At 63.7% G+C, this 57,671-nt stretch carries 47 protein-coding genes and 4 tRNA genes (2 of these 51 cut by a window edge); 21 read left to right on the top strand and 30 right to left on the bottom strand.

The features are described from left to right. The 4 genes from U0004_RS11175 to U0004_RS11160 all read left to right on the top strand — a co-directional run. Positions 1-6,765: the 3' portion of a hypothetical protein gene (locus U0004_RS11175; protein ID WP_167468646.1), read on the top strand. The gene continues 300 nt to the left of window position 1, outside the view; 6,765 of the gene's 7,065 nt are visible here — the last part of the coding sequence; its start codon lies off the left edge, out of view; it ends in the stop codon at positions 6,763-6,765. 110 nt (positions 6,766-6,875) lie between these two features. Continuing rightward, positions 6,876-8,168 carry a TolC family protein gene (locus tag U0004_RS11170; protein WP_081345904.1) on the top strand — a complete coding sequence of 431 codons (1,293 nt, stop codon included), beginning with the start codon at positions 6,876-6,878 and terminating at the stop codon, positions 8,166-8,168. A 28-nt stretch (positions 8,169-8,196) separates the two neighbouring features. Beyond that, a complete protein-coding gene (locus U0004_RS11165) occupies positions 8,197-10,341 on the top strand; it encodes an ATP-binding cassette domain-containing protein (RefSeq protein WP_217495276.1) in 2,145 nt (714 codons plus the stop codon). After that, on the top strand, positions 10,338-11,507 hold the full coding sequence (locus U0004_RS11160) for an HlyD family type I secretion periplasmic adaptor subunit (protein WP_070260260.1): 1,170 nt from the start codon (positions 10,338-10,340) through the stop codon (positions 11,505-11,507). Before U0004_RS11165 ends, U0004_RS11160 begins: the two co-directional genes overlap by 4 nt. A gap of 24 nt (positions 11,508-11,531) precedes the next feature. Here U0004_RS11160 and udk read toward each other — a convergent pair whose 3' ends face one another. Next, positions 11,532-12,176 (bottom strand): uridine kinase, encoded by a 645-nt coding sequence (udk, locus tag U0004_RS11155; protein ID WP_070260278.1) that lies wholly within the window; start codon positions 12,174-12,176, stop codon positions 11,532-11,534. Positions 12,177-12,235: 59 nt separating this feature from the next. After that, a complete protein-coding gene (locus tag U0004_RS11150; protein ID WP_070260263.1) occupies positions 12,236-12,739 on the bottom strand; it encodes a DUF2199 domain-containing protein in 504 nt (167 codons plus the stop codon). A gap of 192 nt (positions 12,740-12,931) precedes the next feature. Here U0004_RS11150 and U0004_RS11145 point away from each other — a divergent pair, with 192 nt between their 5' ends. Together U0004_RS11145 and U0004_RS11140 are read left to right on the top strand one after the other, a co-directional pair. Further along, positions 12,932-13,381 carry a DUF4240 domain-containing protein gene (locus U0004_RS11145; protein WP_070260265.1) on the top strand — a complete coding sequence of 150 codons (450 nt, stop codon included), beginning with the start codon at positions 12,932-12,934 and terminating at the stop codon, positions 13,379-13,381. A gap of 7 nt (positions 13,382-13,388) precedes the next feature. Continuing rightward, positions 13,389-13,757 carry a tetratricopeptide repeat protein gene (locus U0004_RS11140; RefSeq protein ID WP_070260267.1) on the top strand — a complete coding sequence of 123 codons (369 nt, stop codon included), beginning with the start codon at positions 13,389-13,391 and terminating at the stop codon, positions 13,755-13,757. A 16-nt stretch (positions 13,758-13,773) separates the two neighbouring features. Here U0004_RS11140 and U0004_RS11135 read toward each other — a convergent pair whose 3' ends face one another. The 4 genes from U0004_RS11135 to rnr form a co-directional block, all read right to left on the bottom strand. Then, complete coding sequence (locus U0004_RS11135; RefSeq protein WP_070260269.1) at positions 13,774-14,472, bottom strand: YceH family protein; 699 nt, start codon at positions 14,470-14,472, stop codon at positions 13,774-13,776. Between the two features lie 10 nt (positions 14,473-14,482). Beyond that, a complete protein-coding gene (gene cysE / locus U0004_RS11130) occupies positions 14,483-15,232 on the bottom strand; it encodes a serine O-acetyltransferase (protein ID WP_034784004.1) in 750 nt (249 codons plus the stop codon). A gap of 192 nt (positions 15,233-15,424) precedes the next feature. Then, entirely contained in the window at positions 15,425-16,168 is a 744-nt protein-coding gene (rlmB, locus tag U0004_RS11125) for a 23S rRNA (guanosine(2251)-2'-O)-methyltransferase RlmB (RefSeq protein ID WP_034784003.1), read from the bottom strand. Positions 16,169-16,183: 15 nt separating this feature from the next. Further along, entirely contained in the window at positions 16,184-18,733 is a 2,550-nt protein-coding gene (gene rnr / locus U0004_RS11120) for a ribonuclease R (protein ID WP_034784001.1), read from the bottom strand. A gap of 387 nt (positions 18,734-19,120) precedes the next feature. On the opposite strand from rnr, the gene U0004_RS11115 reads away from it, so the two are divergent. Continuing rightward, positions 19,121-19,205, top strand: a tRNA-Leu gene (locus U0004_RS11115). A gap of 233 nt (positions 19,206-19,438) precedes the next feature. Further along, on the top strand, positions 19,439-21,622 hold the full coding sequence (locus U0004_RS11110) for a heparinase II/III domain-containing protein (protein ID WP_081345905.1): 2,184 nt from the start codon (positions 19,439-19,441) through the stop codon (positions 21,620-21,622). Here the strand turns inward: U0004_RS11110 and U0004_RS11105 are convergent. After that, on the bottom strand, positions 21,606-21,845 hold the full coding sequence (locus U0004_RS11105) for a hypothetical protein (RefSeq protein WP_139144292.1): 240 nt from the start codon (positions 21,843-21,845) through the stop codon (positions 21,606-21,608). The genes U0004_RS11110 and U0004_RS11105 overlap by 17 nt on opposite strands. Between U0004_RS11105 and U0004_RS11100 the strand changes: the two genes are divergently transcribed. From U0004_RS11100 to U0004_RS11090, 3 genes are all read left to right on the top strand, one after another. Then, positions 21,816-21,900, top strand: a tRNA-Leu gene (locus U0004_RS11100). The genes U0004_RS11105 and U0004_RS11100 overlap by 30 nt on opposite strands. A gap of 68 nt (positions 21,901-21,968) precedes the next feature. Then, a tRNA-Leu gene (locus U0004_RS11095) sits at positions 21,969-22,053 on the top strand. A 68-nt stretch (positions 22,054-22,121) separates the two neighbouring features. Then, positions 22,122-22,206 (top strand) — tRNA-Leu (locus U0004_RS11090). Between the two features lie 85 nt (positions 22,207-22,291). On the opposite strand, the gene U0004_RS11085 is transcribed toward U0004_RS11090, so the two are convergent. Next, positions 22,292-23,143, bottom strand: coding sequence for an SDR family oxidoreductase (locus tag U0004_RS11085; protein WP_070254132.1), 852 nt, complete (start codon positions 23,141-23,143; stop codon positions 22,292-22,294). Between the two features lie 116 nt (positions 23,144-23,259). Here U0004_RS11085 and U0004_RS11080 point away from each other — a divergent pair, with 116 nt between their 5' ends. The 4 genes from U0004_RS11080 to phaP all read left to right on the top strand — a co-directional run bounded on the left by U0004_RS11080 (position 23,260) and on the right by phaP (position 26,993). Next, complete coding sequence (locus U0004_RS11080) at positions 23,260-23,688, top strand: winged helix-turn-helix transcriptional regulator (RefSeq protein WP_034778174.1); 429 nt, start codon at positions 23,260-23,262, stop codon at positions 23,686-23,688. 91 nt (positions 23,689-23,779) lie between these two features. After that, positions 23,780-26,032, top strand: a complete 2,253-nt coding sequence (locus U0004_RS11075) for an ATP-binding protein (protein WP_034778171.1) — start codon at positions 23,780-23,782, stop codon at positions 26,030-26,032. 17 nt (positions 26,033-26,049) lie between these two features. Next, positions 26,050-26,274 carry a hypothetical protein gene (locus U0004_RS11070; RefSeq protein WP_070254133.1) on the top strand — a complete coding sequence of 75 codons (225 nt, stop codon included), beginning with the start codon at positions 26,050-26,052 and terminating at the stop codon, positions 26,272-26,274. A gap of 107 nt (positions 26,275-26,381) precedes the next feature. Then, positions 26,382-26,993, top strand: coding sequence for a TIGR01841 family phasin (gene phaP, locus U0004_RS11065; protein WP_034778166.1), 612 nt, complete (start codon positions 26,382-26,384; stop codon positions 26,991-26,993). A 122-nt stretch (positions 26,994-27,115) separates the two neighbouring features. Here phaP and U0004_RS11060 read toward each other — a convergent pair whose 3' ends face one another. Next, entirely contained in the window at positions 27,116-27,742 is a 627-nt protein-coding gene (locus U0004_RS11060; RefSeq protein WP_070254134.1) for a helix-turn-helix transcriptional regulator, read from the bottom strand. A gap of 8 nt (positions 27,743-27,750) precedes the next feature. Then, on the bottom strand, positions 27,751-28,968 hold the full coding sequence (locus tag U0004_RS11055; RefSeq protein WP_034778162.1) for an MFS transporter: 1,218 nt from the start codon (positions 28,966-28,968) through the stop codon (positions 27,751-27,753). Positions 28,969-29,128: 160 nt separating this feature from the next. Here U0004_RS11055 and U0004_RS11050 point away from each other — a divergent pair, with 160 nt between their 5' ends. The 3 genes from U0004_RS11050 (at position 29,129) to U0004_RS11040 (ending at position 33,854) form a co-directional block, all read left to right on the top strand. Beyond that, positions 29,129-29,833, top strand: a complete 705-nt coding sequence (locus U0004_RS11050; RefSeq protein WP_070254135.1) for an SMI1/KNR4 family protein — start codon at positions 29,129-29,131, stop codon at positions 29,831-29,833. A 95-nt stretch (positions 29,834-29,928) separates the two neighbouring features. Then, on the top strand, positions 29,929-31,581 hold the full coding sequence (locus U0004_RS11045) for a VRR-NUC domain-containing protein (RefSeq protein ID WP_070254136.1): 1,653 nt from the start codon (positions 29,929-29,931) through the stop codon (positions 31,579-31,581). Next, positions 31,578-33,854 (top strand): ATP-dependent DNA helicase, encoded by a 2,277-nt coding sequence (locus tag U0004_RS11040; RefSeq protein WP_115057451.1) that lies wholly within the window; start codon positions 31,578-31,580, stop codon positions 33,852-33,854. Before U0004_RS11045 ends, U0004_RS11040 begins: the two co-directional genes overlap by 4 nt. Positions 33,855-33,859: 5 nt before the next feature. On the opposite strand, the gene U0004_RS11035 is transcribed toward U0004_RS11040, so the two are convergent. The 16 genes from U0004_RS11035 to pstS all read right to left on the bottom strand — a co-directional run bounded on the left by U0004_RS11035 (position 33,860) and on the right by pstS (position 49,364). Further along, complete coding sequence (locus tag U0004_RS11035) at positions 33,860-34,288, bottom strand: XRE family transcriptional regulator (RefSeq protein WP_070254138.1); 429 nt, start codon at positions 34,286-34,288, stop codon at positions 33,860-33,862. A gap of 21 nt (positions 34,289-34,309) precedes the next feature. Next, positions 34,310-34,711 carry a type II toxin-antitoxin system RelE/ParE family toxin gene (locus U0004_RS11030; protein WP_070254139.1) on the bottom strand — a complete coding sequence of 134 codons (402 nt, stop codon included), beginning with the start codon at positions 34,709-34,711 and terminating at the stop codon, positions 34,310-34,312. A 57-nt stretch (positions 34,712-34,768) separates the two neighbouring features. Then, on the bottom strand, positions 34,769-35,497 hold the full coding sequence (locus U0004_RS11025) for a LytR/AlgR family response regulator transcription factor (RefSeq protein WP_070254140.1): 729 nt from the start codon (positions 35,495-35,497) through the stop codon (positions 34,769-34,771). Between the two features lie 11 nt (positions 35,498-35,508). Continuing rightward, positions 35,509-36,585: a sensor histidine kinase gene (locus U0004_RS11020; RefSeq protein WP_034778149.1), complete on the bottom strand. Its 1,077-nt coding sequence runs from the start codon at positions 36,583-36,585 to the stop codon at positions 35,509-35,511. Positions 36,586-36,591: 6 nt separating this feature from the next. Next, the gene (locus U0004_RS11015) at positions 36,592-37,395 is read right to left on the bottom strand and encodes a LiaI-LiaF-like domain-containing protein (protein ID WP_034778147.1); all 804 of its coding nucleotides are present in this window, start codon (positions 37,393-37,395) and stop codon (positions 36,592-36,594) included. Continuing rightward, the gene (locus tag U0004_RS11010) at positions 37,385-37,768 is read right to left on the bottom strand and encodes a LiaF transmembrane domain-containing protein (protein ID WP_070254145.1); all 384 of its coding nucleotides are present in this window, start codon (positions 37,766-37,768) and stop codon (positions 37,385-37,387) included. Before U0004_RS11010 ends, U0004_RS11015 begins: the two co-directional genes overlap by 11 nt. 384 nt (positions 37,769-38,152) lie before the next feature. Further along, entirely contained in the window at positions 38,153-39,067 is a 915-nt protein-coding gene (locus U0004_RS11005; RefSeq protein ID WP_070254146.1) for an NAD-dependent epimerase/dehydratase family protein, read from the bottom strand. A gap of 219 nt (positions 39,068-39,286) precedes the next feature. Continuing rightward, a complete protein-coding gene (locus U0004_RS11000) occupies positions 39,287-41,233 on the bottom strand; it encodes a UvrD-helicase domain-containing protein (RefSeq protein WP_070254141.1) in 1,947 nt (648 codons plus the stop codon). A gap of 33 nt (positions 41,234-41,266) precedes the next feature. Next, on the bottom strand, positions 41,267-42,463 hold the full coding sequence (gene senA, locus U0004_RS10995) for a selenoneine synthase SenA (protein ID WP_231958585.1): 1,197 nt from the start codon (positions 42,461-42,463) through the stop codon (positions 41,267-41,269). A 76-nt stretch (positions 42,464-42,539) separates the two neighbouring features. Continuing rightward, positions 42,540-43,856 carry a phosphate regulon sensor histidine kinase PhoR gene (gene phoR, locus U0004_RS10990; protein WP_034778134.1) on the bottom strand — a complete coding sequence of 439 codons (1,317 nt, stop codon included), beginning with the start codon at positions 43,854-43,856 and terminating at the stop codon, positions 42,540-42,542. An 11-nt stretch (positions 43,857-43,867) separates the two neighbouring features. Beyond that, positions 43,868-44,557 carry a response regulator gene (locus U0004_RS10985; RefSeq protein WP_034755074.1) on the bottom strand — a complete coding sequence of 230 codons (690 nt, stop codon included), beginning with the start codon at positions 44,555-44,557 and terminating at the stop codon, positions 43,868-43,870. A 5-nt stretch (positions 44,558-44,562) separates the two neighbouring features. Next, positions 44,563-45,273, bottom strand: coding sequence for a phosphate signaling complex protein PhoU (phoU, locus tag U0004_RS10980; protein WP_070254142.1), 711 nt, complete (start codon positions 45,271-45,273; stop codon positions 44,563-44,565). A gap of 47 nt (positions 45,274-45,320) precedes the next feature. Next, the gene (gene pstB / locus U0004_RS10975; RefSeq protein WP_010396817.1) at positions 45,321-46,103 is read right to left on the bottom strand and encodes a phosphate ABC transporter ATP-binding protein PstB; all 783 of its coding nucleotides are present in this window, start codon (positions 46,101-46,103) and stop codon (positions 45,321-45,323) included. A 38-nt stretch (positions 46,104-46,141) separates the two neighbouring features. Further along, positions 46,142-47,038, bottom strand: coding sequence for a phosphate ABC transporter permease PstA (gene pstA / locus U0004_RS10970; protein WP_034778127.1), 897 nt, complete (start codon positions 47,036-47,038; stop codon positions 46,142-46,144). Further along, positions 47,035-48,006 carry a phosphate ABC transporter permease subunit PstC gene (gene pstC / locus U0004_RS10965; protein ID WP_225240714.1) on the bottom strand — a complete coding sequence of 324 codons (972 nt, stop codon included), beginning with the start codon at positions 48,004-48,006 and terminating at the stop codon, positions 47,035-47,037. Before pstC ends, pstA begins: the two co-directional genes overlap by 4 nt. A gap of 308 nt (positions 48,007-48,314) precedes the next feature. Beyond that, the gene (gene pstS / locus U0004_RS10960; RefSeq protein WP_034778123.1) at positions 48,315-49,364 is read right to left on the bottom strand and encodes a phosphate ABC transporter substrate-binding protein PstS; all 1,050 of its coding nucleotides are present in this window, start codon (positions 49,362-49,364) and stop codon (positions 48,315-48,317) included. A gap of 271 nt (positions 49,365-49,635) precedes the next feature. Here pstS and ppk1 point away from each other — a divergent pair, with 271 nt between their 5' ends. From ppk1 to U0004_RS10945, 3 genes are all read left to right on the top strand, one after another. Next, positions 49,636-51,729, top strand: coding sequence for a polyphosphate kinase 1 (ppk1, locus tag U0004_RS10955; RefSeq protein ID WP_034778120.1), 2,094 nt, complete (start codon positions 49,636-49,638; stop codon positions 51,727-51,729). 26 nt (positions 51,730-51,755) lie between these two features. Further along, the gene (gene sixA / locus U0004_RS10950; RefSeq protein WP_070254143.1) at positions 51,756-52,214 is read left to right on the top strand and encodes a phosphohistidine phosphatase SixA; all 459 of its coding nucleotides are present in this window, start codon (positions 51,756-51,758) and stop codon (positions 52,212-52,214) included. Positions 52,215-52,386: 172 nt separating this feature from the next. Beyond that, positions 52,387-52,512 carry a hypothetical protein gene (locus U0004_RS10945; RefSeq protein WP_254926692.1) on the top strand — a complete coding sequence of 42 codons (126 nt, stop codon included), beginning with the start codon at positions 52,387-52,389 and terminating at the stop codon, positions 52,510-52,512. Between the two features lie 83 nt (positions 52,513-52,595). Here the strand turns inward: U0004_RS10945 and U0004_RS10940 are convergent, their stop codons facing one another. The 4 genes from U0004_RS10940 to U0004_RS10925 form a co-directional block, all read right to left on the bottom strand. Then, on the bottom strand, positions 52,596-53,711 hold the full coding sequence (locus U0004_RS10940; protein WP_070254144.1) for a polyamine ABC transporter substrate-binding protein: 1,116 nt from the start codon (positions 53,709-53,711) through the stop codon (positions 52,596-52,598). A gap of 315 nt (positions 53,712-54,026) precedes the next feature. After that, positions 54,027-56,633, bottom strand: a complete 2,607-nt coding sequence (gene clpB, locus U0004_RS10935) for an ATP-dependent chaperone ClpB (RefSeq protein ID WP_070254148.1) — start codon at positions 56,631-56,633, stop codon at positions 54,027-54,029. A gap of 121 nt (positions 56,634-56,754) precedes the next feature. Continuing rightward, positions 56,755-57,228: a molybdopterin synthase catalytic subunit MoaE gene (gene moaE / locus U0004_RS10930; RefSeq protein ID WP_034778112.1), complete on the bottom strand. Its 474-nt coding sequence runs from the start codon at positions 57,226-57,228 to the stop codon at positions 56,755-56,757. Then, positions 57,225-57,671: the 3' portion of a DUF349 domain-containing protein gene (locus U0004_RS10925; RefSeq protein ID WP_070254159.1), read on the bottom strand. 2,133 nt of this gene lie beyond the right edge of the window; 447 of the gene's 2,580 nt are visible here — the last part of the coding sequence; its start codon lies off the right edge, out of view; its stop codon occupies positions 57,225-57,227. Before U0004_RS10925 ends, moaE begins: the two co-directional genes overlap by 4 nt.

The raw sequence follows: 57,671 nt of genomic DNA, 5'->3' as shown, positions 1-57,671 counted from the left end.
AACGGCAGCGCCGATCTCGGCACGCCGCAAAGCGACAACAATGGCGGCGCGGCAGGCGCGGGTGCTGGCGCCGCCGGGATCCCCAGCGGCAGTGTCGTGGATGTCGCCGGGGCATCGGCTGGCGCGGGCGCGGGTGCCGGCGCGGCAGGCGGATTGGGCGGACTTGGCGTGCTGGGCGCGCTCGGCGGCCTTGGCCTGGTTGCCGCCGCGGCAGGCGGTGGCGGCGGAGGCGGCGCCGCAGCTGGCGGCTCCGGTACGGGTGGCACGGGGACAGGAGGTACCGGCACTGGCGGTACGGGTACGGGCGGTACGGGCACCGGTGGCACGGGCACGGGTGGCACGGGAACTGGCGGCACGGGCGGCACCGGAGGAACGGGCGGCTCGACCGGCGGCCAGGGCGGCACGGGAAATCAATCCACCACCACCGTCGTGACCGACGCGGCCGTGCTGGCCGCCGCCGCCGCGGCGGCTGCCGCCAGCAACGCCCTGGCCGATGACGCCAGCGCCGCCGCGGCAGCAGCCACGGCAGCAGCTTCGCTGGCAGCGGCGAATGCCGCCATCCTGGCCGATCAACTGGCGGCACAGGCTGCCGCCGCAGCGGCAGCAGCCTTGCTCGCTGCCAATACCGCCACCAGCGACGATACGCTGGCAGCCAGCACGGCAGCCGTCGTCCCCGGCGCGCAAGCGGCCGCTACCGCCGCCACGAATGACGACAGCGCGGCAGCCACCGCTGCCGCTGCCGCTGCCACCTCCCAGGCCGCCGCCACGTCGGCGCAAAATGCTGATGCGGCTGCCGCCACGGCCGCCGCCAACGCCGCCGCCGCACACGCCGCGGCCGATGCGGCGCAAACCCAGGCGGACCAGACCAACGCCCCGGCATTGCAAGCCATCGCCGATGCGGCCGACGTGGTCGCCGCCGCAGCCAACACCCAGGCAGCGCTGACCGACGCGGCAGCGCTTGGCGTCATCTCCGCCAATGATGCCGCCGCTGCCGCCGCCGCCACGGCGCTTGCCAATGCCACGGACGCCGCCGCGCTGGACCTGGCGGCCACCGCCGCCGCCAATGCCGCCGTCGCCGCAGGCATCCAGGCCAGCCTGACGGATGCCGCCGCCCTTGCATTGATCTCCGATGCGGATGCCGCCACCGCCGCCGCTGCCGCCACCGCAGCCGCCGCCACCGATGCCGCCGCCCTGGCTGCCGCCTCGAACGCAGCCGCCGCCGCGGCAGCGAATGCGGCGGCAGCTGCCAATGCCAGCGATGCCGCGGCACTCGGTATCGCTGCCACCGCCGCCGCGAATGCGGCCACCGCGGCCAGTACGCAAGCGGGCCTGACCGATGCCGTCGCCTTGAGCATGGCAGCGGACGCCGCCGCCGGCGTTGCCGCCCAGGACGCTGCCATCGCCAACGCCACCGACGCCGTCGCCCTGCAGGCTGCCGCCAATGCCGCCGCCACGAACGCCGCCAATGCACAGACGCAAGCGAACATGACGGACGCGCCCACCCTGGGCCTGATCGCCGACGCCGCCACCGCGGCGTCGGACGCAGCACAGCTCCAGGCCGGCTTGACGGATGCGGCCGCACTGGCCCTGATTTCCGATGCCGACGCTGCCGCAGCCGCCGCAGCAGCCCTTGCCGCCAGTACCGATGCCGCCGCGCTTGACGCTGCCGCAGCCCTTGCCGCTACCGTGGCGGCGAATGCCGTCGTCACGGCCAGCCTGAGCGACGCGGCCGCCCTGCAAATCACGGCCGATGCGGCAGCCAGCACGGCCGCCGGCGCCGCCACGCAAGCGGCATTGACGGACGCGGCCGCCCTGCAAGTGATTTCCGACGCCGATGCCGCCGCCGCGCTGGCCGCGCAAACGACGGCCAACCAGACGGATGCGGCCGCCCTGGCCGCTGCCGACGCGGCCGCCGCCAGCGATGCCGCCAATGCGCAAACAGTGGCCGACCAGACCGATGTCGTCGCCTTGCAGCAAGCAGCCGACCAGGCGGACGCCGATGCGGCTGCCGCCAATTCGCAAGCCAGCCTGCTGGACGTCAACGTCGCCCTGAATGCGTTCAATCTGGCCAACCTCGCCGCCCTGGCCGCCAATGTCACGGCTGGCCAAACCAGCGTGCTCGATCTGACGGCCACGGTCAATACCTTGCAGATCGGTGCCGATAATGCCGATATCTCTGCCGCCCTGTTCGATGCCACCATCCTTGCCGGCATCTCCACCGCCGATGCGCTGGCGGCAGCCGGCCTGCAAACCATCGCCGACCTGACCAATGCCGATGCGCTCATCGCCACGGCGGCCGCTGCCGTCTCGGCGGCGGAAACGGCCGCCCTGCTGGGCGGGATCGATATCTCGGCCGTCAGCGCAGCTGCCGCGGCACAGGCCGCCGCCGCGGCTGCCGCCACCACGGCCTTGCTGACCGATGCCGGCACGCTGGGCATTGCCTCCACTGCCGACGCTGCCGCTGAACTTGCCGCCCAGACTGCCGTCACCACCTTGACGGCCGCCAATACGCTGGCGCAAAACGCGCTGACCACGGCACAATTTGTTGCCAATCAGACCGACGCCGTGGCCCTGGGCCTGGCCTCTTCCGCAGCCGATGCGGCCGCAGCCCTGGCCGTCACGACTGCCGGCCAGACCGACGCCATCGCGCTGAGCCTCATCTCGAACGCCGATGCGCTGGTCGCTACCTCCGCCGCCAACCTTGCCGCGCTGACGGATGCCACGGCGCTGGGCGTGATCTCGACCGCCGACGCCACCCTGGCCGCCACCCTGCAGGCGACGGCCAATCTGACGGATGCCGCCGGCCTGGGCCTGCTCGCCACGGCCGCTGCCGCCGCCGCCAATACGGCGACGAATGTTGCCAACCTGACCGATGCGGTGGCCCTGGGTACGCTCTCGACAGCGGCCACCACCGCCGCCAATACGGCAGCCGCCACCGCCGCGCTGACCGACGCCACGGCCTTGGGCCTGGTCGCCACGGCCGACGCGGCGGCCGCTTCCGCCCTGCAAACGACGGCCAACCTCACCGACGCCGTGGCATTGGGCCTCGTGTCGACGGTCGCCAACACGGCCGCCAGCACCGCTGCCGCCGTTGCCAATCTGACCGATGCCGTGGCACTGGGCACCGTCTCGACGGCCGCCACGGCCGCAGCCAATACGGCGGCTGCCACGGCCGCCCTGACCGACGCCGTCGCACTGGGCTTGACGGCCACCGTCGATGCGGCGGCCGCCACCGCCGCACAAACAACGGCCAACCTGACGGATGCCGTCGCCCTGGGCCTGGTAGCGACCGTCAATGCCACCGCCTCCACGGCAGCTGCCGCCGTCGCTGGCCTCACCGATGCCGTCCTGCTGGGTACTGCCCATACGCTCGACGTCACGGCCGCCACCGTGGCGGCCACCAAGGCCGCCTTGACGGATGCCGCCGCCCTGACCACCGTCGCCAACAACGATGCCGCGAATGCCGCCGCCCTGGCTGCCTATTCGGCTGCCCATCCGTTCGACCTGGTGGCAGCGCTGGCGGCCACCGTCGCCGCCACCACGGCCGGCTTGTCGAACACCGCCGCGCTGGCGGCGCAAGCCGATGATGCGGCCGCCGCCTCGACCGCAGCAACGGCCGCAGCGTCCCTGACAGCCCTGAACAATGCGCTCGCGGCCGACAGTGCCGCCACCGCCGCCGCCACCCTCGCCCTGACGTCCCAGGCGGCGGCCACCGCAGCGGCGCTGGACGACACGCTGGCGGCCACCGCCGCCGGCGTGGCCGCCACCTCGCTGGCAGCGGCACAGGCGGCGCAGGCAGCCGATGCAGCCGCCGCCGCGACGGCAGCGACGGCGGCCAACGCCCTGGCCGCCTTGAATGCGGCCCTGCAGGCGGATGCAAATGCGGCCGCCACGGCCGCCGCCGCCATCACGGCGAGTGCGGCCACCGCCGCCGCCGTCGCCGACGATCTGGCCGCTGCGACGGCCGCCACTGTCGCCAACGTCTCGCAAGCGGCCGCGCAAGCGGCGCAGCTGGCCGACAATGCCGCCGCCAGCGCCGCCACCATCGCCGCCAACGCGCTGGCGTCGCTGAATGCGGCCCTGGCCGACGATGCCGCGGCCGCTGCAGCTGTGCTGAACTCCACCAATGCAACGGCCGCCGCCGTGGCCGCTGCCGCCGCCGATACGGCTGCCGCTGCGGCCGCCGCCGTGGCAGCCATCTCGGCCGCCGCCACGCAACATGCGCAAGCGGACGATATCGCCGCTGCCGCCGCCGCCCTCACGGCGTCCGTCTCGCTGGCAGCCACGCTGGCCGCGCAGGCCGCCGATGCGGCTGTCGGCACGACCGCGGCAGCGGCTGCGAGCGCACTGGCCGCGCTGAACCAGGCCCTGAACGACGACAGCCTCGCCGCGGCAGCAGCCACGGCGGCGGCCAACGCGCAAGCGGCCCTGAATACCGCCACGACCACACTCAACGCGGCGATATTGACGGCCAGCGCCTCGCTCGCCGCCACGAATGCCGCCCTGGCCGACGACGCCACGGCGGCAAGCACGGCGGCAGCAGCGGCAGCGGCCCAGCTCATTGCCGATGCCGCGCTGCTGGCCGATGCAGGGCTGGCCGCGCTCGCAACGGCAGCCAACAATGCACTGGCAGCAGCCAGCGCCGCGCTGGCCGCCGACGATGCCGCCGCCAATGCCGCGCACACGGCCGCCCTTTCGGCGGCCGCCACCCTGGCGGCGCAGCTGGCCGATACGGCAGCCCTGAATGCCCATGCCGCGCTCAATGCGGCCATCGCCAACCTGAACGCGGCGGTAACGGCCGATACCAACGCCCTGGATGCCGACAATGACAGGACGCTGAAACTGAACCTCCTCCTCACCGCCCAGAGTGCGGCCGATGACGCGGCCCAGGCCAATGCCAATGCGGCTGCCGCCCATGCGGCGCTGGCGGCGGCGCAGGCCGACGATGCGGCGGCTGCCACCGCTGCCGCCAATGCGACTGCCGCGCATGCGGCGGCCGTCGCGGCGCAAAACGCCGATGCCGCTGCGGCAGCGGCAGCGGCGCAAGCGGCCATTTCCCTGGCCGCCACCCTCAATGCCCAGGCGGATGACGCCACCGCGGCAGCGGCCGCCACTGCCGCCGCCAATGCGCAACTGGCCCTGGACGCAGCCCTGGCAGCGGACGCCAACGTCGCCGCCACCGCCGCCGCGGCCGCGGCAGCCCAGCTGGCGGCGCAAAACGCGCATGATGCCGATGTTGCGGCAGCGGCTGCGGCCGTTGCCGCTGCCATCACCCTGGCAGCCACGCAAGCGGCGCAGGCAGACGACGCGGCAGCCGCGCTGGCAGCGGCCAATGCCGCCAACGCCCAGGCAGCGCACGACGCCGCCGTCGCCGACGACCAGGCAGCTGCGGATGCCGCCGCCACCGCAGCGCTGGCGCAAACGGCTGCCACGGCAGCGGCAGCCGCGGATGCTGCCGCCAGCGCCAGCGCCGCCGCAGCGGCAGCATCACTGCTCGCCGCCCAGGCGGCACAGGCCGACGACACGGCAGCCAATCAGGCAGCGGCCAATGCCGCCGCTGCCACCGCCGCGCACACGGCCGCCATCGCCGCCGATGCGCTGGCCGCCAGCACGGCAGCAACGGCGGCCAGTGCACTGGCCGCAGCCACGGCAGCGCAGAACGCCGACGACGCGGCCGCCGCAGCCGCCGCCCAAGCCGCCATCTCGCTGGCGCTCACCCAGGCGGCACAGGCCGACGATGCGGCGGCAGCAGCGGCCACGGTCAACGCCAACAACGCGGCGGCAGCGGCACTTGCCGCCCATGCGGCCGATGCGGCAGCGCCACTGGCGCAGGCGCAGGCCGCCGCTTCCCTGCTTGCCCTGCAAGCGGCGCAAGCCGACGATGCTGCCGCCGCCAGCGCGGCAGCAGCAGCGGCGCAAGCGCACGCCAATGCGAGTGCCGCGTATGCGGACGATGCGGCAGCGGCCCAGGCCAATGCCGACGCGCAGGCTGCCGACGTGGCCCTGGCACAGGCGAACGCCATCGCCGCGCAGACCGACGCCAGTGCCCTGGCCGTCGTGGCGAATGCGGACGCCGCCAACGCCGCCGCCGCGCAAGCGCTGGCCGACCAGACCGATGCCGTGGCCCTCACCCAGGCTGCCGATGCGGCAGCGGCAGCGGCGCTGGCAGCGGCGCAGACAGCCGCCCTGACGGACGCCAATGCCCTGCACCTGGCAGCCGATGCGGCAGCAGCCGCCGCCCTGCAGGCGCAGGCGCAGGCGGACCTGACGGACGCCAGCTCGCTGACGGTGGCGGCGAATGCCGATGCCGCCGCAGCGGCGGCAGCCCAGGCCCAGGCCGACCTGACGGACGCGAGCCAGCTGTTCGTGCTGAGCCAGAATGCCCTGCACAACCCGCTGACGGTGGCCGACTTCAGCACCGGCCTGCCGGCTGCCGGCGGCGACGTGATCGACATGTCGGCCATCGCCGACCTGACGGCGTCGGTGGCCGTGGGCGTCAACGTGGGCACGGACTTCAGCAACAATAACCTGTTCATCTTCGACGGCACGTCCGTGTCGATCGGCGCGGCGGCCAGCGCCATCGCAGCCGACGACAGCGTCTTGTCGGGCCAGGGCTACATCGTCATCGCCGATGCGCAAAACAGCGGCGCCGTGACGGTGTATCACTCGAGTGATCTGAGCAACGCCAACGCCATCGACACGGCGCTTGTGCTGCTGAGCGGGGTGAACATCACGCAACTGACGGCGGCCAACTTCGTCGTCTGAAGCAGGGCACCCACGCCAGGCGCCGCGCCTGGCACGGCGGCGGGAGCGCAAGACAGCGCGCTCCCGCCACACCTTGAAATGCGTCAGGCCTCGGGCCGGAAAAATACGGGATGAGATTACGCGGTTTCCCAGCACTATCCTCACTGCCACGCATCGCGGCCTTGCTGGCGGCCGTGGCCATGGCATCGGTATCGTCTTTCGCCGGCGCCCAGGGCGCCACCGCCTGGAGCTTCGACCAGGTCTTGCAGCAGGCGCTGCAAAGCCATCCCGCCGTGCAGGGCAAGCGTTCGGCGCAGGCGGCCGCGCGCGCCGAACTCGATGGCGCGCAGTGGCAGCGCTTTCCCAGCCTGTCGGCAGAAGTGCCCACCGGTTCGCAGGAAACGGGCGGCGTGGTACGCATCGAGCAGCCGCTGTGGAGCGGCGGACGCATCGACGCCGGCATCGATGCCGCCGGCAGCCGGGTCGATGCGGCCGGCGCCGCCATCGAGGAAGAACGCCTGACCCTCTCCTTGCGCGTGATCGCCGCCTACACGGAAGCGCTGCGCCAGACGGCGCGCGTGCGCTCCGCGGAGGCGGGCCTGGCCGAGCACCAGCGCCTGCTGGACATGATCAAGCGCCGCGTGGTGCAGTCGGTCAGCTCGCAGACGGACCAGCGCCTGGCCGAATCGCGCGCCTACCAGGCGGCCAACGAGGTGTCGAATGCGCGCCAGGCGCTGGAAAACGCGCTGGCGCAGCTGTCGCAACTGGCCGGCAAGCCCGTGCGCCTCGTCAGCGCCACGGGCATCGGCGTGGGCGAACCGCTGCCCGACGCCAGCCTGGAGCGGGTCATGCGCCAGGCCATAGCCTATTCCCCCACCCTGCACCGCCTCGATTTCGAGGCGCAGGCAGCCGATTCCGAGATCACCATGCAGCGCTCGGCCTACATGCCGAAAGTCGTGCTGCGCATGGAAAAGCCGACGGGCGGCATCAACGCCGACAACCGCACGCGCGCCATGCTGGTGCTGCAGGCGCAGCCGGGCGCCGGCTTGTCGGCCAAGGCTGGCGTGGATGCCGCCGTGGCCCGGCGCGAAGGCGCGCGTGCCGCGCACGACGTGGCAGAACGCGAGGTGCGCGAGCGTTTTACCCTGGACTGGAACGAGGCCGAAGCGAGCCGCCAGCGCCTGGGCAACGCGGGCGAGGCCAGCACCACCTCGACGCAGGTATTCGAATCGTATGCGCGCCAGTACGTAATCGGCCGCAAGAGCTGGAACGACGTGCTCAACGCCGTGCGCGAAGCGACCCAGGCGCAGTTTTCACTGGAAGACACGCGCGCCCAAGCCATCGCCGCCAGCCTGCGCCTGGCCGCGCAAACGGGCACCCTGGCCGGGCGCACGGCGCCGGCAGGCATGGCGCGCGCGAATTGACACCGACATGATGCACACAGGAGACAGCGTGGATACCTCCATCAAACATGGCTTGCTGACACTCATTGAGCGCGCCGCCCGCCTGACGGGCCAGCACGTGCCCGCCGCGCGCCTGGCCGACCTGCAGCGCCAGCTCGATGACGCCGACGACAGCGGCGCGCCCGCCATGGTGCTGACCACCCTCTGGCAGGCGGCCGGGCTGGAAGGCGCGGCGCGTCCGCTGCACGAGCCGACGCCGGGCGAGCTGCCATTCGCCGTCTACAGCGCCAGCACGGGCTGGGGCTTGCTGCAGTCGCGCGGAGCCGACGGCGCCTGGCGCGGCGAAGGCATCGATGGGCGCGCCTTGCAGCTGGCGACACTGGCCGGCCTGGCTTGCGTGGGCCTGCCGCGCCGCAGCGAAAAAAGCGGCGCCCGCCCCGGCGCCCTGGGCCTCGTGCGCAACGCCCTGTGGCTGAAGAAAAGCGTGTTTGTCGACGCCGTGCTGGCCACCGCGCTGGTGACCCTGCTGACCATGGCCACTTCGCTGTTTTCCATGCAGGTGTACGACCGCGTGATCCCGAACCAGAGCTTCAGCACCCTGTGGGTGCTGGTGGTGGGCGTGGCCCTGTCGATCGGCCTGGAATTCATCCTCAAGCAGGTGCGCAGCCGCATCGTCGACCACTCGTGCAATGACGTCGACCATGAATTGTCCGAGTGGTTTTTCCAGCGCATGCTGGGCATCCGCATGGAGGCGCGCCCCGCTTCCGTCGGCACCCTGGCGGCGCAGGTAAAAGGCTTTGAAATGGTGCGCGGCGTGCTGACGTCGACATCGCTGTTCGTGCTGACGGACGTGCCCTTCGCCGTGATTTTTCTCGCCATGATCACCATCATCGGCGGCTGGCTGGTGGTGGTGCCGCTGGTGGCCCTGCCGCTGGCCCTCGTGTGCGGTTTGATGTTCCAGCGCGCCATCGAAAGCCATACGCGCAAGAACCTCAACGCCAGCAACCGCAAGGCGGGCTTGCTGGTGGAAGCCGTCGATGGCGTCGAAACGCTCAAGGGCAGCAGCGCCGAATGGATGATGCAGGCGCGCTGGGCCGAACTGGTGGCCGAGAGCAGCCACGCGGAGCAGAATATCCGCGACTATGCGGCCCTGTCGCAAAACATCACGGCCGCCTTCCAGCAGCTGACCAACGTGGCGCTGATCTCCATGGGTGCGTGGTTCGTGGCCGAAAACCAGATGACCATGGGCGCCCTGATGGCATGCACCATCATCAGCAACCGCGCCCTGATGCCCATCGTGCAGCTGCCCGCCGTGATGGTGCAGTGGGCGCATGCGCGCGCCTCGATCGACGGCCTGGAGCAAGTCATCAGCCTGCCCAACGAAGCGGACAATGCGCAGTTCGCGCTGACGCCGCGCAGCCTCGATACGGGCTTGCGCTTCGAACGCATCCGCTTCACGTATGGCGGCGCGCAAAAGGTGGCGCTGGAAGTGGAAAGCCTGGCCATCCGACCCGGCGAGCGCGTCGGCCTGGTGGGCGCCATCGGTTCGGGCAAGAGCACCCTGCTGAAACTGGCCTCGGGCCTGTACCAGCCGGCCGAAGGCAAGGTGTACCTGGGCGACGTCGACATGGCCCTGCTGGCGCCGGCCGTGGTGCGCGAAATGGTCGGCTACCTGCCGCAGGAAACGCGGCTGTTCAGCGGCACCCTGCGCGACAACCTGCTACTGGGGCTGGCCGACCCGGGCGAGGAAGCGATCCTGGCGGCCGCCAAACGCACGGGCCTGATCGAGCTGATACTGGGCCAGCCACGGGGACTGGCGCTGGGCATCACCGAGGGCGGACGGGGCGTGTCGGGCGGCCAGCGCCAGTTGATCGCCGTCACGCGTTTGCTGCTGGCCAAGCCGCGCATCTGGCTGCTCGATGAACCGACGGGCGCCATGGATGCGAAGACGGAAGCGCGCATCGTCGGGCTGTTGGGCGAACTGGCGGCCGAAGGCGTGACCATGGTCGCCACCACGCACAAGAACGCCCTCTTGCCCCTGCTCGACCGCCTGGTGGTGCTGCAGGCGGGACGGGTGCTGCTCGACGGCCCGCGCGATGCCGTGCTGGCCAAGCTGTCGGGCAAGCCGCAAGCCGTACCCGCCCCTGCCCCGGCACCGCAAGCAGCGCCGGTGGCGCAAGGAGCGGTCGCATGAAACTGGCCAAGGTCGAAGCGCGGGAAGAAGCGAAACGGGGACGGGTGCTGATCTGGAGCTGCACGGCGGCGCTGGCGGGCGTCATCGCCTGGGCTTCGTGGGCGGAGCTGGACCAGGTCACGCGCGCCAACGGCCAGGTGATCGCCAGTTCGCGCAACCAGATCATCCAGGTGGCCGATGGCGGCGTGCTGGCCGAACTGCGCGTGCATGAAGGCAGCATCGTGAAAAAGGGCGAATTGTTGGCCCGCTTCGACCGCACGCGGGCCGAAACGAGCTACCTGGAAAGCACGGCCAAGGCGGCCGGATTGAAGGCGGCCGTGGCGCGCCTGCAGGCGGAAGTGTTTGGCGGTGCGCCGAAGTTCCCGCCCGAACTGCAGGCGTTCCCGGAATTTCGCGCCAACCAGCTGGCCCTGTTCAGCAAGCGCCAGGGCGCCGTGCAGGCGGAAGTGAGCTCGCTGGAAAGCGCCATGAAGCTGATCAAGGAAGAACTGGAAATGAATTTGCCGCTGCTGGAAACGGGCGATGTCAGCCGCGCCGAGGTATTGAAATTGCGGCGGCAGGTGGTCGACATCCAGGCGCAGATCACCAACCGGCGCAACAAATACCTGCAAGACAGCCAGACGGACCTGGTGAAAGCCCAGGAAGACCTGGCCGGCGTGCTGCAGACGGTGACGCAGCGCAAGGAGCAGCTGGGCTCGACGGATATCTACGCGCCCACCGACGGCATCGTGCGCAACGTGCGCCTCACGACCTTGGGCGGCGTGGCCAAGCCGGGCGAGGAAATCCTGCAGATCGTGCCCACGGACGATGACCTGATCATCGAGGCGAAAGTCAAGCCGGCCGACATCGCCTTCATCAAGCCCGGCCTGCCCACGGCCGTAAAACTGGACGCCTACGACTACGGCATCTACGGCCGCCTGCGCGGCACCGTCAGCTACATCAGCGCGGACACCTTAAGTGAAGACAACAAGGGCAACGAACAGCCGTACTACCGCGTGCAGATCAAGACCAGCGGGCGCAACCTGATGGGCAAGAATGGCGAGCCGATCCTGATCCAGCCCGGCATGACGGCCACCGTGGAAATCAACACGGGCCGCAAGACGGTCTTGCGCTACCTGACGAAACCGATCACCAAGACATTCTCGGAGTCGATGGGGGAACGCTGACGCAGCGGGCTGCGTCAGCCTACTTCAGCCGGCCGGTTTCAATCGGCCAATGACGCTGGCCACCTTGGCCGTGATCATGTCGACCGCGGGGCCGTTGGCACCATGCGGCAAAATGACATCGGCATTGCGCTTGGTCGGCTCGATGAATTGCTTGTGCATCGGGCGCACGGTTTCCAGGTACTGCTCGATGACGCTTTCCACCGAGCGGCCGCGTTCCGTGATATCGCGTTGCATGCGGCGGATGAAGCGCACGTCGGAGGCCGTGTCGACAAAGATCTTCAGCGACATCATGTTGCGCAAGTCTTCGTCATACAGGGCAAACAAGCCTTCGATCACGATCACCGGGGCCGGCTTGACCAAGATGGTCCTGTCGGAGCGGTTGTGCAGCGTGAAGTCGTACTCGGGCATCTCGATCGCCTCGCCATTGCGCAAGGCCTGGATGTGCTGCACCAGCAACGGCCACTCGAACGCCTGCGGATGGTCGTAATTCTGCTGCCTGCGCACTTCAGGGGAGAGATGGGTTTGGTCGCAGTAGTAGTCGTCCTGCATCACGACCGAGACCATGTCGGCGCCAAAGGACGCCAGCACTTGTTGGGATACGGTGGACTTGCCACTGCCGCTTCCGCCAGCGACACCAATAACAAACGGTTGGAAGGAAATAGTATTCATGCCGAATGATACCGGAAACATGCGCGGACCGACAGGGAGGGGCTGAAAAGCCGGGCCTGTCAATCGCCATGCATCAGCTGCGCATACAGCTCGGCCACCCGCTCTGCCGTGATGCCGTCGCGCTGTTCCACCGCCAGCGGGTGATCCGTCGGTTCCAGCTCGATTGCCGGACGCATGCCGTCGTCGCGCAGGTGCACGCGGGTCTTCAGGTTCAAGGTAGCGGGATACACGGGCAGTTGCGTGCTGAGCCAGCCGAAGAAGGGGCCGATATGCGCCCGTTTGGCATCGTTGAAGCAGGCGTCCCATGCGTCGAAGCTGTCGCCGCTCAGCGATACCCACACGCCCCAGCTGAACGGCTCGTCCGCGCCGTGCACGGGGATGTCGAGGGTGGCGCGCACGAAGCAGTGCGCTTCGTCAACGATGCAGGCGTCGCTGTCGAGCTGACAGCGTGCTTCGCGCTCGGCCGGCGCCATCTGCTGGTACAGCCACGGCGCATCGGCGCCGAAGCTGGGCATGCCCGTGTGGGTCTCGCCGCAGGAGCGGCACAGGAAGGAAAAAGTCATGTGGGAAGGCTGCTTATTCGAATTGTTTACGGTGTTGCATGCATAGAGTTACTTGGGGAAACCGTGCGCTTAGCATTCGGGCAAGATGATATTCTAAACAATCCCACGATGCACAGACGGGACGCATCGCGCCAAGGGCATTGCATGCCTGATCTCTTTCAGTATCGATAGATTATTTACCTGGAATAAACAATGAACGAAGAAAAATTTTGGCAGCTGATAGAGCAAATCGACCGTGAAGCCCTGGAAGACGGCGACGCCGATGCCGCGGTAGAACCATTGACCGAAGCGCTCGCCGAGTTGCCGGTCAAGGACATCAAGGGCTTCGAAGAGTGCCTGGCTCAGGCACTGTACCAGCTCGATGGCAAGGTGTTTGCGGACCATGCCGGCAACTCAGGAAAGTCGGATGACGGTTTCCTGTATGCGCGCTGTTTCGTCGTCGGCTCGGGCAAGGCCACGTATGACAGCGTGCTGGCCGACCCCACGCTGATGCCCGATCAAACGGACGCGTGGCTGGAAGAACTGTTGAGCGTCGCTCCCGAGGCCTGGTCCGAGAAGACAGGGCGTGACACCGATGACTGGGATTTTACCGCCAGCGTCGATTATGAAACCGGAAGCAATTCCGCCGCCTGGCCTGGCTAAGGCGGCAATGGACGCCATCGCCGCAAGCAGGGCGCATATCCAGCTGGCCGAAGGCGATCCCGGGCAATGGGAGGCGCACATGGCGGCAGCTGAAGCCGTGTTGCGCAGCGCCTTGCAAGCGACCCGGCAAGACACGGCCCTGATCACTTGCCTGGGCGCCGTGCTGTGCGACCAGGGCAAGTACAGGGACGCCGTCAACGTACTGGAAACGGCGCTCAAGCTCGGTTCGACGGACAGCCATACCCATTACAACCTGGGGGTGGCCCTGGCGGGACTGGCAAAACCACGCAAGGCCATGGCGCAATTTGGCAAGGCACAGGACCTTGCCGCGTCCAGCCTGACCTGGACCGCCTATTTCGACCCGCAAGCCCAATAGGCGCGTGCCCGGAAAATTATTCGAACTGCTTGCGGAACGCCTCGAACTGCGCCGCCAGGCCATCGAAGTCGCTGCGCAATTGCAGCACTTCCTGTTCCAGCTGGGCCACCCTGCTGCCCTGCTGCGGCGCGCTGACGGCGCCCGCAAAACCTGCCGCCGTCTCGATCTGCGCCAGCGCCTCTTCGCCGCCCAGAAGGTGGCCGTAGCGCGGTTCCTTGGCGCCGGGCGCGACGGCCAGCTTGGCCACCAGCGGCGGGTATTTGTCGATCAAGAATTGCAGGCCGGCTTCCACTTCCGCCACGGACTTGAATTCATGCACGCGGCCGCTGCGGCTGCGGATCTCGCCCGCCGTCTGCAAGCCGCGCAGCATCAATATCGTCAGGATGGCCAGCTTGTCCTGTTCCAGCGACCACTTGATGCGCATGCGGTGTTCGTACTTGGCGACCCGCGCGCCCGCCTGCGTGATGCCGTTGACGAACTTGCGCTGCATCAAACGCTGCAGCACGTCGTAGACGGTTTCTTCAGACAGGGCCATGACGGGATCGCGGCTGGACAGCTGGTTGCAGCCGTTCGTCAGGGCATTCAGCGACAGCGGATAGCTGTCCGGCGTCAGCGCTTCCTTTTCGGCCAGCACGGCCAGCACGCGGATCTCGAAGGGGTCGAGCAGATTGGGATTGTCGCTACTCTTTTCTGCTGCGTTTGCGTCTGTAGTCATGCCTGTATCCTTAATCAACCAGCTTGTTCATTTGCTCGGAATCGAATTTATCACACTCGGGCACGCCCTGGCAGCAGATGCCCGCCGCCTTCAGGGTGGCGAGGATGGTTTCGATGCGCTGCTCCTGTGCCACGGCATGCGTGATCAAGCCTTGCAGCGCCTTGGAGAGCGGATCGTCGCCGTTGGGCGTGACGCCATACGCGGCGAACAAATGGGCCGTGCTGCCCTCGCGCAGGGCGCTGACATCCTTTTGCACGATGTGCGCGGGGTTGCCGACGGCCGTGGCGCCGGACGGCACGGGTTTCAATAGCACGGCGTTCGAGCCCACCTTGGCGTACTCGCCCACCGTGAAACTGCCCAGCACCTGCGCGCCGGCGCCGACGATGACGCCCCGCTCCAGGGTCGGATGGCGCTTGGCTCCACTGTGCAGCGAGGTGCCGCCCAGGGTCACGCCCTGGTAGATGGTGCAATCGTCGCCGACGACGGCCGTCTCGCCGATCACCACGCCGAAGCCATGGTCGATGAAGACGCGCCGGCCGATGACCGCGCCCGGATGGATCTCGATGCCCGTGATGATGCGGGCGATATATGAAATGAAGCGCCCTACCCACTTCATGTGCCGCGTCCAGCACCAGTGCGCCCAGCCATGCATGACGATGGCGTGCAGGCCAGGATAACAGGTCAGCACCTCCCAGCCATTGCGGGCGGCAGGGTCACGTTCAATGATGCTGTTGATATCTTCGCGCAGGTGGTGGAACATAATGACAATGAATAAGGTGGAACGCAAATGGTAGCGTATTCGGCGGCGTGCTGCCGGGGAGGCAGATAAACAACCGCCGCCTCAAGGGCGGCGGCATATCAAAGAAGCGCTACAAAACGTTCAGGGCAAGGCGCATTGCCGAAGACAGTACAAAAGTACGGCGAGGCAATGCAACGCCGCCCTGGACGTTTTTTAGCCTTCTTTCGCGATGCGCTGGCGGCGGGCTTCGTAGAGACACACGCCGGAAGCGACCGATACGTTCAAGCTCTCGACGGAGCCGAACATCGGGATGCTGACGAGGATGTCGCAGGTGTCGCGCGTCAAACGGCGCATGCCTTCGCCTTCGGAACCCATGACGAGGGCCGTCGGGCCCGTGAAATCGGCTTCGTACAAGCCTTTTTCGCCGTCGTCGGACGTGCCGATCAGCCAGATGCCGCGCTCTTTCAGTTCACGCATGGTGCGCGCCAGGTTCGTCACGGTGATGTACGGGACGGTTTCGGCGGCGCCGCTGGCGACCTTGGCGGCCGTGGCATTCAAGCCCACGGCGCGGTCCTTCGGCACGATGACGGCATGCGCGCCGACGCCGTCGGCCACGCGCAGGCAGGCGCCCAGGTTGTGCGGGTCGGTGATGCCGTCGAGAATCAACAGCAGCGGCGGGCCGTCGATGGCGTCCAGCAGCTCATCGAGATTGCGCGCCAGCGACAGTTGCGAGGCAAACGCGATCACGCCCTGGTGGCGGCGCGTGCCGACGATCTTGTCCAGACGCGACGAGTCGACAGGCATGACGCGCACGTTGGCAGCCTTGGCAGCGGCGATCATGTCCTTCATGCGGCCGTCGACGCGGCTGGCATCGACGAAAATTTCTTCCACGGACGACGCTTCATGACGCAGACGCGAGGTGACGGCGTGGAAGCCGAAAATCATTTTATTCTTCATTTGTTATCGTTTCTTTTATCGCTTGTTCTTGCTTGATTTTGATACAGTTTTTGCTGCACGTGGTGCCGCCGCAGCGGGTGCCGCGGCTGGTTTCTTGCTGCGCTTAGGTTCGGCGGCCTTGGGGGCTTCCTTCAGCGCTGCCTTGGCTGCAGGCTTGGCTTGCGCCTTGGCGCCATTGGAACGGCCGCCGGAACCCTTGCCGGCCTTGCCGCCGTTGTTGACGCTGGCCTTGATCTCATGGCGCTGCTCGGTCGCAGGACCGGGCTTGACCATGGATTTCTTTTCGCCCTTGCGCTTGCCGGCGCCGTTCGGCTTGGCTGGCGCATCTTCGCCCGCCAGTTCCGCATCGGTAACCAAACGCAGGTCGATCTTGCGCGTTTCCAGATCGACACGCGCAACTTGCACCGTCAGACGGTCGGTCAGCTGGTAGCGCTTGCCCGTGCGTTCGCCGCGCAATTCATGGCGCGCATCGTCGTACTGGAAGTAGTCGGTGCCCAGCTCGGTGACGTGCACCAGGCCTTCGACAAACAGGGTGTCCAATTGCACGAAGACGCCGAAGGTGGTCACGCCGGTGATGGTGCCGGTGAACTCTTCGCCCAATTTGTCTTGCATGAAGTAGCACTTCAGCCAGGCTTCCACGTCGCGCGACGCTTCGTCGGCGCGGCGTTCGTTGGCCGAGCAATGCACGCCCAGCGCGTCCCAGATCGTCAGGTCCGTCTTTTTCGGCTTGCCGTCGGCCTTGTCCTTCGCTTGCTGCTTGCGCGTGGCGTTCGACACGTTCGTGTTCAGCACGGTCTTCTCGGACAGCTTCGGCTCGTATTTCTTGCCTTGCAAAATGGCCTTGATGGCGCGGTGCGTCAGCAGGTCGGGATAGCGGCGGATCGGGCTGGTGAAGTGGGCATACGCCTCGTACGCCAGGCCGAAGTGGCCGATATTGTCCGGGCTGTAGACAGCTTGCTGCATCGAGCGCAGCAGCATCGTTTGCAACAGGGCCGCGTCGGGACGCGCCTTGATCTGCTGCATCAGGGTCTGGTAATCGGATGCCGATGGCGTGTCGCCGCCCGTCAGGTTCAGGCCGACTTGCTTGAGGAAGGTGCGCACTTGCGTGAGCTTTTCCTTGGTCGGGCTGGCGTGGATGCGGTAGGTGCCGGGATGCTTGTTACGCAGCAACAGATCCGCCGCGCAGACGTTGGCCGCCAGCATGCACTCTTCGATGATCTTGTGCGCTTCGTTGCGCGTGCGGGGGATGATCTTTTCGATCTTGCCGGCGCTATTGCAGACGATATACGTTTCCGTCGTCTCGAAGTCGATGGCGCCCCGCTCCGTGCGTGCTTTCAGCAAGGCGCGGTAGACGGCTTCCAGGTTTTGCAGGTGCGGCAGGATGTCCGCGCGGCGTGCCGCTTCGGGTCCCTTGGTGTTGCCCAGCACGGCGGCGACTTCGTCATACGTGAGGCGCGCGGCCGAATGGATGACGGCCGGGTAGAACTGATACGCCTTCAGCTCGCCCTTGTCGCTGACGACGGCGTCGCAGACGAGGGTCAGGCGGTCGACGGCCGGGTTCAGCGAACACAGGCCATTCGACAGTTTTTCCGGCAGCATCGGGATCACGCGGCGCGGGAAGTAGACGGACGTGCTGCGTTCGAGCGCATCGGCATCGAGCGCGTCGTTCGGCTTCACGTAATGGCTGACGTCGGCAATCGCCACGATCAGGCGGAAGCAGTTGGCGCGGCCAATCTTGACGGGCTCGCAATACACGGCATCGTCGAAATCGCGCGCGTCCTCGCCATCGATGGTAACGAGCGGCACGTCGCGCAGGTCGACACGGTCTTTCAGGTCGGCGGCGCGCACTTCGAAGGGCAGTTTTTCAGCCTGCTTGAGGGCGGCGGCGGAAAAGACGTGCGGCACGTTGAATTTACGCACGGCAATTTCAATTTCCATGCCGGGATCATCGAGCGCACCGAGCACTTCGACGATCTTGCCGACCGGCTGCTTGAAGCGCATCGGTTGCTCGGTCAGCTCGACGCTGACGATCTGGCCGGCCTTCGCCTTGCCCACCGAACCGGTCACCAGGATGTCCTGGCCGATGCGCTGGTCTTCCGGCGCCACGACCCAGGTACCGTTTTCCTGGATCAGGCGGCCGATGACGTGGGTATTGGCGCGGTAGGTGACTTCCACGATCGTGCCTTCCGGGCGGCCGCGGCGGTCCGTGCCAACGATGCGGGCCATGACCTTGTCGCCATGCAGTACTTTCTGCATTTCTTTCTCAGGCAGGAACAGGTCGGCGCTGGCGTCGTCGGGAATGACAAAGCCGAAGCCATCGCGGTGGCTGGTAACGCGACCGGCGACAAGCGCGCTCTGGTCGGCCAGGCTGAAAACACCGCTGGCGTCAGACTTGAGCTGGCCGTCGCGCTCCATCGCCTTCAGGCGACGGACCAGGACATCCATGGAATCGGCATGCACTTGCAGCGTTTTCCCGAGAGACTGCGGGTCGAGAGGCGCGTTGACGCTGCGGAATATGCCGAGAATGTCCTCCCGGCTGGGGATGGTGTGGGTATTTTGGCTCAAAAGTATTTCTATAGTTGTTATTGACAGTGATCAAACGGAAGACAAAGACCGATGACATCACCGTCAATATTGACACGGTGATGTCCGGTAGTGTACCGGAGGACGCCTTGGTTTGCCTAACGGACAGCGTAGCGGAAACCGAACAAGTGCCCCGCCGATGAAAAAAAGGAGAAAAGCTGCGCAATGCATTTGACTTCGGCAAATATTGCTCTATAATCTCGGTCTCTTGCAGCGACAAACCTTCACGGGAATGCAGTTGCAGGAAAGCGGTACAGGGTTGAGGTGCAGTATGGAGCGAAAGCTCATCTGGCGCAAAACTCTTCAAGCCGTTATAATAGCAGAATTGTTGCGAAGTTATTTTGCGACAAGTAATAGAGCAGCATCAGTGCCCACGTGGCGGAATTGGTAGACGCGCATGGTTCAGGTCCATGTGCCTTCGGGTGTAGGGGTTCGAGTCCCTTCGTGGGCACCATTACCTAATTCGCAAAAAAGCCGCAAACTTTCACGAGTTTGCGGCTTTTTTCATTTCCGCAGCACGGCACCAACCCGCCCGGGAAATTGTCAAAAAAGAACATTTTTGCTCCATTCAATAGTATATTGACATCTCCCCATGCCACGCATCGCGCGTGACTGGCAACAGCATTACGGAGAGAAGTCATGACATGCAGGCCAGGCAAACACCAACGGATTCTTTTCAACAGCTTCATGGCATTAAGCCTCGGCGCTGGCGCCAGCCAGGCGGCGGACTGGGTAAGCACCCGCTCCAGCAGCCCTGAAATCGTCAAACCGGCACCGGAACAAGTGAAATTGCAGGTGCAAAATCCGCCGTCCTTTGCCTGGCCGCGCCATGCCAGCTATCCGGCGCAATATGTCGTGGAGATTTTGCCGGTTGACGGCACCGCGAGCAGCCACACCGTCTCGCGCAATTTCCTGCTGCCATCGAGCGCACTGCCGCCCGGCGAGTATGAATGGCGCGTCAGCCCGCTTTCCACGTCCCGCGACTGGTCCGACAAGCGTCCGTTTACCATCGACAGCAATTCACGCAATTTTGTCGTTCCCGAATCGTCCGATATGGCGGCGACCGTGCGGGCCCACCCGCGCCCGCGCCAGTTGCCAGCCTCCTTCGCGCAAGCGAGCGCCTGGGATGCCGCCATGGAGAGCAAGCGGCGCCCCTTCCTGAACCGCCTCGTCAGCGAAGTCAATCTGAATACCACGGCCGTGGCCAGCGTCAACGATGGCATGTGGACCACGCCCAACGATGGCGGCCAGTACAACCGCATCGCCAATGCCGCCGGCGCCGTGATCCGGCAAATGGAAGCGGCCGCCTTGCTATTTCGCCTGACACAGGAACGCAGGTATCTGGATGAGGCCATACTGCGCGGCGACCAGCTGGCCGCCCTGAGCCCGGATGGCCCCACCAGTTATAAAGCGCAGGACCAGGTGGCGCGCATGATTGCCCTGGTACTTGCCAAGGGTGCCGACTTCCTGTGGCTGGATCTGGATGCGCCCCGCCGCGCGCACTGGCTGTCGGTCGCCGCGCAGCGGCTGACGCCCATTTACGCGGACCTGTCCATCGCCGGCGGACGCCTGGACCAGTCCCCCATGGACTCGCACGGCGTCGAGGCACTGGGCTACCTTGCCGCCGCCTCAACCCTGCTGCTCGACGCCAGGCCGGAAGCGCAAGCCTGGTTCGACTTTGCCGTGCGCTCGTACATGCATATCGTCCACGTCTGGAGCGGCCCGGAAGGCGGCTTTGCCAACGGCTCGGCGTATGGCCAGTACACCACCGATATACAGTTGCAACTATGGCAGCCGCTGGCCGAAGCCACCGGCGTCAACCTGTTCAACAAACCGTGGGCAGCGGGATTTTCCAGCTATTTCATGCAGTTCATCCCACCGAACGCCCCACGCCACGTCTTCGGCGATGTCCACGAAAGCAAGCCGGACCCGGCACCCCTGAAGGCGTATGTGGCACGGCAAGCCACGCCAGCGGCCGCCTGGTACAGCAGCCAGCCGGGCGCGCAGGAAAGTCCCATCACCCTGCTGCAAGCGCCCTACCCACTGCCTGCCGACACGGTCGCGCCCGAAGCACCGCCCAACGCCATGCTCTTTCCCAGCATTGGCTGGGCAGCCATGCACAGCGACATGAGCAACGCCGCCCGCACTTCCGTCTACTTCAAATCGAGTCCGTTCGGCGCCTTCAATCACAGCCACGGGGATCAAAACAGCCTGGTCATCAACAGCGGCGGCAAGCCACTGCTGATCGAAGCCGGCTACCAGGACTACTACGCATCGCCGCTGTCGCAAAGCTGGTACCGCCAGTCGCGCGCCCACAACGCCATCACCTTTGATGGCGGGAAAGGCCAATTCATCGCCGGCCACTACGAGATGCGCTACAAAAACGGCAAGATCACGGCATTCATGCACGGCACGGACCTCGACTACGTGGAAGGCGATGCCAGTGCCGCCTACAGCAACGACTTGAGCCTGGCCAAGCGCCAAATATGGTATTCGCGCTCGAACGACGTGGTGGTGGTGCTCGACAAGCTGAACTCCGCAACGGCCCGCACTTTCGAATGGAACATGCATGCGCTCAACACCCTGTACCTGTATCCGAATGGCCGGGCCAGCATAGAAAATGGCACGGCTTCGCTTTGCCTGCAATCATTACGGCCAGACGAGGAACAATTGTCCAGCTTTAGCGCCCCCAATCCGCCCAAGGAGGCAAGCCAGCAGCACGCCGCCTACGTCAAGACCACCCCAGCCATGGCGGCGGAGTTCCTGATCGTGCTCGATATCGGCTGCAAATCGGTGCCAACCTCCCTGCAGACAGTGCCTGGCGGACGCTTGCTGCAGATCGGCACGCAAACCATCACCCTGCCGCAATAAGCCCCAAATGCCTGTTTTTTGCTGAAAAAACAGGCAGATTCATCTTGCCTTTCATAGGGAAATGGCTTTTTTCAGGGGAAAAGGGTGTTTCTTGAAGAAAAGTGCAAAATGTTGATTGACCGAATGCACGCCAGCCCTTATGATTTTGTCCTCGCTGCAGAACATGCAGCGACAAGCAGCAAGCAGTAACAATGCCCACGTGGCGGAATTGGTAGACGCGCATGGTTCAGGTCCATGTGCCTTCGGGTGTAGGGGTTCGAGTCCCTTCGTGGGCACCACCAGCAACAAGTTGTCGATTGTTGTGATCCGCAGTAAAGTAGCAGATAGTAGCAACAAGCAGCACAATGCCCACGTGGCGGAATTGGTAGACGCGCATGGTTCAGGTCCATGTGCCTTCGGGTGTAGGGGTTCGAGTCCCTTCGTGGGCACCACCAGCAACGAGTTGTTGTCGTTGTAGTCCGCAGTACAGTAGTGAGATATAGCAGTAAGCAGCATCAGTGCCCACGTGGCGGAATTGGTAGACGCGCATGGTTCAGGTCCATGTGCCTTCGGGTGTAGGGGTTCGAGTCCCTTCGTGGGCACCATTACCTAATTCGCAAAAAAGCCGCAAACTTTCACGAGTTTGCGGCTTTTTTCATTTCAAGATGCCGCGCAACCGCGGCCCTTCCCTTATTTGGCCAGCGCCGCCTTGACGGCGTCAAACAGGCTCGTCGTCGGACGGCCAATCAGCGCGCTCAATTGCTTGCCATTGTCTTCCAGGCCGCCCTTGGCCGCACCCGCATCGGAGTCGGCCAGCAGGTCGGCAAACCCTTCCGGCACACCCACGCTCACCAGCGCCGCCTTGAAGTCCGCCTGCGGCATATCCTTGTACGCAATCGCCTTGCCCGACTGGCGCGCCACTTCGGCCGCATACTCGGCCAGGGTAAAGCCGTGGTCGCCAGCCAGTTCATAGATGGCTTGCGGCTGGGGCGCCGTCAGCACGGCGGCGGCCGCCGCCGCGTAGTCAAGGCGCGCGGCGGACGAGAAGCGGCCGTTTTGCGCCGCACCCAGCACGACGCCATGCTCGAGCACGGGCACCAGGTGCTCCGTATGGTTTTCCAGGTACCAGCCGTTGCGCAGGAAACTGTACGGCAGGCCGGATGCGCGGATGGCCGCTTCCGTAATGACGTGCTCGGCGGCCAGGCCCAGCGGCGACGTGTCGGCGCGCAAGACGCTGGTGTAGGCCAGCAAGGCCACGCCGGCCCGCTTGGCTGCATCGATGACATTCTGGTGCTGCTGCGCGCGCTGGCCCACTTCGCTCGACGAAATCAGCAGGATCTTCGTTGCACCCTTGAATGCCGCATCGAGACTGGCGCCATCGTTGTAATCGGCCTGGCGCACTTGCACGCCCTGGGCGACCAGGCCGGCGGCCTTGGCCGGGTTGCGCACGGCGGCGATGATATTGGCTGCGGGGACGGATGTGAGCAGGCTGGCGATGACGTGCTCGCCCAGATTGCCTGTGGCGCCGGTGATGACGATCATGATTTCTCCTTGGTACGTGGGTGGTAAAACCCTATAATAGGACTATTGCTTACTTATTGTAAGTACGTACCTTTTGGTAAGTATGAATGAAATCTACATTTACAGGTCCAACTATCATGTCCACAGACACTCCTGGCGCCAGCCTGCGCACCGCCCTCGCCCGCCAAAACCAGGGGGCGCACCTGCTGGCGGCGGCCTGCCCGTCGCGCGCCGTGCTCAGCCACCTGACCAGCCGCTGGGCCGTGCTGGTGCTGGTATTGCTGCTGAGCGGCACGCGGCGCTTCAGCGAACTGCGCCGCGAAGTGGGCGGCGTGAGCGAAAAAATGCTGGCGCAAACCCTGGAAGCGCTGGCGGGCGACGGTTTCGTGCTGCGCCAGGCGTATCTGGTGATACCGCCCAAGGTGGAATACAGCCTGACGCCGCTGGGACGCGAGGCGGCCGAGCGCCTGGCCGTGCTGGTCGACTGGATCGAGGATAATTACCCGCGCATCGAACAGGCGCGCGCGGCCCTGGAAGCGGCACCGGCAGCGCAAAAAGCGGCTTGAACAGATTGCTTTTGGTCATCAAGAATTATCGTTTACTCCTACTTGCCTTGATGTAATACTAGGCCCATGAACCGCGTAAGGGCGCGACACCATGAACCAGTTGATTTCCTCCATCACCGACCGGGCCAATGTGCTGCTGGTCAGCAATTCGCCGAATGATGTGCGCGAACTGCTGTATGTGCTGGACCGGCATAACCTGGGCACTGGACTGGCGGGCGATATCGACGAAGGCGTGGAACTGGCGGCCGGCGGCACGGACCTGATCCTGCTCGACGCGGCGCTGGCGGGCACAAATATCGGCGCCACCTGCATGCGCCTGCGCAATGCGGGCGGACGCCACGGCGTGCCCCTGCTGCTGATGTCGGCCACTCCCAGCGCCGAGGAACAGGGCCGCAGCGTGGGCGCCGGCGCCAGCGACTACATCAAGATGCCCTTCAATGCGCGCGACGTGGCGGAAAAAATCCTCATGGAACTGGCGCTGCACAAGGCCGAGGCGCCAGCCGCCCGCCCCTTCGCCGCTCCCGCCACGCCACCGCGCCCCCTGCATCCGCAAACGCTGGAAGTCAATTACCACTCCATCCTGGCCGGTTCGCCCGACGCCGTGCTGCTGTTCGATATCGACAACCGCCTGCTGATCGACGCCAACCACCTGGCCGAAGAACTGTTCGGCATGCCGCTGGCCGAGCTGTTGCAAGGCGGCATGGAGCCCCTGTTCCCCAGGCATCAGAGCGATGGCAGCGCCTCGCCGCAATTGCTGGAAGAAAAGATCCGCGATACCTTGCAAGGCAAGATCGTCGTCTTCCGCGCCAGCTGCTGCCACCGCGACAGCCACCCGATCGCCTGCGAAATCCGCTTGATGCGCCTGTCCGTGCCGGGCCGCCAGCTCGTGCATGCGCGCATCATCGACTTGACCGAACGCAATCTGGCCGAAGCCATGCGCGCGGGCCAGAGCACCCTGCTGGAAATGGTCGCCAAGGGCGCGCCCCTGATCCCCACCCTGAACCAGTTGCTGCTGCTGATCGAAGGCCAGTCGCGCGGTGTGCTCTGCTCCATCATGCTGCTCGACGATGACGGCATCCACATGCACAGCGCGGCCGGTCCCAGCCTGCCGCCCGAATACATGGCCCTGCTCGAAGGCGTGGCCATCGGCCCAGGCGTGGGCTCTTGCGGCACCGCCATGTTCCTGCGCGAACCGGTGGTGGTCACCGACATCATGCGCGATCCGCTGTGGGCGCCCTACCGCGAGCTGGCCGCGCCGTTCGGCCTGCGCGCCTGCTGGTCGCGCCCCATCTTCGGCCAGGATGGCGCCGTGCTCGGCTCGTTCGCCATGTACTACCGCGAAGTGCGCCAGCCCGACGCGCGCGACCTGGAACTGATCGACACGGCGACCGACCTGGCCGGCATCGCCATCGGCCGCATGCGCCACGAACGCGAGCTGCAGCGCCACCGCGCCCACCTGGAAGAGCTGGTGGCCGAACGCACGGCGGCCTTGACGCAGGCCAAGGAACACTCGGAGCAAACGAACCTCGAACTGGCCGCCGCGCTGGAAAACCTGTCCATCACGCAGGAAGAACTGGTGCGCCGCGACAAGCTGGCCGCGCTCGGCGCGCTGGTGGCCGGCATCGCGCATGAACTCAATACGCCGATCGGCAACGGCCTGGTGGTGGCCACCACCATGGCCGAACGCACGCGCGAAATCCAGGCCAGCTTCCTCGACGGCCTGCGCCGCTCCGAACTGGGCGCCTACCTGACCCAGGCCAGCGAGGCGGACGCCATCATGCTGCGCAACCTGCAGCGCGCCGCCGACCTGGTCTCGAGCTTCAAGCAGATCGCCGTCGACCGCGCCAGTTCGCAGCGCCGCCACTTCCTGCTGCGCCAGTTCGTCGCCGAACTGATGCTGCCCATGTCCACGCCGCTCAAGGCCGCCGGCCTGAGCCTGACGCAGGACGTGCCGGACGGCCTGGCCATGGACAGCTATCCCGGCCCGCTGGGCCAGGTGCTGAGCAACCTGCTGGAAAATTGCCTGCGCCATGCCTTCGAGGGCCGCAGCGGCGGCAACATCGCCATCACGGCACGCGGCAGCGACGATGGGCAGACGATCACCCTGTCCATCGCCGACACGGGCGTGGGCATCGCCGCCGACGACCTGGCGCACGTCTACGACCCCTTCTTCACCACCAAGCTCGGTTCCGGCGGCTCTGGCCTGGGCCTGCATGTGGCGCACAACATCGTCACGGGCGTGCTGGGCGGCCATATCGACGCCACCAGCAACACCGGTGCCGGCAGCGGCACCACCTTCACCCTGCAGCTGCCCGCCACGGCGCCGCAATCGCCCGCTCCCTGAACGGCAGGCGCGCTACAATGCCGGCAGGCTTTTCTTTCGGAGCAACTATAAAATACCTGATCGCCACGGCCCTGCTGGCCGCCTGCGCGTGGGCCTCGGCCGGACCTGCCCCCTGGTACAAATGGCGCAGCAAGATCGACGGCACCCTGTCGTGCGCCCAATCGACCCTGGGATTTGGCTGGGAACTGGCCTCGGGACCGTACAAAGATAGCCGTTGCGAAAAACCGGCGCTTGTTAAATAATGGGGTCATGACCACACGGGGCACCGGCTTGAGATCAAGCGATGGCATTGCGGCGTCGAAAGAGTATGGAACGATAAGAACGTATCTATTCAAACCGAGGAGACCACATGTTTACGAATCCCGAACAATTCGCATCGGCCACCAAGGCCCTGTTTGAATTCCAGCTGATGACCTTCAACACCCTCACCTCCAAGGCCGTGCAAGGCGTGGAACAGGTATTGGCGCTGAACATGGCCACCGCCAAGTCCGGCATCGAGGATGGCCTTGCCGCCAGCAAGGAAATCAGCCAGGCCAAGGATCCGAAGGCCGCCATGGCCGCCGCCGCCGCCCAGCTGCAACCGGGCGTGGCCGGCGCAAAAGCGTATAAACAGCAACTCGACGACATCATCAAAGAAATCCACACGGAATTCACCACGGCCGCCGAAGCCCACGTGGCTGAAGCGAAAAGCAATCTGAGCGCCCTGATCTACGACGTCACGAAAAACGTGCCGCCCGGTTCGGAAAATGCTGTCGCCATCGTCAAGGCCGCCATCGACAACGCCTTCCTCGGCTACGAGCAGGTGACCAAGGCCACGAAACAGGCCGTGAAGACCGTGGAAGAGCAGATCGCCAAGGCCAGCGCGCAAGTGGCGCAGGCAACGGAAAAGGCGACGAGCGGCGCCACCGCCGCGGCTGAAAAGGCAGCGCCTGCCGCCAAGCCGAAGGCTGCCAAAAAGTAAGTGATGCAGGTCGGATTAGCGCGGCAAGGCCGCGCGTAATCCGACGCATTGTTGGCGCCAATGGTGATGTCGGGTTACGCGCGCAACGCTAACCCGACCTACAACTATCGGGGCCTGACTCCTCAGACCCCGATGGGTATGATCCGGTACACGCAGCGCCGCCCCCCCTCCAGCAGATATTCGCTGCGCTCCACCGTGCAATCGCCCCCCAGTACCCGTTGAAAGATGGCCAGCTCCGAGCGGCAGAAATTCTGGCATGCCGTGGCGGCCGCGCAAATCGGACAATGGTTTTCCACCAGCAAGACACTGCCATCGTCCTGCGGTTCCGCATGGGCCATGTACCCCTCGCCATCGCGCGCCCGCGCCAGGCTGTCCACTCGTTGCGCCAGCGCAAGCTGCGGGTCGACCAGCTTGCCGTAAGCGGCTTCGCTGCTGCGCTCGCGCGCGCCGATCAGTTTATCCAGGCCCTCGTCACCGAACAGGGTTTTCACCTGCGCTATCAATTCCAGGGTCAGGTCGGCATGGCGGTCAGGAAAGCGCGCATGGCCCTCCCGCGTCAGCGTCCAGCGCCGCGACGGGCGCCCCACCTTGTCGGCCACGTCCTCGAAAGCCACCAGGCCACGTTCCAGCGCCGCTTCCAGCTGGCGCCGCGCGCCCATGGACGTGATATCGAGCAAGGCCGCCAGTTGCTGCGCCGTCTGCGGCCCGCGCATCTTCAGCAGGAACAGGATCTGCTCCGACGTATTCATGCTCGCGCTCATGCCACAGCTTGCGTGTCGCCCACGCCGGCCAGCTGGCGACGCCAGGCCGCCATGCGCCACGCGGCCCAGGCGGCGGACAAGGCGCCCGCGACGAGGATCAGCCGCGTGTCGATCAGGGTCAGCACGGAGCCGCTGAGGGCCACGACGATGTTGGCGATGCAAAAGGTGGTGGCCAGCAAGCCCATCACGGCGCCCTGCCCGTGCGCGCTGAAGCGTTCGGCGCACCAGCCCTGGATCACCGTGTTGTACAGGGCATTCGGAATGCCGAACAGCACGATGGCAGCGATGCCCACCCAGATATTACCCAGTGCCAAGATTCCTACGGCCAACGCCACGCCGCAGGCATACCAGCTGGCCCGCAGCAGCGGCGCATGGCGGCTGGGTCCGCCCGCCAGCAAGGACGTGACCGTCATCGTGCCGCACAGGCCCACATTCACCCAGGCAATCTCCTGTGCATGGTAATTCGCCGTCTCGACCAGCCACAGCGGATAGAACTCGTAGAAGCTGGCCACGCCGCACGTCAGCGCCAGCTGCACGATGAACAGGGTGCGCAGCTCCTCATGGCGCAGCAGGTTCAGCGAATGGCGGTCGCGCGCCACTTGCCACCACGACGTCGTCAGCAACGACGGCGTTTCGCGCGGCAAGCCCACGGCCACCAGGACGGCGACGAGCATCAGGGCGGCGGCGGCGATCCAGAACGGCACCGTCACGCCCCAATGCAGGGTCGCACCCGCCAGGATCGGGCCCACCAGCCAGCCCAGGTAAAACGCGCCGTTCAGCCACGACATGGCACGCAGGCGCAGCGGTCCCGTCAACTGGTCGGCCAGCATGGCGCGCGCCACGGCGCCGTTTCCCTCCAGCAAACCCGTGATGAAACGGGCGACGATGAACAGCGGGTAGGACTGGATCACCAGCGCCCAGGCCGTGATGGCATGGCCGATGGCGGCGCCCACGGCCGTGCGCATCAGCAAGGGGCGGCGGCCATAGCGGTCGGAAAGCGGTCCCAGCAAGGCCGAACCGATCAGCAATCCCAGCGGGTTGATGGTCAGCGCCAGGCCGAACAGCAATTTGGACGGCAAGCCGAGAAAATTATTGAAGGCATTCGGCGCTTCCGCCGCAAACAGGGGCGGCAGGATCGGATACGGCAGCGAGGCGCCGATGGTCGACAGCAGCGCCAGCAAACAGGCGGCGGAAATCAGGATGATGTTTTTCATGCGGGCTCGATGGATATTGTCTGGCAAGACTACGTGAGCACGCCACATAAGTAAACTAAAATGTTTATTAATTATGCCAAGCATTCACGCCATGGCGTAAACCGTGCGCGCCATCGCCTCGGCTATCATTGCCCTATGACTCACGTTTAACAGGGCAAACATGACACTGTCAGAAATTGAACAGCAACACGGCTTTACCTACCCTTCACTGTACCGGCAACTGGAAAGCGACGGCATGCTGGCCGTGGGTGAATATGGCCCCGACTGGTACAAGCTGGTCTATCCCACGTTGACGGACCGCCCCACCCTGCTGCTGCATGCGGACGATTTCGAATTGCTCAACATCCAGGCCGTTGCTGCGGAAGTGGAAAGCTTGCTGGACGCGGACGATTACCGGCAGATCGATCCCGCCTTCCAGTTCATCCCGTTCGCGCAAACGGGCGCGGGCGACCACTACTGCTTTTTCGCGTCTGGCCAGCACGATGGCGAGATGCCCATCGTGCTGCTATGGCACGACCAGAATGAAGCCCAGTACCTGGCGAAGAACCTGCAGGACTTCCTGTTTCACATGTTGTTGAACAGCATGGCCGACCAGGATACGTACAACGATGTCGGCGACGAGGAATTCAAGGATCAACTGGCAAAAACCCTGGGCACCCACGCGCGCTACCTGACGGCGCGGCAAGCCGAGGTGCTGCAAACGCTGCTGGCCAGGGACATCATCGATTACGAGGTGGAGCTGCCAAAGGGGCGCACGGAAACGCACCGGGGCTTGCTGAGCAATATCGAACTGGCCAGCCTGCGCGCCGAACTGATTCCCTACGAAAAGTTCGACAGCTGTTTTGCCTACAGCGGGGCTGATTGAACATAAAATCGCTGGGCAAGCGGCGGCTGAAGGTTTAAACTGTATATAAACACAGTAAAATCGTTCACCTTGCATCTTGCCCTATTGCCATCCCCATGTTGAGAGTCCTGGAAAATCCCCTGTACTATCTGGATAATTTCCAGGACGTGCTGAACTGGATCAGCGCGCGCTACGCCGATCTGCTGAGTGCTGAAGAAACGCAGTTCATCGCCGCATTCGGCGCACTGCCGCAGCCGTCGCGCGCCCTGTTCGTGCGCCTCGTCATGCGCAAGGGCTGTCTATTTCGCGCCAGCAAGCTCAATTACCCGGAAATCGGCGACACGCGCGCGGCTGCCCTGCCCCTGCTGGAGACAGGCTGGGTCGAGGCCGATCCTGTCATTGCGCTCGATGAACTGTTCGACTTGCTGCTGAAAGCGGAAATCGCCCAGGCCTTCCGCCTCGACGCGCCCCTGAAGGCGGCGCGCAAGGCGGAACAACTGGAGGCCTTGCGCGTACTGCATGCGGAAAGTCAACCGTTTTCCGCCTGGCATCCGGCCTGCACCGACGTGCTGTACCGCATCGGACTTCAAACGCTGTGCGACCGCCTGCGCCTGATTTACTTTGGCAACTATCACCAGGACTGGTCGGAATTCGTGCTGTCCGACCTCGGTGTGTATCAATATGAAAAAGTGGAATTCTCGCCGCAGTCGAGGGGCTTTCGCACGCGCCAGGATATCGAGCACTATGAAGTGCTGCACCAGTGCCGCGAACGCTACAACGACAGCGCGCCAGCCGACGAGGTGCTGCAGGAACTGGCTGCGCTGCCATTACCCGAGGACAATACCTGGCTGGCCAGCCGCCGCGACAAGCTGCGCTTCCAGATCGCCCAGCACCTGGAGAAATGCCAGGACTGGCCGGCCGCCTACCGCGCCTATGCCGATTGCCGCTATCCGGGTGCGCGTGGCCGCGCCATCCGCGTCCTGGAAAAAGATGAACAGCCGCAAGCGGCCTACGAACGCCTGCTGATCGCCCTGGCCGCGCCGGAAAGCGAAGCGGAACAGCAATTGCTGCTGCGCATGGCACCCCGTTTGCGGCGCAAGCTGGGCCATGCGAAGCAGGCGGCCAACGCAGCAGCAGCCGTGGAGCGCATCGACCTGCGGCTGCCCTGCCCGGAACAAGCGTGCTACGTGGAAGGAGTGGTGCAGCAACACCTGATGCAGGACGGCGCGCCCGTGTATTACGTGGAAAACACCCTGATCAACTCACTGTTCGGCCTGCTGTGCTGGCCCGCCATCTTCAAGGCCATGCCGGGCGCCTTCTTCCACCCGTTCCACCGTGGGCCAGCCGACTTGCACAGCGCCGATTTTTACCAGCGCCGCAGCAGCGACTTTGCCGCCTGCCTGGGGCAGCTGGACGACGGCAGTTACCAGGCCACCATCCGCGCCACGCTTGCCGCCAAGCACGGCATCGTCTCGCCCTTCGTCAGCTGGGACGTGCTGGACGACGGCTTGCTGGACCTGGCGCTGGCCTGCATTCCGGCAGCGCATCTGAAGAAGGCATTCGAGCGCATCTTGCTCGACATCAAAAGCAACCGCAGCGGCTTTCCCGACCTGATCCAGTTCTGGCCGGCCGAACAGCGCTACCGCATGATCGAAGTCAAGGGTCCGGGCGACCGCCTGCAAGACAACCAGCTGCGCTGGATCGCGTATTGCGCCGAGCACGCCATGCCCGTCAGCGTGTGCTACCTGCAATGGCAGGTGGCCGCATGAGCGCCAGGAGGTACACGATCGCCGTGCGCGCCCTGTGCGAATTCACCGCCAAGGTGGGCGACCTGGACTTGCGTTTCACACCCTCGCCCACGGCGCAGGAAGGCATGGCCGGCCACGCCACCGTGACGAGCCGGCGCGACGACGATTACCAGCGCGAAATCAGCCTGTCCGGCCACTTCGGCCCCCTGCACGTGCGCGGGCGCGCCGATGGCTACGACCCGGCGCGCCGCCAGCTGGAAGAAATCAAGACGTACCGCGGCGACCTGGATGCCATGCCTGCCAACCACCGCCAGCTGCACTGGGCGCAGGCGCGCATCTACGGCCATCTGCTGTGCCAGCAACTGAACCTGCCCATGCTGCGCGTGGCGCTCGTGTATTTCGATATCGTGAGCCAGAAGGAAACCATCATGCACGAGGAATGCACGGCCGAGGCGCTGCGTCTGTTCTTCGAACAGCATTGCGCCCTCTTCCTCGACTGGGCCGAGCAGGAAATGGCGCACCGCGCCAGCCGCGACGCGCAGCTGACCAGCATGGCGTTTCCCCATGCGGACTTTCGCCCGGGCCAGCGCCAGCTGGCCGAGGCCATGTACAAGGCCAGCAGCCGTGGCTGCGGCTTGCTGGCGCAGGCGCCGACCGGTATCGGCAAGACGGTGGGCAGCCTGTTTCCCATGTTGAAGGCGACGGCCGCGCATCGCCTGGATAAACTGTTTTTTCTCGCCGCCAAGGTGCCGGGGCGGCAAATGGCGCTCGACGCCTGCGCCATCCTGAAAGACAGCGCGCCCCTGCTGCCCCTGCGCGTGCTGGAACTGAGCGCCAAGAGCAGCGCTTGCGAACATCCGGACAAAGCCTGTCACGGCGAATCATGTCCGCTGGCAAAAGGTTTTTACGACCGCTTGCCGCTGGCGCGTGAGGTCGCGCTGGCCAGCGGCTTGATCCTCGACAAGGAAGCCGTGCGCGCCATCGCCTTGCAGCAGGGTATTTGCCCGTACTACCTGGGCATGGAGCTGGCGCGCTGGAGCGACGTCGTCATCGGCGACTACAATTATTACTTCGACCTCAGCGCCATGCTGTACGGCATGACTTTGGCCCACGACTGGAAAGTCAATGTGCTGGTCGACGAAGCCCACAATATGGTGTCGCGTGCGCGCAGCATGTATTCGGCCGAGCTGGCGCAGATCAACCTGAAAATGCTGCGCAAGTTCGCGCCCGAGGGACTGAAAAAGCCGCTGGACCGCCTCTCGCGCCAGTGGACGGCCTTGTTGAAGGAGCAGGATGGCGACTACCACGTGCATGCGGCCTTGCCGGACAAATTCTTTGGCGCCCTGCAAGGCGTGGCCACGGCCATCGGCGACTACCTGGCCGACCACGCGGCGGCGCTGGACGAAGATTTGCAGCGCTTTTATTTCGACGTGTTGCTGATCAACCGCCTGGCGGAAAGTTTTGGCGAGCATTCGCTGTTCGACGTCAGCAAGACAAATACGGGCCCCACTGCTGGCTCCACCGTCTGCATCCGCAATATCGTTCCCGCACCGTTTCTCAAGGAGCGGTTCGCGGCCAGCCACAGCACGGCCCTGTTTTCCGCCACCCTGAGTCCGTGGAATTACTACAGCGACACCCTGGGCATGCCAGCCGACACGGCCTGGGTCGACGTGGAATCGCCGTTCCAGGCGGAACAACTGTCCGTGCGCGTGGCCGACACCATTTCCACGCGCTACCAGCACCGCGCCGCCTCGCTGCTGCCCATCACCCAGCTGATGGCGAAGCAATACGCAGAAACGCCGGGCAATTACCTGGCCTTCTTCAGCAGCTTCGACTACATGGAAAAGACGGCCCACTTGTTCGCCCAGCATTACCCGGACGTGCCACTCTGGCAACAGCCGCGCCGCATGGACGACGCTTCCCGGGCGCAATTCCTGGGCCGTTTCGGCCTGGATACGCGCGGCATCGGCTTTGCCGTGCTCGGCGGCGCCTTCGGCGAAGGCATCGACTTGCCGGGCGCGCGCCTGATCGGCGCCTTCATCGCCACCCTCGGTTTGCCGCAGATCAATCCCGTCAACGAACAGATCCGCCAGCGCATGGGCGACATCTTTGGCGCCGGCTACGACTATACATATCTGTACCCCGGCATGCAAAAGGTGGTGCAGGCGGCCGGCCGGGTGATCCGCACGCAGTCGGACAAGGGGGTCGTCTACCTGATCGACGACCGTTTTTCACGGCCGGAAATCCGCCAGCTGCTACCCACGTGGTGGGACGTGCAACTGGCCGGTGAATAATCTCTTCAGGTATTGCCAGCCCGCTTGCGCGACACGCCGGCTTTCCGTTTTCCTGGAGAGGTCGCAGACGCAGGAAGTCCGCTGTCGTCGACATCGGCATCAACTTCCTGGCTGCGCAGAAAATTCTGCAGTTCGATACGAACGCCGTTTTGCGCAACGACCGACAGTTCCAATGTCATGCCCAGCGATTGCAGAAACCGGCGCAAGGTCGATACATAGGTATCGCTACGCTTTTCCAGTTGCGAAACGGCATGCTGTTGAATCCCGAGTTCCCTGGCAACCTCCGCCTGGGTCTTGCCCACTGCCTTGCGGAAATCCGTCAGCGTGGCGGCGTGCGCTATCATTTCTTGCATCTTTTCCTGGGACAAAGCCGCAATTTTTGCCTGCCGCTCGGCCGGCAAACTGTGGATGGCGTCGTTCAGATTTCTTCCCATGGCAAACTCCTGTTCCTAAAATCACCTACTGCCTTTGTCCTGCCTTGCTTTCGCCGCATCCAGTTTTTTGAGGTGTTGCTCGTAGCGTGCATTGGCCTTGGATAACAAATCCCTGTAAAACCTGGCCTCATCGACACCCTGCTTGGCTGCCGCAACCAGAATGACCGCCTCTCGCCTCGTATCGAAAGCAAAGACCGCGCGCCACACCTCTGCCCCGTTGTTGGCCTTGAACCGCAGCTCTTTCATGTTTGGGTGTTCAGGATTCTTCAACGTCCCGACATGAGGCCGTCCGGCAGCCGGACCCAGCTTCGACAGCGCATCGGCACTCGCCAGCAATTCATCCTGAACATCTATCGGTAAAGCATCGAATTCCGCGTCGAAATCATCGTGAAACGTGATCGACCATGTCCTCGGCGCATTCACAATCACCTCCAGATGATATCATGCTTAAATGATTAAATATCTCCGCCACAAAACATGCTAGCCCACCAGTAACCTGAGTTTCTGATACCCCGCCTTGCTCACGGGTATCCTCGTATCGTCGCGCAGGATGGCCACATGGCTGTCCTTGGTGGCCGCCTCGATGCGGCGGATACCGTCGATATTGAGCAGGTACGACCTGTGCACGCGCAGGAACTTGGCGGGATCGAGCTGGGTTTCCAGCTCCGACAGCCGCTGGCTTTTCAGGTAGGATTTGCCTTCGGAACGGATGCTGATGTAGTCATCCTGCGCCTCGATGTAGTCGATGCGCGCGCTGGCGATCACGTGGACCTTGGCGCCGTCGCGTATCAGCACGCGGTCCAGCGGGGCGGCGCGCGTGGCCGCCTCGCGCGCCAGCGTCAGCACGGTCTCGGGCGTGCTGCGGTTGGCGCGCGCATGGGCCAGCGCCTGGTCGAAGCGCTGTTCGCTGAACGGCTTCAGCAGATAGTCCAAGGCGTGGCATTCGAACGCCTTCAAGGCGTACTGGTCGTAGGCCGTGACAAAGATCAGCTTTGTCTTCGCGCCGATCAGTTCCGCCACTTCAAAACCGTCCAGGCGCGGCATCTGGATGTCGAGAAACACCAGTTCCGGTTCCAGGTCCGCGATGGCCTTGACTGCTTCGAAGCCGTTGGCGCACTCGGCCACGATATCGATATCGTCATGGCGTGCCAGGTATTCGCGCAACACGCTGCGCGCCAGCAGCTCATCGTCAACGATGGCCACCCGCATTCTTGCCTGCATCATGCTTCCTCCGTGTCGCCGGTCTGCGCCGGCATGGAAATCATCACCTCGAAATGGCCATCGCGCCGGCCCCAGTGCACGCTGGCCTCGTGGCCATACGCACCGGCCAGGCGCTGGCGCACATTTTCCAGGCCGACGCCATTGCCCCGCTCTGGCCCTTGATCCGCGTCAACCGGGTTGCGCACGGCGATCTGCAACAGGCTGCCCATGCGCCTGGCCTCGATGGCGATCAGGCCGCCCTCCGTCAAGCCGCAGATACCATGCTTGACGGCATTTTCCACCAGCGGCTGTATCAGCATGGGGGGCAGCAAACACGCCAGCGCGGCGGCATCGATGGCTTCCGCCACTTGCAGACGCTCGCCGAAGCGCACTTGCTCGATGGCCAGGAAATGGCGGATCAGCACCAGTTCCTGTTCCACGGTAATGTGCTTGTGCGCTTCCAGGCTCAGGCTCTGGCGAAAGAAGCTGGCCAGCTGCACCGTCATCTGGCGCGCGCCCGCCGCATTGATAGACGTCAAGGCGCTGATGGAGTTCAGGCTGTTGAACAGGAAATGCGGATCGATCTGGGTGCGCAGCATGCGCAATTGCGCTTCCTGCGCCGTCAGTTGCGCTTCCAGTCCCCGCTGCTCGGCCATCCTGGCGCGCACGAATTCCAGCAACAGATAATGCACGGCGGCAGCCAGGCAATACAGCAGCACGCCCAGGCCGAAGAACAGGGCCAGCAGCGATTGCGTCAGGTTCACGCCCAGCCAGCGCAGCTCCAGCAACAGGCTGACGCTGTTCAAAAATTGCAGCAAGGTGGCCCACAGCAAGCCCGCGAACAGGGCCGCCACGCCCATCACGCCGGCGATGGCAAGCGGATGGCGCGCATGCAAGGGGTAGGCGCGGCACAGGTAAAACGCGGAAAAGCCCGAACCGATCGCATACACGAGCGTGGCGGGCACCACCAGCACGACGGCATTGAGCCAAGGCGCGTGGGCCACCCTGGCCAGGATAAAGGCCAGGGCCAGGCCCAGCGCGATGCAGACCAGGAAAACCACCACGGCGCCGCGCCGCTTCGACAGGGGCCCCGACATGCGCGCCTAGTTGCGGATTTCCAGGCCACCCATGATGGCGTAGCCCGTCACATACAGGCGCTTCGCCTGGTTCGGCGGCACGATGGTCTTTTCTTCGAAGCCGCCGAGGATGGGCGTGCCCTGCAGCACGACGCTCCAGTCGGGCGGAATCTTGATGGTGACGCCGCCGCACAGGGCAAATACGTTGAGCACGGCTTCGCCTTCGATCGACGCCTGACGCAAGTCGATCTCGCAGCCGGCCATGATGACATTGATATCGCCGCCCTTGAAGCGCTGCGACGACACGCGCCGCACATAGCCGCCGAGGATGGCCGTCACTTCGATGATGCTGTCATCGTCCGCCTGCCCGCTGGCGCCGGGTGCTGCCGTGTCCTTGTCGAGCGACACGGCGCCATTCCTGGCCTGGCCGAACGAGTCAGGCGCGGCGGTACCGTCTTGCTGCGCGGCAAAGCGCCGGCGGCGCTGGCGCTGCTGCGCGCCGGGCAGGGACTTCGACACCACGGCCACACCCAGGCCGATGATCAGCAAGGGCCACAGCAAGTCCCAGTTCATGTAGAAGATGCCCATGTGCTTGAGGGTCCAGGCCACGCCCAGCAGCACCAGCATGCCGCCCACCAGATAGCCGTTCGCGCTGCGGCTTTGCGACAGTTTCAGCAGGCCAAACACGATCAGCGCCGTGGGCCAGAAGCGGAAGGTATAGCGCACGTTGATGAAACCGAGGTTATCGAGCAGGAACAGCAGCCCCAGGCCGATGACGATGACGCCCAGCACGATCTGCGATGGCGAGTGCAGCGGCGGTTTATTTTTCATGCTCGGACTCCCGGTAGGCAATAAAATGTTTGTTCAACAGCGGCTCCAGCACGAGACCCACGCCCCAGGCGATCAGCAAGGCGGGCCAGCTGTTATAAAAACTCAGGTTCCACAGTTCTTCATACGACACATACCACCAGGCGGCGAAAAAGATCAGCCACAGACCGCTCAGCACCTGTTTGGCGGACACGGGCGTGAGCAGCTTGTTCAAGCCGAAGACGACCAGTATCACCGGCCAATAATGCCATAGTGAATAATAATCGTGGAGATAGATCACATCGAGCCGGTCCAGCAAGATGATGGCGCCGATGGCGATCAGCAGCACGCCCCACAGCAGCTGGGTACGGCGGCAATAAGCTGGTTCAGGTTTCACGGTCACCCCTTGAAGTTGGTTGATCGTAAAGATACGCGGATTTCGGTGATGGGAAAACACCGCTTCGGCGAATGGCGGACAGGTGGCGGTGAATGGCGCAGCGGCGGAAACAACAGGCAAAAAAAAAGACCGGCTAGGCCGGCCTTGAAGGGGTTCGCAGTACACACCGCGACCTGGAGTTGCAGTGCACAGCCGCGTGGCGCAGGGCGCCAACGCGAACAGAAATCTGGTGCCGATCCTTGAGGCGACCGGCTGACCTGCTGGAAGATCGAACATGCCGCCAACTTCACGGCAGTGCGTCTCAACCAAGCAGAGCCATCATACTCCCGATCGCCATACAGCACCGTTCGCTAGCGCACACTGATGGGGTTTTGCTGAGCTACATCAAACAGCGATGGCGTGCGGCGGATGCAGCATGTCGTTCCCGATCCATGCCAGCACGGACGGGCCCTGCGGCTGCCAGCCCAGCAGCTTGCGCGCCCGCTCGCCGCGCACGCGGCTGTTGGAGCCAAGGCCGTAGGAAGCCATCTCGTAACCCCATTCGGCTATCGCCTCGGGCAACGGCCAATCCTGCGCGGGCCCCAGGTCCAGTGCCTCGGCGATGGCGGCCGTCATGTCATGGAAAGCTGCTTCGCCCGACTCGACGAAGTAAAACGTGCCGGCCGGCGACTTTTCCAGCGCCAGCAAATACAGGCTGACGACATCGTCGATATGCACGTTGGACCAGATGTTGCGGCCCGGCCCCACGTGACGCACGATGCCGCTCTTGCGCGCCTGTTTCAGCAGGCGCGGCAACTGCACGCTGTCGCGCGGCAAGGCGCCGTGGCCGTAGATCAGGGTATTGCACAACACGCTGGCGCGCACGCCCTGGCTTGCGCTGGCCAATATCAGGTCATCGATGGCGACACGGGCCGCCTTGTCTGCCGTCGGCGCCGGCAGCTTGTCTTCGTAATAGATCTGTTCCGTGCCCTCGCCGCCCGACGCGTCGCCCACGATGGACGAGCCGCTTGTATGCAGGAACACTTTGTTCGTGCCGGCCAGCGCTTCGAGGATCGCTTCGACGGCGGCGCGGTGGTCGCTGCTGGCCGCATTGATGACGGCATCGGCTGCCTTCGCCTGCTCGATGAGCAATGCGCGATCGTTCAAGGTGCCGACGATACCGTGCACGCCGATGCTGGCCAGCTCGGCCACCTGCTCGGGTTTGCGCACGAGGCCCGTCACCTGATGGCCGGCGCGCACGAGGCCCGCCGCGATGGAACTGCCGATAAAACCCGCTGCGCCTGTCAAAAACACTTTCATGCCGTGGACGCCAAACAAAACCTACTGCGCGTCGCGCTTTGCGGCCTGCGATGCTCACCGTGCTCTAGCACGGTTGCGCTTCTTAGCCACAAATCATCGCCGCTCGCTACGGTTTTGTTAGGCGTCGTTCCTCCTTTGTAAGTTCAGATCGATTGTGATCAGTCCGACAAAGTATGCGCCGTTTCCGCCTTCGCAAAAAGCAGCCGCACAGCAAAAGATCTATGACTTCGGCGCAACAATCTTCTGCTTGAGCTGCAAGGCGGCGATGTAGCGGCTCTGATAGGCGGGGTCTTCCGGCGTCAGCAGGGTGAGCCTGTCGCGCGCGCGGGTGGCGGCCACATAGAAGCGGTTTTCCTCTTCCAGCGGGTCGGTCTTGCTGCGCGGGAATTCATCGACGGCCAGGTAGGGCAAGATGACGTGGTTGTATTCGAGGCCCTTGATCTGGTCGATGCAGGCGATGACGAGTTTGGCCTTGCCGGTCGAGACCGTCACGGCTTCTTCCATCTCGCCCAGCCAGCCGGCAAAGCCGCCCAGCGCCACGCCCGCTTCGCGGCACACGGCAATAAAACCGTGCAGGGAACGGGCGACGACCCGCGCCTGGGCCGGGTCGACATAGATGCGGCGCGCCGTCTGTTCCAGCTGCATCAGGCCAAAGATGTGCTGCAGGGCGTCGCCCGCCAAGGCGTCGGGGGGCAGCGCGCGCAGGTAATCGACAGCGGCCAGAGTCAACGCCGCCTTGTCCTGGTTGTGCGACTTGGCCAGCTGGTTCGTCAAGAAGCCTTCCAGCAAGTCGGGATAGTTGGCCACATCGGCCTTGGCTTGCTGGAGCTCACCGCGTGTAAACGGGATTTCCGCGAACGCCACCAGCGCTTCGAGGATTTCGCCGCGGCGCGGGCCGCTCTTGATCGTATGTAAATCCTTGCGGGCGATGGCGACCATGCCGCGCAGCATCAGCACTTCCAGGCTCAGCAGATAGCTGTTCATGTCCACCAGGCCATACGCGATGCCGCTCTGGAACAGTGCCGTTTCCACGCGGATGGCCTGGTCGCGGTCGCGCAGCAAAATGGCCGTCGTGCCCGCATGCGCGTGTTCGAGCGCGGCGATCAGCTGGGCACTGCAGGCCTGCGGCTGCGCATGCTCGTATTGCAGCACTTCGATGTGCGTGGCGCGCGACAGGGCCGACACGCTGGCCTTGTTTTTCAGCACGCCCACGGCGTGTGCCAATTGCGGGCCGTAGCGGTAGGACGCCGTCAACGGCAGGCGCTGCAAGGTGGGGAATTCCTGCTCGAAGCGCTGGCGCAGGAAGCGGTGGTCGGCGCCCGACCACGTATAGATGACTTGATCCTTGTCGCCGGCGCCGCAGAAAAACGCGTTACCGCGGCGTATCAGCATGGTCAGCAGGCGGAACGACGCTTCGTTCAAATCGTGCAATTCATCGGCCACGATGATCTGGAAGGCCGGCAATTGCTGGCGCAGCGGCTCGTCGCCGTCGAGCATGCGCACCAGGTCGTAGGTGGCGTCGAAGGGCGCGCGGAACTGGATGTCGCCCGTGTCGGCGCCGCGCAAGCCTTCGTATTCGCGCAGCCACAGATAATGCGTGCGCGACATGCCCAGCATTTCCAGATTGTCGTCCAGGGAATTGCTCTCGAAGTCAGGATTTTGAAAATCCAGGCGCGCCTTGGTGCGCAGCTGCAATTTCAAGAATTCGGCGATCGCCCCGTTCGTCGTATTGATTTCCAGCGGGTAGCGGTGGGCGTATTTCTCCGATACCACTTCCAGCGCTTCCCAGGCTACCGGGCGCAACTCTTCATCGCTGCGCATGGATGCCACCTGCATGTTTTCCAGCTGCCGCAGCACCTTGGCGGCAAAGGCATCGAAAGTGTCGACGGTCAGGCGCTTGACGACGCCCAGCGGCACACCCACTTCCAGCAGGCGCTGGCGCAGGGCCACGCGCGCCGCCTCCGTAAACACGAGGGCCAGCATGCGCTCGGGCGCGCGGCCCCGGTGCAGCGCTTCGGCCAGCCGCAGGGCCAGGGTCGTCGTCTTGGCCGCGCCAGCATTGGCGTCGATCAGCACCACTTTCTTTTGCGCCGTCTGGATGGCGACCTGTTCCGGCGTGGGCGTGATGCGTTTGGGAATGAACTGCGGGGCGTTATCTGTACTCAAGGGTATCCTGAAATGATGTCTGTTCTCGGCGCGCTACCAGGCGCAGGTGCGCAGGCCGGCAAAGATGTCGCCCCGTTCGGGCGCGTGGAAGGCGCGCATGCGGGCCGAATGCAGCCGCGGCGGCGTGGCGAAGGCGGCGCCGCGCAGCACCTGGTGCTGCATGAAATATGGCGCGGAATATTCGCGCCAGGCATCCACCGCAAAGCCCGGATACGGCTCGAACGGCGTCGCCGTCCACTCCCACACCTGGCCCCAATGGAAACGCGGATGGCCGGACAGCGCAGCATACTCCCATTCCGCCTCGGTCGCCAGGCGGCGCCCCGCCCAGGCGCAATACGCCTGCGCCTCATACAGGTTGATGTGGCGCACGGCTTCGTTCGGCGGCAAGGTCGTGCGCTGGCCGAAACGCATGGTGCGCCACTGCGTTGCTTCGCGCAGCCAGTACAGGGGCGACGAGCGTTCCTGCTGCATCAGCCAGGCACTGCCGGCCGCGCTCCAGAACTGGCGGTTCTGGTAGCCGCCATCGGCGACAAAATCGGCAAACTGGGCGTTGGATACGGCGCAGGCATCGATGGAAAACGGCGCCACGTAGCAACTGTAGGGCGGCGATTCATTGTCGAAGGCAAACCCGGCGCCGCGCGGCGAGCCCAGTTCAATGGTGCCGCCTGGAAAAGCGATCTCGCCCGCCCCTGGCGGCAAGGCCGGGCTGGCCGACAGGGATTCCGGTGCTTCCAGGCCCATCCATTGCAAGCCGGCCAGCATTTCCTCGCCGCACAAGTCTTCATGCGCCAGCGCCAGCCGGTACGGCGCCAGGGCGCTGTCGACATTGGCTTCGCGCGAGAGTTTATCCAAAACCCTGTCGAGCACCTCGTGGCAATACGTTTTCACGGCGCCCGAGCTGGGCAGTTCCAGCTTCCAGCGCGCGCGATGCTCCACCATGTTGGCGTCGAACAAGTCGTCGCCGCGCGTCAGCAGGGAGTTATAAATGGCGTCGGCCGGATGGCTGGAAGCGGCTTCGCGCAGGATGAACCACTCGGCAAACCAGGCGATGTGCGCAAGTTGCCACAAGGGTGGCGTGAGGCGCGGATGCCGGGGCAGGCCGGCCACCACGTCCAGTCCGGCCGTGACGTAACAATCGAACAGGGAAAGAGTATCCTGGCGCGCGGCCTGCAGCGACTGGGCCAGTTGCTGCGCGCCGGCGTGGCGAAAAGAGGCGTTGATTAAAGTCATGGCCTGATTGTAACGACTTATGCCATCCTTGCACTAGTCGCACGGGTAACGGGGAGGGATGCTTCCCTCCCCCGGCCTACTTGACCAGCAACTCGCCCTGCAGCGGCGTGACGACGGATTTGGGCATGCTGACGATAAAGCTGCTGCCCTTGTCGGCCACGGACTGGATGGCCAAGGTGCCGCCATGGCGCAGCAGCACGTGCTTGACGATGGCCAGGCCCAGGCCCGTGCCCTGGGTTTCGCGCGAACGGCTCTTGTCGACGCGGTAGAAACGTTCCGTCAAACGCGAGATATGTTCCTGGCTGATGCCGATGCCCGTATCTTGCGCGATGAATTGCGGTCCGGCCGGGCCATCCTGCCAGCGCAGGGTGATGGTGCCGCCGGCCGGCGTGTAGCGCACGGCGTTCGAAGCCAGGTTGCCAAACGCGCTGTACAGCTCGTCGTAGCTGCCCAGCACATCGGGACCGTTGCATTCCATGGTCACTTCATGCTTGCCCGCCGACAAGCCCTTGGCGTCGCGCAAGACTTGCTGCATGAGCTTTTTGATATCCACGGGCTCGGGGCGCAGCGGGTAATCGACCGATTCCAGGCGCGACAGGGTCAGCATGTCCTCGATCAGATGCTGCATGCGGTGGCCCTGCTCCGTCATCAGCTTGAGGTGGGCGGCGCGCGTGGCGGCGTCCAGGTCCAGCTCGGCGGAAGCGATTTCCAGGAAGCCCACGATGACCGTCAGCGGCGTGCGCAGTTCGTGCGAGGCGTTGGCGATGAAGTCGCGGCGCATCATTTCGATGCGTTCCGTCTCCGTCACATCGTGCGTGACGAGGATCTGGCGGCGGTTTTCAAACGGAATGATCTGCACGATCAGCTTGCGGTTGCGGAAAGTGATCGTCAGCGGCTGGTCGTAGCGGCCCAGGATGATGTAATCCATGAACTCGGGGCTGCGGATCAGGTTAGTCACGCGCATGCCCTTGTCGCGCTCGTGCGTGAGGCCCAGATGCTTCTCGGCGGCCGGGTTGCACCATTCGAGGAACAGCACGTCATCCATGATGACGACGCCGTCCGGCAACAGGTGCATGGCCTGGCGGAAACGCGCCAGCCATTCCGTCAGCTCGGCCTGGTTTTTCTCGTCGTCGCGGCGCATGCGGTACAGGCGCGCGAAGATGCTGGTCCAGGCGCCCCAGCCGTCGGGCAGCTTGGCGCTTTGCGGATTGTCCAGCCAATTACTCAGCTGGAACAGATACGACAGCTGCACGAACACCATCATGGCCATCAGCACGAAGGCGATGCCCAGCGCATACGTGGCGCCAAACAGATACCAGACGACGGCTACGCCCAGCAGCGCCAGCACCATGCGCAAGGCGGCCGGTACCCAGAACAGCAATTTCGGATTCATAGAGGCCAGCTTTACTTTTCAGACAACATGTAGCCGACGCTGCGCACCGTCTTGATCAGGCTTTCCGCCTCCTTCAAGGCTTTGCGCAAGCGCAATACGTGGACATCGACCGTGCGTTCCTCGATCACCACATGGTCGCCCCACACCTTGTCGAGCAGCTGGCTGCGCGAAAACACGCGCTCCGGATGGGCCAGCAGGAATTTCAGCAGCTTGTATTCGGCATGGCCGATATCGATCTTCTGTTCATCCATCATCACCGTGCAGCTGACGGGGTCCAGTGCCACGTTGCCGGCGCGCATGGGCGCCTGCGCGTGTTCCGGGCTCTTGCGTCGCAACAGCGCCTTGGCACGGGCCAGCAGCTCGCGCGGCGAGAACGGCTTGGTGACGTAATCGTCGGCCCCGCTGTTCAAGCCGGCCAGCTTGTCTTCTTCCATGCTCTTGGCGGTGAGCATGATGACGGGGATGGCGGCGAAATTGCGGTCGGCGCGGATGCGCGACAGCAGGCGCAAGCCCGTCTGGTCCGGCAGCATCCAGTCCAGCAGGATCAGATGCGGCGTGCGGTGCTGGATGAATTCCCAGGCATCAGCAACGTTTTGTACAGAACAGCAATTCCAGCCGGATTCGCGCAGCGAATAGGTAACCAGTTCAACGATGGCCGGCTCATCTTCAACAATCAATACCGTGGTTTTATCAGATGCCATAAAGCTTACTCAGGGAGCTCCTCGGAAATGGCGGGAGCAGCCACCTTGGTGTGGCGGATGTCCTTGCCTTCAACCACGTAAATCACGTATTCGGCGATGTTTTTCGCATGGTCGCCGATCCGTTCGATGGCCTTGGCCACCCACAGGGTATCGAGCGCCGCCGAAATCGTGCGCGGGTCTTCCATCATAAAGGTGATCAAGTTGCGCATGATAGACCGAAACTCATGGTCGATGATGGCATCTTGTGCAATTAATTGTAAAGCCTGCTTGCCATCGTTGCGCGCGAATGCGTCCAGGGCGTCGTGCAGCATGTCGGTGGCCGTGTTGGCGATGCCGCGCACCATCTCGTAATGGTTGACGACGCCGTTGCCGCGCTTGTGCAGATTCTTCGCCACGCGGGCGATTTTCGTCGCTTCGTCGCCTACTCGCTCGAGGTCGGTAATCACCTTGATGGTGGCCATGATGGTGCGCAAGTCGTTGGCGACCGGCTGGCGGCGCACGATCAGGTGGCTGCAGGCGTCGTCCAGCGACACTTCCAGCTGATTGACGACGTCGTCTTCGCGCATCACGCGGTCGGCGCGTTCCGGGTTGCCGATGCGAAAGCACGTCATCGCGTCGAGGAACTGGGTTTCAACGATGCCGCCCATCAGGAGCACTTTCGAGCGGATCGCTTCGAGTTCGTTGTCGTATTGCTTGGATGAATGTTCGCCTATCATGCTGTCTCTCCGTATTCAGTTGTCTTGTAGTCGCTATGCGGGATGGATCAGCCGAAGCGGCCCGTGATGTAATCCTGCGTTTCCTTGCGGGCCGGATTCATGAAGATCTGGTCCGTTTCGCCGAATTCCACCAGCTCGCCCAGGTACATATAGGCCGTGTAATCGGAGCAGCGCGCCGCCTGCTGCATATTGTGCGTCACGATGGCGATCGTGTAATCCTGTTTCAGTTCGCTGATCAGCTCTTCCACTTTCGAGGTCGAGATCGGGTCCAGCGCCGAGGTCGGCTCATCGAGCAGCAAGACGTCCGGTTTCACGGCCACGCCGCGCGCGATGCACAAACGCTGCTGCTGGCCGCCCGACAGCGACAGGCCGCTCTTGCTCAGCTTATCCTTGACTTCGCCCCACAGCGCGGCCTTTTTCAGGGCCCACTCGACGCGTTCGTCCATCTCGCCCTTCGACAGGTCTTCATACAGGCGCACGCCGAAGGCGATGTTGTCGTACACGGACATGGGGAACGGCGTCGGCTTCTGGAACACCATGCCGACCTTGGCGCGCAGCATGTTGACGTCCTGGTCGGCGTCGAGCACGTTGCGGCCGCGGTACAGGATCGAGCCTTCCGCGCGCTGGCCCGGATACAGGTCATACATGCGGTTCAGGGTGCGCAGCAGGGTCGACTTGCCGCAACCGGACGGGCCGATGAAAGCCGTGACTTTCTTTTCGTGGATGTCCAGGTTGACGTTATGCAAGCTTTGCGTTTTGCCGTAAAAAAAGTTCAGGCCCGAAATCTCGATGGTTTTCTTCTTTGGCGCCAGGTCTTGGGCTGGATTCATTTGCGTATTCATATGGGTTCGCTTCGCTCGATATCTGTTTAATTAGGGACTTTTTGGCTGAACACGGTGCGCGACAGGATATTCAAGGCCAGCACGCTGAAGGTGATCAGCAGTGCGCCGCCCCATGCCAGCGAACGCCAGTTGTCGTACGGGCTCATCGCAAACGATGCGATGACGGACGGCAAGTTGGCCATCGGCGCATTCATGTTGAAGCTTTGGAACTGGTTATTCAGGGCCGTGAACAGCAGCGGCGCCGTTTCGCCGGCGATGCGGGCCAATGCCAGCAGCACGCCGGTGATGACGCCCGCCTTGACGGCGCGCAAGCGCACCAGGGTAGCGACCTTCCAGCGCGGCGCGCCGAGGGCAAACGCGGCTTCCAGCAGGCTGTTCGGCACCAGACGCAGCATATTGTCCGTCGTGCGCACGACCACCGGCACGGCGATCAGGGACAGCGCGATGGCGCCCGCATAGCCGGAGAAGTGTTTGACGTGGGCCACATACAGCGCATACACGAACAGGCCGATGACGATCGATGGCGCCGACAGCATGATGTCCGTCACAAAACGCGTCACTTGCGCCAGCTTGTTTTCTTCGCCGTATTCGGCCAGGTAGATGCCGGCCAGGATGCCGATCGGGGTGCTGACCACGGTGGCCAGGCCCACCATCAGGGCGCTGCCGACGATGGCATTGATCAGGCCGCCGCCTTCGCTGCCGGGAGCCGGCGTCGTTTGCGTGAACAGGTCGACGGACAAGGCGCCGAAACCCTTGATCACCAGGGTGAACAGGATCCACACGAGCACGGCCAGGCCCAGGGCCATGGCGGCCACCGACAGGGCGATGCCGATGCGGTGCATCAGCAGGCGCTTGCGGTAGACAGGGTTCATGGCCGGCTTGACCGGAGCTTCGTGGGTGCTAACTTGGCTGAGCTGGCTCATTTCGTGCCTTCCTTGCGGGACATGCCAGCCAGCATCAGCTTGGCGGCGGATAAGACGATAAAGGTGATGACAAACAGGATCAGGGCCAGCGAGAACAGCGAGGCCACGTGCAGCTCGGATTGCGCTTCGCCGAATTCATTGGCCAGCAAGGAGGTGATGCTGTTACCGGCGGCAAACAGCGACCACGACAGTTTATTCGCGTTGCCGATGACGAAGGTGACGGCCATGGTCTCGCCCAGTGCGCGGCCCAGGCCCAGCATGACGCCGCCGACGACGCCGGTCTTGGTGTATGGCAAGACGATCTTGCGTACGACTTCCCAGCGCGTGCAGCCCAGGCCGTATGCGGATTCCTTCAGCACGGCAGGGACGATCTCGAACACGTCGCGCATCACGGAAGCGATGAAGGGGATGATCATGATGGCCAGCACCAGGCCGGCCGTCAGCAAGCCGATGCCCATCATGGGGCCGCTGAACAGCTGGCCGATGACGGGCACGTTGCCGAGGGTGGCTTTCAGGATAGGCTGGACGTGGTCAGCAAACAGGGGCGCAAACACGAACAGGCCCCAGATGCCGTAGATGATCGATGGCACGCCGGCCAGCAATTCGACAGCCGTGCCCAGCGGGCGGCGCAGCCAGGCCGGGCAGATTTCCGTGAGGAACAAAGCAATGCCGAAGCTGACGGGAAAGGCGATCAGCAAGGCGATAACCGAGGTCACCAGGGTGCCGATGATGGGGATCAGGGCGCCGTACTGGTCATTGACGGGGTCCCATTCCGCGGACACGATGAAATGCAGGCCGAAGGTCTTGAAGGCCGGTATCGATTCCATGATCAGCGAAATGATGATGCCGACCAGGACGATCAGCACCGACAGGGCGAACAGCATCGTCACCTTGTGGAACATGAAATCCTGGAAGCGCTGCTTGCGCATGGTGGAAAGCATTTGCGCGTGACTGATGGAATCGGTCATGGTGCCGCCTGGCATGGGGATCGTGGAGGAGGTAGATTGTGCGCTCATATTGTGCCAGATGTGGGTGGTACTGCCGGTGTCGCTATTTTGAACTCTTGTTTTATTGTTGCTTCTTTAGCCAGGACCGTCTGCAAGGGCTTGCGGGCGGTCCTGGCTAACTCCCTGCCCCGCCGTACTGCTGGCGGGGGCAAGGACATTCTTGCTTGAATAAACCGTAGCGAGCGGCAACTAGTTGTGGCTGAGAAGCGGAGCTGTGCTTTAGCACAGTGAGCATCGCAGGCCGCAAATAGCGCCGCGCAGTAGGTTTATTAGTAGATCGACTTGCCGGAAGCATCTTTCAGGTTAGCTTTCCACGACTCTTGCACCAGTTTCACGACCGATGCAGGCATCGGCACGTAGTCCAGTTCGACGGCAGCAGGGCCGCCGTTCTTGTAGGCCCAGTCGAAGAATTTCAGGACTTCTTTTGCCTTGCCTGCGTCAGCCTGGACTTTGTGCATCAGGATGAACGACACGCCGGTGATAGGCCAGCTGTTCTTGCCAGCCTGGTCGGTCAGGACCACGCCGAAGCCTGGGGTTTGCGTCCAAGGTGCCGAAGCGGCTGCTGCCTTGAAGTTTTCGTCGTCAGGTTGCAGGAAGTTGCCATCCTTGTTTTGCAGCTGGGTGTGCGACATCTTGTTTTTCTTGGCGTAAGCCCACTCGACGTAGCCGATCGAACCCTTGATACGCTGTACGTTGGCGGCGACGCCTTCGTTACCCTTGCCGCCCACGCCCACGGCCCATTTCACAGCCGAGCCAGCGCCGATTTTCGATTTGAATTCCGGGTTGGTTTTCGACAGGAAGTCGGTGAACAGGAACGAGGTGCCCGAACCGTCGGCGCGGTGCACCACGGTGATTTCCGTGTCCGGCAGCTTGACGCCACTGTTCAGCGCGGCGATTTCAGGAGCGCTCCACTTGGTGATCTTGCCCAGGTAGATGTCGCCAACGACTTTACCCGTCATTTTCAGCTGGCCTGGGGTCACACCGTCCAGGTTGACGATGGTGACCACGCCGCCCATGATGGCCGGGAACTGCATCAAGCCCGCTTCTTCCAGCTCTTCTGCCTTCAAAGGCATGTCCGAGGCGCCGAATTCAACAGTCTTGGCCTTGATTTGCTTGATGCCAGCGCCGGAACCGACGGACTGGTAGTTCAGGCCGTTGCCCGTGTTAGCTTTGTACGTCTCAGCCCATTTGGCGTAGATCGGGTACGGGAAGGTTGCGCCAGCACCTGTCATATCTGCCGCCATGACGGAAGCGGAAGAAAATGCCATCGCTGCCGAAGCACCCACGACGATAAATTTGAACATTTGCTTCATTTGCATATCAAGTCCTCAGGGTTGTTAGGGCTCAAAGTCCCGGTTGAATGCTGCGCAGTCTAGCAAGCGAATATGACAGCTTTATGACATGGGTAAAAATTCCTGAAATAATTGGCTACGCCCCGGGAAATGCCATTTTCGGCGTGAAAAATGACAGCGCGGGCGACGCTTTATGACAGCTTATGTCACGCTTACGTCATATTTCATGATTACACTCACAACGCGTCATACATGATGAAATACGGCTAGAATTAACTATCTGCAAAGACAAAAGAATATGAAACCTGAACTGCACACGGAAGTGACCAAATCGGGCATCCTGCTTGACCGCGAGCTGTCGCAACTGACTTTCAACCGGCGCGTGATGGCCCAGGCGGAAGATCCGAACATTCCGCTGCTCGAGCGCCTGCGCTACCTGTGCATCGTCAGCAGTAACATGGATGAGTTCTTCGAGGTGCGCGTGGCCAGCCTGCTGGCGGCCGGCAGCATCGGCGGTTCGCTGGCGGGCCACCCTGCCCTGGCTGCCAACCTGGAGCGTATCGGCAAGGAATGCCATGCGCTGGTGGAACGCCAGTACGAGATATTGAATAACGACGTCTTGCCGGCCCTGCGCGAAGCGGGCGTGCATTTGCTGCGCGACAGCGACCGCAACGAGGCGCAGCGCGCGTGGGTCAAGCAATACTTCGACCGCGAAGTGCGCCCCCTGCTGACGCCGATCGGCCTCGACCCGGCCCACCCATTCCCGCAAGTGGTCAATAAAAGTCTCAATTTCATCGTCTCGCTGAGCGGCAAGGATGCGTTCGGCCGCGGCACGGCGATCGCCATCGTCAAGGCGCCCCGCGTCTTGCCACGCGTCATCAAGCTGCCGGACGAGATTTCCGGCGATGGCGTGTCCTTCTGTTTATTATCGTCCGTCATCCACGCGCATATCTCGGACCTGTTCGCCGGACGCGAAGTGATCGCCTATTCGCAATTCCGCGTCACGCGCGACAGCGACCTGTGGGTCGATGAAGACGAAGTCAAGAACCTGCGCCAGGCCTTGAAAGGCGAGCTGGTGGGCCGCCAGTTCGGCACCTCCGTGCGCCTGGAAGTGGCGCGCAATTGCCCGCCAGAATTGTCGCAATTCCTGCTCGACCAGTTCAGCCTGGATCAAAGCCGTTTGTACCGTGTCAACGGCCCCGTGAACCTGGTGCGCCTGTCGGAAATGATCGACCACGTCAAGCAGCCGGAGCTGCGCTTTCCGCCGTTTTTCCCCGGTCTGGCCCATAAAGCCATCGGCAACGACATCTTTGCCGCGCTGACCAAGCACGACATCCTGCTGCACCACCCCTATCAATCGTTCCAGACGGTGATCGACTTCATCCGCAGCGCCGCCTACGATCCCTCCGTCGTGGCCATCAAGCAGACGATCTACCGCACGGGCATGAATTCGGACCTGATGGAATCCTTGATCACGGCGGCGAAGATGGGCAAGGAGGTGACCGTCATCGTGGAATTGATGGCGCGCTTCGACGAAGAAGCCAATATCAACTGGGCCGACAAGCTGGAACAGGCCGGCGCGCAAGTCGTGTACGGCGTCGTGGGACTGAAGACCCATGCCAAGGTGGCGCTCGTCATCCGCCGCGAAGAAGGCTCCTTGCGCTTCTACGCCCACCTGGGCACCGGCAACTACCACCCCACGACCACCAAGCTGTACACGGATTTTGGTTTGCTGACGGCGAACCAGGACCTGGCCGTGGAAGTGAACGAAGTCTTCATCCACCTGACCAGCCTGACCAAGCCGCACAACCTGAACCATTTGTGGCTGGCGCCGTTCGGCCTGCAAAGCGAGATCATCAAGGCCATCCGCAACGAGGCGAAGATTGCCCGTTCGGGCCGGCGCGGGCGCATCATCGTGAAAGTCAACGCACTGGTCGACGAATCCGTGATCCGCGCCCTGTATGCGGCCTCGACCGATGGCGTGAAGATCGACCTGATCGTGCGCGGCGCCTGCACCCTGAAGCCGGGCGTGCCCGGCCTGTCGGAAAACATCAAGGTGCGCTCCGTGATCGGCCGCTTCCTCGAACACAGCCGCATCTACTACTTCCGCAACGACCTGGCGCACGATGTCTACCTGGCCAGCGCCGACTGGATGAGCCGCAACCTGTTCCGCCGCGTGGAAGTGGCCTTCCCCGTACTGGACCGGGCGCTGAAGCGGCGCGTGATCGCCGAGGGCCTGAATCCATATTTGAAGGATAATACAAATGCATGGGAACTGGAGCCGACGGGCCACTATGCGCGCCGCAAGCCACGCGGCAAGCAAACGCCGTTCAGCGCCCAGCAATACCTGATGCACACACTGGGCACGCCGGGCGCGGAGGTCGGCGAATAGGCAATTTCAACACAGAGGAGCACAACATGGATCTCATCTTGTGGCGACACGCAGAAGCCGAGCCGGGCGTTCCCGATCTCGAACGCGCCCTGACCGTCAAAGGGCAGAAACAGGCGCGCCGCATGGGCGAATGGCTCGCTTCGCAATTGCCGGAAAACTGCCGCATCCTCGTCAGCCCCGCCCTGCGCACCCTGCAAACGGCCGAAGCGCTGGGCCGCAAGTTCAAGCTGATGCCGGAACTGGCACCCGGCGCCGAGGCGGAAGATATCCTCAAGGCGGCCAACTGGCCCGGCGGCAAGGAAACCGTGCTCATCGTCGGCCACCAGCCCACCCTGGGCCAGGCGGCCGCCCTGCTGCTGACGGGAGAAGAACAGGAATGGGAACTGCGCAAGGCCAGCGCATGGTGGTTTTCCCAGCGCGAACCGGGAGATCCGATCAGCGTCTATTTGAAAGCCGTGATGGCGCATGACCTGGTAGTGAAATGAAGGAAATGCGCAAAAAGTGCGCTGGGACAAATACTAGCAGGAATTACAACTCGGCAGCCTTGTAAAGCGCTGCCGATCTGCTAGAGTTTAATTGCATCAACTACGTGTTGGAGCACAGCTCTGGCACATTGAGCAACCCAGCGGACAGCCGTCCAACGGCGGCTGAAAGACCATGTTAACCTTCCTCGTTTTTCTCTTCATCGCCATCTTCGCCGCCATCATCGGCTTCGTCGCCTTTGAACTGATCGAAGAAATGCGCGGCAGTCACCACAAGCTGATGGACCGCTACCACGAGTAGTGTTCACCTCGGCAATATCGCATGGCGCCAGCGACGGCCTACAGGCCCGTCCCTCGCGCCATCCTTGTTTTTACGCTCGTACTTTAAACTCCCGTCTTGAACTTTGTATAGATACGCGTCATCAAGCGGCGGATATCGGCCGTAGTCGCTTCCGGTGCGGCCATGCGCTGCTTGTCGGCGTCCGACAGGAAGATGGCCTTGTTTTCACCGATGTCCTTGCGTACATACTTGATGCTGGCCGGATTCGGATTCGCGTAAAACACCTTGTTGCTCAGGCTGGCATGCACTTGCGGGCGCAAAATGTAGTTGATGAACAGGTGGGCATTGTTCGGATGGGGCGCGTCGGCCGGGATGGCCATGGTGTCGAACATCAGGGCGGCCGTCTTCGGCACCAGCACCTGGATCACATTGCCGTTCTTCGCATCGATGGCGCGCTGACGCGCGATATTGATGTCGCCCGACCAGCCCAGCGCCACGCAGACGGAGCCGTTGGCCATGTCATTGATGTAGCCAGACGAGCTGAACAGGGTAACGTAGGGGCGGATGGCCTGCAGCACCTTGCCCGCTTCCTGATAGTCGGCGGCCGCTTTCGAATAGGCGGGCTTGCCTAGGTATTGCAGGGCGGCCGGCAGCACTTCCGACGGCGAGTCGAGGAAGGACACGCCGCAGGATTTCAGCTTCGCCGCGTATTTCGGGTCGAAGATCAGGTCCCAGGCGTTGTCCGGCAGGGGCATGCCGCCCAGCGCGGCCTTGACCTTGTTGACGTTGATGCCCACCGTCGTGTAGCCCCACAGCCAGTCGACCAGGTAATCGTTGTTCGGGTCGATCTTCGACAGCTTGGCCTGCAGGTTCGGGTCCAGGTTGCCCAGGTTCGTCAGCTTGCTCTTGTCGAGCTTGCGCAGCAAGCCCGCATCGATCTGCAGGCGCGCCCACTGGGCCGTCGGCACGACGATGTCGTAGCCGGACTTGCCCGCCACCAGTTTCGCATTGAGGATTTCGTTATTGTCGAAAACGTCGTAGCGTACCTTGATGCCCGTTTCCTTCTCAAAATTCTTGATCGTATCGTCGCCGATATAGTCCGACCAGTTATAGATGTTCAGGACTTTTTCTTCCTGGGCGTGCGCAGGCAATGCCAGCACGGCTGCCGCCAAGGTCAATCCCACTCCAATTCGCCGCCCTGCTTGCCATGTGTTTGCCATCGTACCGCCTCCGGAATTAGTCAGAAAATAGTGCCGATGATAGCAAGAAGGGCGCGATCAGGTCTAGCCTGATCGCGCCCTGCCTGAGGACGTCTATCAAAACCTACTGCGCGTTGCGCTTTGCGGCCTGCGATGCTCACCGTACTAAAGTACGGTTGCGCTTCTCAGCCACAAATCACTGCCGCTCGCTACGGTTTTGTTAGACGTCGTAAATCTTCCTCACTGCAAATGCCGTGAAACTGAGGACAGACCCGACGGGGGGAAGCTAGCCCGATGGGGGGAGCTTCCAATCCCGCAGGAACTGACCTGCCAACATTACACCTTGTCCAGCCCCACTTGCGCCCCCGTAAACACCAGGTTGCCGTTCTGGGCGTCGATGCGGATCTCGTCTTTCGGGCCAAACTTGCCTTCCAGGATCAGCTTCGACAGCGGATTTTCGATCTGCTGCTGGATCGCCCGCTTCAGCGGACGGGCGCCATATACCGGGTCGTAGCCCGCTTCGGCGATCTGCTGCAACGCCGCGTCCGTCAGACTCAGCTGCATGTCCATGCGCGCCAGACGCTCTTCGAGGATCTTCAGCTGGATCTTCGCGATCGCGCCGATGTTTTTCTCGTCGAGGCCGTGGAACACGACGATTTCGTCGATACGGTTGACAAACTCGGGACGGAAGTGCGAACGTACCTCGGCCATCACGGCCAGCTTCACGACACCGGGATCATCGCTTTCCATGGCCTGGATCTTATGCGAACCCAGGTTAGAGGTCATGATGATGACGGTATTCTTGAAGTCCACCGTGCGCCCCTGGCCATCCGTCATGCGTCCATCGTCGAGCACTTGCAGCAGCACGTTGAAGACGTCGGCATGCGCCTTTTCCACTTCGTCGAGCAGGATCACGCTGTACGGCTTGCGGCGCACGGCTTCCGTCAGGTAGCCGCCCTCGTCGTAGCCCACGTAGCCGGGCGGCGCGCCGATCAAGCGGGCCACGGAATGCTTCTCCATGAACTCGCTCATGTCGATGCGGATCATCGATTCTTCCGTATCGAACAGGAAGGTGGCCAGCGCCTTGCTCAGCTCGGTCTTGCCCACGCCCGTCGGCCCCAGGAACATGAAGGAACCATACGGACGGTTCGGGTCGGAGAGGCCGGCGCGCGAACGGCGGATGGCGTCAGCCACGGCCGTGATCGCCTCATCCTGGCCCACGACGCGCTCATGCAGCTTCTCTTCGATGTGCAGCAGCTTGTCGCGCTCGCCCTGCATCATGCGCGACACGGGAATGCCCGTCGCGCGCGACACCACTTCGGCGATTTCCTCGGCGCCCACCTCCGTGCGCAGCAGCTTCGGCTGGTCGGGGTCGAGTTTCGGGATGCCGCTGTCAGCCTGCTTGAGCTGGGCTTCCAGCTGCGGCAGCTTGCCGTATTGCAGCTCCGACACTTTCTGCCAGTTGCTCTCGCGCGTGGCCTGCTCCATCTGCAGCTTGACTTGCTCGATCTCTTCCTTGATGTGCGTGCTGCCTTGCACCACGGCTTTTTCCGCCTTCAGGATTTCCTCGAAGTCGTTGTATTCGCGCTGCAGCTTGACGATCTCTTCCTCGATCAGGCCCAGGCGGCGCAACGATGCTTCGTCCTTTTCCTTCTTGACGGCTTCGCGCTCGATCTTCAGCTGGATCAAACGGCGTTCCAGCTTGTCCATCACTTCCGGCTTCGAGTCGATCTCGATCTTGATCTTCGCCGCCGCTTCATCGATCAGGTCGATCGCCTTGTCGGGCAGGAAGCGGTCCGTGATGTAACGGTGCGACAGCTCGGCGGCGGCGATGATGGCCGCGTCCGTGATTTCCACCTTGTGATGCAGCGCGTATTTGTCCTGCAAGCCGCGCAGGATGGCGATCGTCGCTTCCACGGTCGGCTCGTCGACGAGCACTTTCTGGAAGCGGCGTTCCAGCGCGGCATCCTTCTCGATGTACTTGCGGTACTCGTCGAGGGTGGTCGCGCCCACGCAGTGCAGCTCGCCGCGCGCCAGCGCCGGTTTCAGCATATTGCCGGCGTCCATCGCGCCCTCGGCCTTGCCCGCGCCCACCATGGTGTGCATCTCGTCGATGAAGACGATGGTTTGCCCTTCATCCATGGCCAGTTCCTTCAGCACGGATTTCAGGCGTTCCTCGAATTCGCCGCGGAATTTCGCACCGGCCAGCAAGGCAGCCATGTCCAGCGACAGTACGCGCTTGCCTTTCAGCGATTCCGGCACTTCGCCATTGACGATGCGCTGCGCCAGGCCTTCGACGATGGCCGTCTTGCCCACGCCCGGTTCACCGATCAGCACGGGATTGTTCTTGCTGCGGCGCTGCAGGATCTGGATGGTGCGGCGGATTTCATCGTCGCGGCCGATGACAGGGTCGAGCTTGCCCTTGCGCGCCCGCTCCGTCAGGTCCAGCGTGTATTTTTTCAGGGCTTCGCGCTGGCCTTCGGCCTCTTGCGAATCGACCTTGTTGCCGCCGCGTACGGCGTCGATGGCCGCTTCCAGGGCCTTGCGGGTCAGGCCGTTTTCGCGCGCCAGCTTGCCGCAGTCGGACTTGTCGTCCGTCATGGCCAGCAAGACCATTTCGCTGGACACGAACTGGTCGCCCGCCTTTTGCGATTCCTTGTCGGCCAGATTCAGCAAGGCCACGAATTCGCGGCTGACCTGCACATCCCCGCCCGTGCCCGATACCTTCGGCAAGCGTTCGATGGACGCGCCCAGGGCCTTGGACAGGCCGCCCACGTTGACGCCGGCCCGCTGCAAGAGCGAGCGGGCGCCGCCGTCGTCCTGGTTCAACAGGGCCGTCAGCAGGTGGACTGGTTCGATATAGGGGTTGTCGTTGCCCACGGCCAAGCTTTGCGCATCGGCCAGGGCTTCCTGTAATTTGGTAGTGAGTTTGTCTTGTCGCATGAAAAGCGCTCCCGGTTAATTAGTTGTTAACCAAATTGGGGTGAGGCAGTACTTTTCAAGCATACACAAAGCAGAAAACCGCTGCATTTGGGCAAATGCTAGCGTGCGCGACAGATACGATTCAAATGGTGCTTGCTTTTACCGTCCACTTGTCCAGCGCCGTCTCGTCGCTGTCGCGCGCATCGACCCAGCGCGCCCCTTCGGGCGTGTCTTCCTTCTTCCAGAACGGCGCTTCCGTCTTCAGGTAGTCGATGATGAACTCGCAGGCGGCAAAGGCTTCGCCCCGGTGGGCGGACGAGACCGCCACCAGCACGATCTGCTCCTGCGGCAGCAACGGCCCCACGCGGTGGATCACCAGCGCACCGGACAAGGGCCAGCGGCCGCGCGCCTGCTCGACGATAGCCTCGATGGATTTCTCCGTCATGCCCGGATAGTGTTCGAGCTCCATGGCGGCCACGTCCAGCCCCTCGTTCATGTCGCGCACCGTGCCGACAAAGCCGACGACGGCGCCCACCTTGGGGTTGCCTGCACGCAATTGTGCGATTTCTTGACTCAAGTCAAAATCGGCGTGCTGGACGCGGACACTGGTACTCATTTGGCATGCCCTCCGATGCGGCGCAGCAGGATTTCGATGCGGCTGGCCGTGCGCGCATCGGTGGCGGCGGGAATCGCGCACAGCTGCATCAGCTGCGACACTTGCGTGAGCGGCTTCTGGCCCGATTTCAGCGACGATTGCAGCACTTCCACCTGCATCTTCAGGCGGTCGCGGGCAAATTCGGCGCCGCTGTCGACGCCGGCGACGATTTCCAGGCGCAAGACTTCCTCGAGCAAGCGGGCCTCGTTGGCCTGCAATTGCTGCACGTAGGCGTCAGCGCCCTCGCCCAGCGCGGTCTGGGCGGCGGCAAAGCGCTGCTGCAGGCTGCGTTCGTATTGCGTGTCGAGCGGCGGCAAGGCGCTCCAGCGTTCGGTCCAGGCAGCCGCATCGGCGCCGGCATCGCCCTCGGCCAGCGTAGCTTCCAGCGCCTGCACCAGGCGCAG

The sequence above is a fragment of the Janthinobacterium lividum genome (assembly GCF_034424625.1).
GTDB lineage: Bacteria > Pseudomonadota > Gammaproteobacteria > Burkholderiales > Burkholderiaceae_D > Janthinobacterium > Janthinobacterium lividum.
The sequence above is the reverse complement of the archived record's forward strand: the minus strand, read 5'-3'. Positions and strand labels throughout refer to the sequence as shown.

What these genes read in the sequence shown, in the direction of transcription:
- U0004_RS11170 (WP_081345904.1), top strand. Translation starts at nt 6,876, where the DNA reads ATGAGATTACGCGGTTTCCCAGCACTATCCTCACTGCCACGCATCGCG.
- U0004_RS11160 (WP_070260260.1), top strand. Translation starts at nt 10,338, where the DNA reads ATGAAACTGGCCAAGGTCGAAGCGCGGGAAGAAGCGAAACGGGGACGG.
- udk (WP_070260278.1), bottom strand. Translation starts at nt 12,176, where the DNA reads ATGAATACTATTTCCTTCCAACCGTTTGTTATTGGTGTCGCTGGCGGA.
- U0004_RS11150 (WP_070260263.1), bottom strand. Translation starts at nt 12,739, where the DNA reads ATGACTTTTTCCTTCCTGTGCCGCTCCTGCGGCGAGACCCACACGGGC.
- U0004_RS11145 (WP_070260265.1), top strand. Translation starts at nt 12,932, where the DNA reads ATGAACGAAGAAAAATTTTGGCAGCTGATAGAGCAAATCGACCGTGAA.
- U0004_RS11140 (WP_070260267.1), top strand. Translation starts at nt 13,389, where the DNA reads ATGGACGCCATCGCCGCAAGCAGGGCGCATATCCAGCTGGCCGAAGGC.
- U0004_RS11135 (WP_070260269.1), bottom strand. Translation starts at nt 14,472, where the DNA reads ATGACTACAGACGCAAACGCAGCAGAAAAGAGTAGCGACAATCCCAAT.
- cysE (WP_034784004.1), bottom strand. Translation starts at nt 15,232, where the DNA reads ATGTTCCACCACCTGCGCGAAGATATCAACAGCATCATTGAACGTGAC.
- rlmB (WP_034784003.1), bottom strand. Translation starts at nt 16,168, where the DNA reads ATGAAGAATAAAATGATTTTCGGCTTCCACGCCGTCACCTCGCGTCTG.
- U0004_RS11110 (WP_081345905.1), top strand. Translation starts at nt 19,439, where the DNA reads ATGGCATTAAGCCTCGGCGCTGGCGCCAGCCAGGCGGCGGACTGGGTA.
- U0004_RS11105 (WP_139144292.1), bottom strand. Translation starts at nt 21,845, where the DNA reads ATGCGCGTCTACCAATTCCGCCACGTGGGCATTGTTACTGCTTGCTGC.
- U0004_RS11085 (WP_070254132.1), bottom strand. Translation starts at nt 23,143, where the DNA reads ATGATCGTCATCACCGGCGCCACAGGCAATCTGGGCGAGCACGTCATC.
- U0004_RS11080 (WP_034778174.1), top strand. Translation starts at nt 23,260, where the DNA reads ATGTCCACAGACACTCCTGGCGCCAGCCTGCGCACCGCCCTCGCCCGC.
- U0004_RS11075 (WP_034778171.1), top strand. Translation starts at nt 23,780, where the DNA reads ATGAACCAGTTGATTTCCTCCATCACCGACCGGGCCAATGTGCTGCTG.
- U0004_RS11070 (WP_070254133.1), top strand. Translation starts at nt 26,050, where the DNA reads ATGCCGGCAGGCTTTTCTTTCGGAGCAACTATAAAATACCTGATCGCC.
- phaP (WP_034778166.1), top strand. Translation starts at nt 26,382, where the DNA reads ATGTTTACGAATCCCGAACAATTCGCATCGGCCACCAAGGCCCTGTTT.
- U0004_RS11060 (WP_070254134.1), bottom strand. Translation starts at nt 27,742, where the DNA reads ATGAATACGTCGGAGCAGATCCTGTTCCTGCTGAAGATGCGCGGGCCG.
- U0004_RS11055 (WP_034778162.1), bottom strand. Translation starts at nt 28,968, where the DNA reads ATGAAAAACATCATCCTGATTTCCGCCGCCTGTTTGCTGGCGCTGCTG.
- U0004_RS11050 (WP_070254135.1), top strand. Translation starts at nt 29,129, where the DNA reads ATGACACTGTCAGAAATTGAACAGCAACACGGCTTTACCTACCCTTCA.
- U0004_RS11045 (WP_070254136.1), top strand. Translation starts at nt 29,929, where the DNA reads ATGTTGAGAGTCCTGGAAAATCCCCTGTACTATCTGGATAATTTCCAG.
- U0004_RS11040 (WP_115057451.1), top strand. Translation starts at nt 31,578, where the DNA reads ATGAGCGCCAGGAGGTACACGATCGCCGTGCGCGCCCTGTGCGAATTC.
- U0004_RS11035 (WP_070254138.1), bottom strand. Translation starts at nt 34,288, where the DNA reads ATGGGAAGAAATCTGAACGACGCCATCCACAGTTTGCCGGCCGAGCGG.
- U0004_RS11025 (WP_070254140.1), bottom strand. Translation starts at nt 35,497, where the DNA reads ATGCGGGTGGCCATCGTTGACGATGAGCTGCTGGCGCGCAGCGTGTTG.
- U0004_RS11020 (WP_034778149.1), bottom strand. Translation starts at nt 36,585, where the DNA reads ATGTCGGGGCCCCTGTCGAAGCGGCGCGGCGCCGTGGTGGTTTTCCTG.
- U0004_RS11015 (WP_034778147.1), bottom strand. Translation starts at nt 37,395, where the DNA reads ATGAAAAATAAACCGCCGCTGCACTCGCCATCGCAGATCGTGCTGGGC.
- U0004_RS11005 (WP_070254146.1), bottom strand. Translation starts at nt 39,067, where the DNA reads ATGAAAGTGTTTTTGACAGGCGCAGCGGGTTTTATCGGCAGTTCCATC.
- senA (WP_231958585.1), bottom strand. Translation starts at nt 42,463, where the DNA reads ATGACTTTAATCAACGCCTCTTTTCGCCACGCCGGCGCGCAGCAACTG.
- phoR (WP_034778134.1), bottom strand. Translation starts at nt 43,856, where the DNA reads ATGAATCCGAAATTGCTGTTCTGGGTACCGGCCGCCTTGCGCATGGTG.
- U0004_RS10985 (WP_034755074.1), bottom strand. Translation starts at nt 44,557, where the DNA reads ATGGCATCTGATAAAACCACGGTATTGATTGTTGAAGATGAGCCGGCC.
- phoU (WP_070254142.1), bottom strand. Translation starts at nt 45,273, where the DNA reads ATGATAGGCGAACATTCATCCAAGCAATACGACAACGAACTCGAAGCG.
- pstB (WP_010396817.1), bottom strand. Translation starts at nt 46,103, where the DNA reads ATGAATCCAGCCCAAGACCTGGCGCCAAAGAAGAAAACCATCGAGATT.
- pstA (WP_034778127.1), bottom strand. Translation starts at nt 47,038, where the DNA reads ATGAGCCAGCTCAGCCAAGTTAGCACCCACGAAGCTCCGGTCAAGCCG.
- pstC (WP_225240714.1), bottom strand. Translation starts at nt 48,006, where the DNA reads ATGACCGATTCCATCAGTCACGCGCAAATGCTTTCCACCATGCGCAAG.
- pstS (WP_034778123.1), bottom strand. Translation starts at nt 49,364, where the DNA reads ATGCAAATGAAGCAAATGTTCAAATTTATCGTCGTGGGTGCTTCGGCA.
- ppk1 (WP_034778120.1), top strand. Translation starts at nt 49,636, where the DNA reads ATGAAACCTGAACTGCACACGGAAGTGACCAAATCGGGCATCCTGCTT.
- sixA (WP_070254143.1), top strand. Translation starts at nt 51,756, where the DNA reads ATGGATCTCATCTTGTGGCGACACGCAGAAGCCGAGCCGGGCGTTCCC.
- U0004_RS10945 (WP_254926692.1), top strand. Translation starts at nt 52,387, where the DNA reads ATGTTAACCTTCCTCGTTTTTCTCTTCATCGCCATCTTCGCCGCCATC.
- U0004_RS10940 (WP_070254144.1), bottom strand. Translation starts at nt 53,711, where the DNA reads ATGGCAAACACATGGCAAGCAGGGCGGCGAATTGGAGTGGGATTGACC.
- clpB (WP_070254148.1), bottom strand. Translation starts at nt 56,633, where the DNA reads ATGCGACAAGACAAACTCACTACCAAATTACAGGAAGCCCTGGCCGAT.
- moaE (WP_034778112.1), bottom strand. Translation starts at nt 57,228, where the DNA reads ATGAGTACCAGTGTCCGCGTCCAGCACGCCGATTTTGACTTGAGTCAA.